Below are 55,721 nucleotides of genomic sequence, written 5' to 3'. Positions count from 1 at the left end.
CGTGACAGAAGGCGACACCGCAGTCCATGCAGCGGCTGGCCTGCACCTGGACGTCCGCGGCGGCGGGCCGACCGTAGACCGGCTCCCAGTCCAGCAGTCGTTCCGCGACGGGTCGCTTCGGCGCCTCGGCCCGGGCCAGACGCAGGAAACCCCAGGGGTTGGCGACCACGTTGCACCTCTCGAGGTCGGTTGTCGGCTCACAGACAGCAGCGAGACGACGCCGGCTCGCGAGATCAACCCGATGTTACCGGTGTGGAACGCGCCCCGATCAGAGCAGGTCGGGACGCTGCCAGGGCTGGTCCAGGACACGCTCGGCGAGGAACGCCTGGATGGTCTCGTACCAGACCTTGACGTGCCCGGGGGTCATGATCCAGTGGTTCTCGTCCGGGAAGTACAGGAACTTCGCGGGTACGGAGAACCGCCCGAGGTCGTTCCAGAGCCGCAGCGCCTCACCGATCGGGACCCGATAGTCCTTGTCGCCGTGGATCACCAGCATCGGCGTGCGGATGCCTTCGGCCCGCAGATGCGGGGAGTTCTCCAGGTACCGCTCCTGCTTCTCCAGCGGGTCGCCGAACTCACGGTGCCAGAACGAGGGCTCGTCGGTGGTGCCGGCGAACGCGTCCAGGTGCCACAGGCTGGCGTGGGTGACGATCGCGCGGAAGCGGTCGGTCTGGGTGGCGATCCAGTTCGCCATGTAGCCGCCGAACGAACCGCCCATCGCCGCGGTCCGGGACCGGTCGATGTCGGGCCGCTCGATGGTGACATCGGTCAGCGTCATGAGGTCGGTGAACGGCCGGGCGCCCCACGCACCCCAGCCTCGCTGCAGGAAGGAAACGCCGTAGCCGGTCGACAGCGCCGGGTCCGGCAGCAGCACCGCGTAGCCGCGAGCGGTCATCAACCATGGGTTCCAACGCCACGACCAGGCGTTCCAGCTGCTCACCGGCCCGCCGTGGATCCAGAGCAGCAAGGGGACCGGGGCGTCGGCCGACGCCCCGAGGGGCAGCGCGAGCCAGGCGCGAAGCGGGCTGCCGTCTTCGGCCGTCGCGGTGACCTCGGTGAACGTCCCGGGAACCGGGATGTCGGCCTGCGGCCCGAGCAGAGCGACCGGCTGCTGGTCGGTCCGGGCAGGGTCGATCCGGACCGGGGCGGCCGGAGAGTCCACCGTCGACCGGAGCGCGTAGAGCGCCTGGCCATCGGGGCTGACCACGAGATCGGTGTACGCGCCGGCCGCGGTCAGGCGCACGACGTCACCGGTCGAGAGCTCCAACCGGAAGACCGGGGCGTGTCCGGCCTCGTCGGCGAGGAAGAACAGGAAGGTCCCGTCGGGCGAGAAGACGGGGGAGGCCGGCCAATACCCGACATCACTGGGGAGCAGGTCTCGGCCGTCGCCGGTGCCCAGGTCGACGAGCCGGAACGTGCGACTCGGGCACGACTCCCAGTTGCCGAGGGTCTCCTGCAAGAAGACGATGCTCCGGCCGTCCGGGGAGAAAGCCGGATCGGACAGCCACTGCCCGTCGAGGTCGAGCAGGCGCCGCTCTCCCGTCGTCGTGTCGATGAGCGTGAACGCGCCCCGATGGGCGGTGCGCGGCTCGTCGATGCGCCAGCCGACGGCCACCGTGCGGCCGTCGGGGGAGATGGCGAGGCTGTCCCCGACCCTGGCCTCCGGATCCGGGATCAGGTCCTGGGTCTCGGTCAACCGGCCGTCGCCGACGGTGGGCGCAGCGGAGAACAGCACGTGCGACTCGGCCGGTCCGAGGTCGTGGTCCCAGTACCGGACGGGATGACCCTCATGCAGGATCGCCGTCACCCCGGCGTCCTTGCGCGCCTGGCGTCGCTCCTCGTCTTCCTCGACCGTCGTCGCTCCGGGCAGCGCCGATGCCGTGAAGACGACGTCGCCGGAGTCACGGGCGACGATCACGTCGCCGATGTCTCCTCCGCGCCGTGCGACCTGACGGGCTTCGCCAGCTTCCGGAAGCAGCCAGAGCGTCGCGCGGTCCTCGGTGTCCTCGTCCGGCTTGCCCGCCGCATCCGGACGGCGCGAAGAGAAAAGAAGCCTGCCGTCCGGCAGGAAGGCCGGGTGCGCCTCACCGGGCGCCGAGCGTGTCAGGCGGCACGGCGGGCGTTGGCCGCCCGGATCCACCTCCCACAGGGAGGTGGAGAACCGCTTCCCGTCCGGGCTCCGCTCGGCCACGGTGGTCACCAGCCGGATGCCGTCCGGGGACAGGGCCAACCCGCTCAGCCGGCGTAGCCCGAGGTAGTCATCGAGCGACTCGAACGGCGTGTCCGGTACTGCTTCCGTCGGCCGAACGTTCGTGTCGCCAGGCTGTGTCGATGCGCTAGATGGGGATGCGGCTTGCTCGCTCATGAGCGCTGCTCCTTCTGGCACGACACGATGTCCCGGACTCTAGCCACCAGACCCTACGTGTCATCCGTACGACGTACTTAGTCAACGTATGCGACACCGCGGGACGCGGCGACGCGGACACGCTATTCCTGTCTCCCGGGATCACGGCCGGACGGATGCGTGCCTTTGCGTCACATGCCGACAACGATTCCGGCCGGTGGCGGTATCGGCGGGCAATTCCTGCACCGGTCGGCAGCGCCGGTGTCCCTCAACGACACAGGGCGCCGGGCCGCGGGAACGCGGCGCGACGCTCTGCGCTGTCGTGCTTTGAATGGGCCTGGTGTCAGACGACCGAGACGAAGACGTGCCGAGCGGTCGTGTCGTCGACGGTCGTCGAACCGTGGTCGGTGGTCAGCTGCATGCCGTCCCGCTCCGCGGCGAGCTGCACCGTCTGGCCGGGCTGCACGCCGGCCGAGCGCAGGTCGCGCATGATCTCTGCGTCCGGCTGGATCTGCTCGCTGATGCGGCGGACGATCGCCTTCTCCGAGCCGCGGGCGAGCGCCTGCTCGAGGGTGATGAGCGCCCCGATCCCGATCTCAACGGCCGGGAGCGTGCCGAGCTCGTCCAGGCCGGGAATCGGATTGCCGTGAGGGCATGCGGTCGGGCCGCCGAGCAGGGCCGCGATGCGGCGTTCGACCGAATCCGACATGACGTGCTCCCAGCGGCACGCCTCGATGTGGACCTCTTCCCACTCCATGCCGATGACGTCGATCAGCAGGCACTCCGCAAGGCGGTGTTTGCGCATCACGGAGGTCGCCTGCTTGCGGCCCTCCGGGGTGAGCTCGAGGTGGCGATCGCCCTCGACGGTGAGGAGCCCGTCACGCTCCATCCGGGCAACGGTCTGGCTCACGGTGGGGCCGCTCTGCCGCAGGCGCTCGGCAATGCGGGCGCGCAGCGGTGTGACGCCCTCCTCCTCCAGCTCGTACACCGTGCGGAGGTACATCTCGGTGGTGTCGATCAGGTCGCTGTGGTGGCTCAACTGTCCTCCGACTCGTCACCGAAAATGGTACGACTCCTGGCGCTCGTCTGTGCGGTCCGTACGCGGGCGTCGGTAAGGATGCTCCGATGAGCCCCCGCAGTCCGCTGATCGACGTCGATGAGCTTGCCGAGCTGATACAGAATGTCACCGCTCCCAGTCTGGTCGTGCTCGACGTCCGATGGCGGCTCGCCGGGCCGACGCCGGCCGAGTTGTATGCACCGGGCCATCTTCCCAGCGCGGTGGCGGTGGACCTGGATCGAGACCTGGCCGACGCCGTCGGGGATGGCCGCCGCGGGCGGCACCCGCTCCCGGACCCGGACGTGTTCGAGACGACGCTGCGACGGTGGGGGATCCGGGCGGACAGTACGGTCGTGGTCTACGACGACGCCGACGGGAGCAGCGCCGCCCGGGCCTGGTGGCTGTTGCGGTGGGCCGGGCTGACGGACGTCCGCGTCCTCGACGGTGGGATCGGCGCGTGGCTGGCAGCGGGGCAGCCGCTGACCACCGAGGTACCGGAGCCCGCGCCGGGGGACGTCGTGGTGCGGCCGGGCGACATGCCGGTGCTGGATGCCGACGCGGCGGGGGCGCTGCCAGGTGCAGGTGGGGTGCTGCTCGATGCTCGGGCCGAGGCCCGGTACCGCGGCGAGGTCGAGCCGGTCGATCCGGTGGCCGGGCACATTCCGGACGCACGCAGCGCGCCGACGAGCGGCAACGTGGAGGCCGACGGGCGGTTCTTGGCTCCGGAGGAGTTGCGGGAGCGGTTCGCCGCGCTCGGGGTGCGGCCGGGGAAGGCCGTCGGTGCCTACTGCGGCTCCGGGGTCACGGCGTCGCAGGAAGTGCTGGCGCTGGAGATCGCCGGAGTGCCGGCTGCTCTCTATCCCGGCTCGTGGAGTGAGTGGGTCGCTGACCGCGCACGGCCGGTCGAGACCGGCCCGGACGGCGCAGCCTGAGCCGGGACCGGCCTCTCGGCGGAGCGTGAGGCTCGGTCGGCCCGGGCTCGGTCCCGCCCGACCGGATGGCGAGGGTCGGGCCGGCTACTTCTGGAACTTGGGGACGACCAGCTCGAGGACCTTGGTGGCGATGGCGTCGCCGCCGTCGCGGAGGCCGGCGAAGTAGGCGGCGACGAGGCCGGCGCCGGCCGGATCCTTGCTGCGGGCGACGTAGATGATCGTGGTCGACGTCTTCACCGCGGGGTGGCCGGCCACGGTGAGGTCCGTGGTGTCCGACTTCTTGTACTCGGTGAGCTTCAGGTAGTCGAAGACGGCGATGATCATGGAGCGGCCGTCGTCGGCCTGGATCTGGCACCCGCTGCTGGAGGACCGCCCGAAGGACACCTTGGAGCCGAACGCCGACTCGACGGCCGACTGGCTCATCGCCTGGCAGACCGCGCTGGGGCTGCCGTCGCCGCCGCTGTCGCCGCCGTTGTCGTCCGAGCTGCTGGCCGAGGTGCTCGGGTCGGACGACGAGGAGGAGGAGTCGGACGGCTCCGGGGAGTCGCTCGGGGACGCCGTGACGCTCGCGCCGCCCTGGACGTCGGAGGCGACCGCGCCGGTGCCCGTGATCGTCTGGGCGCAGGCGGCGGTGGTGCAGGCGGCCAGCAGCAAGGCGAGCCCTGCCAGGATTCGTCGGGCCGTCATGTACCGATCCTCTCTCGTGGTGCGGGTCGTCAGACGACGGATTGCCCGGCGACTGTCGGCGCAGCGGGGTGTGGTCATTGTTTCTGGAGCCGCGACCACCGTGCGCAGTGGGCGGTAAGCCTACGGGGTGAACCCGGACGATACAGGCAACTCCGACAACCGGACGTCACTTGCTGTGCGTGATCAACCGGGGACTGATCCCGCGAGGCGATAGCGTCGGGGCGTGAGTGACTCGGTCACCGTCGTCTGGGACGACGAGTTCCTGGCCTACGACATGGGCCCGGAGCACCCGCTCAACCCGGTCCGGCTGGCGCTCACCGTCTCGCTCGCCCGGCAGCTCGGCGTCCTGGACCGGCCCAACGTCACGGTCATGCCTCCCCGACCCGCCGGGGAGGACCTGCTCACGCTCGTGCACGACCCCGAATATCTGGAGGTCGTGCGGGCGGCGCCGGAGCATCCCTGGGGCGTGGGGCACGGGTTCGGCTCGGCCGACAATCCAGTCTTCCCGCACATGTACGAGGCGTCGGCGCTCATCACCGGCGGCAGCGTGCTGGCCGCCGAGCAGGTCTGGTCGGGGGCGAGCCAGCACGCGGTCAACATCGCCGGTGGTCTCCACCACGCCATGCGCGCGCGGGCCGCCGGGTTCTGCGTGTTCAACGACCCGGCTATCGCGATCGCCCGGCTGCTGGAGCTGGGGGCCGATCGGGTCGCGTACGTGGACGTCGACGTGCACCACGGCGACGGCGTGCAGGCGGCGTTCTACGGCGATCCGCGGGTGCTCACGATCAGCCTTCATCAGAGTCCGTTGACGCTGTTCCCCGGCACCGGGTTCCCGGACGAGGTCGGCCGCGGCAACGCGGCCGGCGCGAGCGTCAACGTCGCGCTGCCGGCCGGCACCGACGACGAGGGCTGGCACCGGGCGTTCGACGCGGTCGCCCCCGCGCTCCTGCGGGCATTCCGGCCGCAGGTGCTGGTCACCCAGTCCGGCTGCGACACGCACCACGAGGACCCGCTGGCCGAGCTCTCGCTCACCGTCGACGGACAGCGCAGCTCGTACATGCTGCTGCACGACCTGGCCCACGAGCTCTGCGACGGCAGGTGGATCGCCTTCGGCGGTGGCGGGTACGGGCTGGTGCGCTGCGTGCCGCGGGCCTGGACCCACCTGCTGGCCGAGGCGACCGGGGAGCGGATCGCGCCCGGCAGCGAGATCCCCGAAGCCTGGCTGGACGAGGTCGGCCGGCGCGGCCTGCGAACGCCGCCGCCGCGGGCGATGACCGAGCTACGGCCGGCGCCGCAGGCCATCGCCTGGCGGCGCTGGGAACCGGGTGAGGACAGCCCGCTGGCGCGGGCGATCATCGCGACGCGGCGGGCCGTGTTCCCGCTGCACGGTCTCGACCCCGACGATCCACGGGACTGACCGGCGGCGCATCGGGAAGAGAACCGGCAACGGGGGAGGACGGCATGACGGCGACCGAGCAGGCGGTTCAGGACGCGCAGTACCCGGCCGGCTGGGAGGCCGACGTCGTCGTGTCCGACGGCGGGGTCGTGCACCTGCGCCCGATCCGGCCGGAGGACGCCGACGCGTTGGTCGCGTTCCACGGCAAGCTGTCCGAGCGCACCCGCTACCTGCGCTACTTCGGGCCGTACCCGCGTATCCCGGAGCGGGACCTGAACCGCTTCACCCACGTCGACCACCGCGACCGGGTCGCGCTGGTCGCGGTGCTGGGCGACGAGCTCATCGGCGTCGGCCGGTACGACCGGCTCGGCGAGCGCGCCGACGCCGAGGTCGCGTTCGTGGTCGCGGACGCGCAGCAGGGCCGCGGCATCGGCTCGGTCCTGCTGGAGCACCTGGCCGCGGCGGCGAGGGAGCGGGGGATCCAGCGGTTCGTGGCCGAGGTCCTGGCCGAGAACTCCCGGATGGTGCGAGTGTTCACCGACGCCGGCTACTCGGCCCAGTACCGGTACGAGTCCGGCGTGGTCGAGCTGACCTTCCCGATCGCGCCGACCGAGCAGTCGCGGGCGGTCGCGGCCGAGCGGGAGCGCCGGGCCGAGGCCCGTTCGATCGAGCGGATGCTCAGCCCCGGGTCGGTCGCGGTGATCGGCGCCAGCACGGACCCGAAGAAGATCGGGCACGTCGTGTTCGCCAACCTCATGGCGTACGGGTTCGCCGGGCCGGTCTATCCCGTCCACCCGGAGGCGCGGCACATCGGTGGGGTCCGGGCGTACCCGAGCGTGCTGGACGTGCCGGACCAGGTGGACCTGGCCGTGGTCGCGGTGCCGGCCGCCGGTGTCGCCGAGGTGGTCGAGCAGTGCGGGCACAAGGGCGTGCGCGGGGTCGTCGTGGTCTCCGGCGGGTTCGGGGAGCGGGACGAGGCCGGGCGGGAGCTGGAGCGGGCGCTGGTCGCGACCGCCCGGACCCAGGGCATGCGGGTCGTCGGGCCGAACTGCCTCGGCGTCGTCAACGCCGACCCGGCCGTACGGCTGAACGCGACGATCGCACCGCAGGCGCCGGGCCGGGGCCGGGTCGGCTTCTTCTGCCAGTCCGGCGCGCTCGGGGTCGCGATCCTGGCCGCCGCCAAGCGCTGGGGCCTCGGCCTGTCGACCTTCGTCAGCGCCGGCAACCGGGCCGACGTCAGCGGCAACGACCTGCTGCAGTACTGGGAGCGGGACCCGGCCACCGACGTCGTGCTGCTCTACCTGGAGAGCTTCGGCAACCCGCGCAAGTTCGCCCGGCTGGCCCGGCGGGTGGCGCGGACCAAGCCGGTGGTCGCGGTGAAGACCGGCCGGTACGCGGCCGCCACCCCGGCGCTGGCCGCCCGGGCGGTGCCGGTGCCGGAGGAACGCGTGCAGGCGCTGTTCGAGAACGCCGGCGTCATCCGGGTGGACACCCTGACCGAGCTCTTCGACGTCGCCCAGCTGCTGGCGTACCAGCCGCTGCCCCCGGGGTCCCGGGTCGCGACCGTGACGAACTCCTCGGCGCTCGGCGTGCTCGTCGCCGATGCCTGCCTCGCCGCCGGCCTGGACGCCGTCGCCACCGTCGACGTCGGTCCGGACGCGGACGTCCCGGCGTTCTCGGCCGGCGTACGCGAGGGCCTCGACCGGGCCGACGCGGTCGTCGCCGTGTTCGCGCCGGCGCTCGCCACCCCCGGCGACGAGTACGCCCGGGCGCTGGCGGAGATCGCGGTGTCCTCCCGCGTGCCGGTGCTGACCACGTTCCTCGGCACCGAGGGCGTGCCGGGCCCGCTGCGGCGGCACGGGCCCGGTGGCGAGGCGCTGCCCGGTTCCGTGCCGTCGTACCCGACGCCGGAGCGGGCGGTCCGGGCCCTCGCCGCCGCGTCCCGGTACGCGGCCTGGCGCCGGCGCCCGGCCGGATCGATGCCCGATCTCGACGGCATCGACGAGAAGGCCGGCCGGGAGCTGGTCGAGCGGGTGCTCGCGGAGGTGCCGACCGGCCGTGAGCTCACCCCGGCGGAGGCTGGCACGTTGCTGGCCGCGTACGGCCTGCCGCCGGTGGACCGGCGGATCGTGCGCGGCCCGGACGAGGCGGCCGCCGCGGCCGCGGAGCTGGGCTATCCGATCGCGGTCAAGGCGACCGACCCGTCGCTGCGGCACCGGCAGGACCTCGGCGCGGTCCGGCTCGACCTGGACGACGCGGACGCCGTCCGGTCCGCGGTCACCGCGCTGGCCGATCTCACCGAGGGCGACGCCCCGGTCGTGGTGCAGCGGATGGCGGCGCCGGGCGTGACGACCGTGGTCGAGGTCCTTGACGACCCCACGTTCGGTGCGCTGGTGTCCTTCGGCGTCGGTGGCCTGGCCACCGAGCTGCTCGGCGACCGTGCGTTCGCGCCGGTGCCGCTGTCCGACCTCGATGCCGCCGAGCTGGTCCGGGCACCGCGGGCGGCGCCGTTGCTGTCCGGCTACCGCGGCTCCGAGCCGGTCGACACCGAGGCGCTCACCGACCTGCTGCTGCGGGTGTCGATGCTGGCCGAGGACCTGCCGGAGGTTCTCGCGCTGGAGCTGAACCCGGTCCTGGTCGCCCGGCACGGGCTCGCCGTCCTGACGGCGACCGTCACCGTCGGGCCGCCCACCGCTCGCGTTGACCCGGGCCCCCGCCGCCTCCAGGGCTAGCACGACGAGCAAAGGCCCCGGTCCACAATGGACCGGGGCCTTGGCAATGCGGGTCGGTCTACTCGACGTAGTCGCGCAGGGCGTTCGACCGGGACGGGTGGCGCAGCTTCGCCATCGTGTCCCGCTCGATCTGGCGGATCCGCTCCCGCGACAACCCGAACGCCTTACCGATCTCGTCCAGCGTCCGCGGCCGGCCGTCGTCCAGGCCGTACCGCATCCGCAGGACCTGACGCTCGCGGCTCTCCAGGGTGTCCAGCACCGCGTCGAGCTGCTCGCGCATGAAGCCGAACTCCACCGCGTCCTGCGCGTCCGCGGCGTCGGAGTCCTCGATGAAGTCGCCGAGATGGGCGTCCTCGTCGTCACCGACGGTCTGGTCCAAGCTGACCAGATCCCGGCCGTACTGCAGGAGCTCGGTCACCCGGTGCGGGGTGATGTCCAGCTCCAGGCCCAGCTCCTCCTCGGTCGCGTCCCGGCCCAGCTGCTGGTGCATCTGGCGGCGGGTGCGCTCGAGCTTGTTGACCTGCTCGACGAGGTGGACGGGCAGCCGGATGGTCCGGCCCTGGTCGGCCATGGCGCGGGTGATCGCCTGCCGGATCCACCAGGTCGCGTACGTCGAGAACTTGAAGCCCTTGGTGTAGTCGAACTTCTCCACGGCGCGCACCAGGCCGAGGTTGCCCTCCTGGATCAGGTCCAGGAACGGCAGCCCGTGGCCGGTGTAGCGCTTGGCCAGCGAGACGACGAGCCGCAGGTTGGCCTGCAGCAGGTGCTCCTTGGCCTTGCGGCCGTCGGTCGCCAGCGCCTGCAGGTCACGCCGCTTGGCCGCGGTGAGCTTCTTGGCGGGGTCGGCCAGCAGATGGTCCGCGTACAGCCCGGCCTCGATCCGCTTGGACAGCTCCACCTCCTGCTCCGCGTTGAGCAGGGCAACCTTGCCGATCTCATTCAGATAGACGCGGACCAGGTCGGCGGACAACGCCGCGGACTGCTCGTCCAGGTCGGGGAGAACCTCATCAACAGGGACGGACGGGTCGGAACCGGCCGCGTCCGGCCGCACCACCGCACGCTGCGTCCGGTGAGGCCGCGACATGATGCGCGGCTCCACCGACGCCCGGCGGCGCGGCGTGGCAGAATCGGTGCGAGGAAGCGTCACGGAACAGACTCCCGGGTCGGGTGCGGTGCTACGGCTAGTTCAACGTCTCGTAGTACGCGGTGTTCCCGTCCTGGGTTCGCTGACGCCCGTCCTCAGCCATCTCACAGAAGTGACGGCCCCTTCTGTGCGCTAGATCACAAGGCGAGCGATCGCAGGTCGTCCAGCACGATCTGCTTGTCCTCGGCGTCCTCGACCGTCTCCAGCACGGCCCGGGCCGCATCCCGCGAGGCCAGCGCCGCCGCGCGGTCCCCGGCGACCAGGTACGCGCGGGCCAGCCCCTCGTGCGCGGAGGCCAGCATCCAGTCCGGAACGCCGCCGGCGGTCGCGATCTCCAGGCAGCGCCGGGCGTGGTGCAGCGCCGGTTCGGCCCGGTCCAGCACCGAGTAGACCCGGGCGCACTGCCACTCGCCGATCGCGATCCGCTCCGCGCCACCGACCTGGCCCCAGTGGTAGCGGGAGGCGTGCGCGGCGTGCAGCATCCGGTCGTCGTCCTCGACGGTCCGCCCGGTCGTCTCCAGCAGCGTCCAGACCAGGTTGAACAGGTCGGCGGCCTGCTGCCGCTCGGACGGCGCCGCGGTCTCGGTGGTGGTGGTCATCTCGTCTCCCTCGATCAGGTGTACGAGGCCGTGCAGGATGCGCTGATCCCGGACCAGCCGCGCCTCGACGTCCCGCCGGTACGCCTGCAGCCGCGAACGACCCCCGTCCGGCGCGGCCAGGACCGCGCGGACGTCGGGCAGCGGCAGCGCGAGCGCACGCAACCGGCGGATCCGGCGGGCGCGCTCGAGCTGGTCGGGCGAGTACCAACGGTGTCTCGTGACGGGGTCGACCCGGGCCGGCGTCAGCAGGCCGAGAGTGTCGTAGTGGCGCAGCGCCTTCACGGTCAGCCCGCTCTGCCGGGCGAAGCTCCCGATCGGCACCAGCTCCACGCCGGGGACGCTAGGTCCTCCCGTAGGGGAAGGTGCCAACTCAGAGCTCGAACATGATCGTGAACGGGCCGTCGTTGATCGACGCGACCTGCATGGACGCGCCGAACACGCCGGTCTCGACGGTGGCCCCGCGGTCCCGCAGCGCCGCCACCACGGCGTCCACGAGCGGTGCCGCGGCCGGTCCGGGCGCGGCCGCGACCCAGCTCGGGCGCCGGCCCTTGCGGGTGTCGCCGTAGAGCGTGAACTGGCTGACCACGAGCAGCGGCGCACCGAGCGAGGCCGCCGACTGCTCGTCGCGCAGGATCCGCAGCTCGTGCACCTTGCGAGCCATCGTCTCGGCCGTGGACACGGTGTCGGCATGGGTCACGCCCAGCAGGACCAGCAGTCCTGGCCCGATCGAGCTGACCACCGTGTCGTCCACGGTCACGCTCGCCGACAGCACCCGGGACACGACCGCTCGCACGCGCGGCACACTATGCGGTGTGAACGGCAGCAGCGCACTCGCGGACTACCGGCAGCGTGTCGCCGAGATGTACCTGGCGCATCCACGGGACGGGGCCGACGGGCTGGCCGCGTTCCGCGCGACACGCAACGAGTTGTTCCTGACCCACCCCGTCTCCGCGCTGGACGAGCGGCAGCGCGCGGCCGGCGTGCCCCCGGCGTACTTCGACCGCGACCCGGACCTGGTCGTGCGGACGAAGCTCGTGCCGGTCGACGACGGCGAGCAGGTCGCCATGGACACCGGCGGCGAGGACGGCATCCTGCATTACCGGCGGATGGGCCGGATGGAGACGCCGGTGGGGGAGCTGACCCTGTTCTGGCTGCTCGCGTACGGCGGCGGGCTGTTCCTGCCGTTCCGGGACGGCACCGGCGCCACCGCGACGTACGGCGGGGGCCGCTACCTCACCGACACGATCAAGGGCACGTTCGGCCGCGGGCTGGCGCTGGACGGGGACGACGTGACGCTCGACTTCAACTACGCCTACAACCCGTCCTGCGCGTACAACTCGGCATACTTGTGCCCGCTGGCACCGCGCGAGAACTGGCTGACCGCGCGGGTCGAGGCCGGCGAGCAGCGCTATCCGGAGCCGAAGTAGAGCTGGTCCGGAAGGAAGTAGGGCGGGTCCGGGGAAGTAGGGCGGGTCCGGGAAGAGGTTGGCTCAGACCCGGGCGAAAGCGTGCAGGCTGATCGCCTCGATCGTGCCGCGGTTCTGCAGGGCGTGCATCCGCCCCGGCCCGAACGTGGCCCCGGAGCCGGCCGCGCGAACGGCCTGCTTCGCCCGCCCCCGGCCGTTCCGCCAGGTCCCGGTCAGCTCCCCGAGCAGCACCGTGTACGCCCCGGCCGCTCCGTCGTGGCCGTGCGGCCCGGTGCCCTGCCACGGCGTCCAGGTCTGCAGCCAGATCTCGATCTGGTCGGTGCGGGCTAGGCACATCCGCCACGGGTCGACCCCGTCGAAACGGGCGACGTGGTGCAGCTTCTCGCCGGCCCGGACGGCGAACTTCCTGGTCAGCCGGCCCAGCTCACGCTCGGACCAGTTCTCCCGCGGGGCGAGTACGCCGGTCAGGGCTTGCAGGTTGGCCACGGCGGGGTGGGCCCACGGGAGGCGGAGATCGAGGGCGATGGTCATGCGAGGGCTCCGTTCGCGACGGACGCGGGGGACGCTGCGGGGGACGAGGTCCCTCGACACGCGGACGCGACGACCCGGGAGAGGTCGACCGCGATGTCCCGCCACAGGTCCGAACTCAGCACAGTGCTTACTCTACAGAGGAGGTAGGAATCAGGAAGCCCCCATCGACAAGTCCTCGAACCATCTGATCGACCTGACCGGCTTCGATGCCGAAGGCCAGTTCCAGAACGGTCGCGAGCTCACCGAGTGGGCGTGTCCCGTCACAACCCGCCACCAGTGCTGCGACAGCCGGGTCCACCGCCGCCGACCAGCGCATCCCGGCCGGCTGCCGCAGCCGCTGGGCCGCGACCGCCCAGCCGTCCGGTCCCGGCGTTGCGACCTGCTCGAGCTCCAGCCCGGGCGCCCGGGTGAACCGCATCCGGGCCAGGTCCGCGCCGCGGAGCAGGTCGACCCGGTCGAACCAGTCGGCCACGTGCGGTCCGGACGGCTCCTCGATCGGCTGGATGACCTCCTCGATCGTGATCGCCGGCTCGGCCGCGTCGGTCCGGTGCAGGGTGACCAGCCCGAATCCGACCGCCTCGACCCCGGTCGCCGCGAACCAGTCCAGCCAGCGGTCGTAGCGCCGCTCGTACTCGGGCGAGCCCTTCTCGCCGGCATCGGTCAGCCAGAGCGCCGCGTACTGCGCCGGGTCGGCGACCTCGCGCTGCCAGACCCAGGCGTCGCAGCCGAGCCCGTCCAGCCAGCCGGCCAGCCGGTCCTGCCACTCCTCGCCCCGCCGGTGCTCCCAGTTGGCCAGCAGCTGGCAGAAGCCGCCCTCGGCCAGCACGCCGGGTGCCTGCCGGATCAGCCGGCGGCAGACCTCGTCCCCGGCCAGCCCGCTGTCCCGGTACGCGAAGCCGCCGTCGCCCGGCCCGACGATGAACGGCGGGTTGGACACGACCAGGTCGAACCGGCGACCGGCGACCGGCTCCAGCAGGTCGCCCTCGGCCAGCTCCCACTCCAGCCCGTTGAGCCGGGCGGTCAGCCGGGCCATCGCCAGCGCGCGGGGCAGCACGTCGGTGCCGGTGACCGTGCCCGCGTGCTCGGACAGGTGCAGTGCCTGCACGCCGCAGCCGGTGCCGATGTCCAGCGCGGTGCCGACCGGCCGGCGGATCGTCGCGGCGGCGAGCGTCAGGGACGCCGGCCCGACGCCGAGCACGTGATCCGGGCGGACGGGCCCCGGCCGTACGTCGGTACCGAGGTCCGCGACCACCCACCACCCCTCGTACGGGCGGAGGTCGACCGCGGCCCGGTAACCCTCGCCGTCCCGCTCCAGCAGCGCCGTGACCGGCATCGCGGCCTCGACCGCGGCGGCCGGCTCGGTCGCGCCGAGCAGGAACAGCCGGATCAGCGTCTCCAGCGGGGAGCCGCCGCGGGTGGCCCGCAGCCCCGGCACCCGCTCGGCCCGGGCCAGCGCGCCGGCCGCCTCGTCGCCGAGCAGCGCCACGACCGCCTCGGCGGTGTAGTCGGCGGCGCGCAGCGCGTCGGCCAGTCGGTCGGCCTCGTCGTCGGTCAGCACGCGGCCATCCTGCCGGTCAGCGGGGGTTGGCGTGGAACCGGTCCGGGCTGATCAGCACGGCGGTGCGGCGGTCGGCGACCATCTCCCGGTCGTACTCGTCCAGGTCCGGGTGCTGACCGCCGGCCGCGGCGTAGACGTCACGCAGCAGCAGGCGGATCCCGTCGGCGTCGAGGCCGGGCATCGGGTCGTCCGGGCCGGCCAGCTCGACCGCGCCGGAGACCGCGATCCACTCCCAGCCGGAGCGGAACACGACCGTGGCGGCCGGGTGGGCCCGCAGGTTGGCCAGCTTGGCCGTCCGGCCGCGGGAGACCAGCGCGACGACCGGCTCGCCCGTCCGCGGATGCGGCAGGACGCCGGCGTTCACGACGGAGACGCCGGGTTCGCCGTCGGGGCGGGTGGTCACGAACGTCACGAGCCACTTCTCCGGCGGTCCCAGCCGGGCGATCGTGGCCAGACCCTCCTCGGTCGTCGTCATGCGGTCCCCTCCCGGGCGGCGGTCGCCACCTCGTCCCGGCCGGCGGTCGCCGACCCCTCCCGGGCGGCGGTCGCCACCTCGTCCCGGCCGGCGGTCGCCGACCCGTCTCGGCCGGCAGCGGCCACCTTGGTCAGCGCGGTCGCGAGGACCGCCTTCTCCTCCCCGGTCAGGTACGCCGAGAAGTGCGTCTCGATCCCGCGCAGGTAGAGCGGCGCGGTCTCGCGCAGCGCCCGTACGCCGGCCGCGGTGATCGTCGCCCACACCACCCGCCGGTCGCCGGAGTCCCGGATCTTGGTCACCAGCCCCGGCCGGGTCATGTCGTCGACGAGCCGGCTGACCCGGGTCCGGCTGAGCACGACCCGCCGCCCCAGCTCCTGCATCTGCAGCCGGCCCTCCGGCGCGGCGCGCAGCTCCAGCAGCACGTCGTACCAGGTCAGGGGGATGGCCTTGGCGCCGGCGAGGTCGGCGTCGATGGCCCGCAGGGCGGCGGCGTGGGCCAGCAGCATCGCCCGCCAGGCCGCGGTCCCGGCGTCGTCCCGATCGGTCACGCCGCGAGCATAGCGACTTGCGTGCTGACGCACATATCCCTAGAGTGCGTGCCAACGCACATATCCATGGAGAGGGATGGTCGGGATGACCGAGACAACGGCGGCGACGCGGGTCGTCGGGGGAGTGGAGCTGCCGGCGCCGGGCACGTGGGCGCTCGACCCCGGGCACGCGGAGGTCGGCTTCGTCGGCCGGCACTTCATGCTCACCAAGGTCCGCGGCCGGTTCACCGGCGTCGCGGGCACGGTCACGGTCGGGACCGACCCGGCCGGCAGCCGGGTCTCCGTCGTCATGGACACGACGACGCTGAGCAGCGGCGACGACGCCCGCGACGCGCACCTGCGGTCCGCGGACTTCTTCGACGTCGAGCGGCACCCGACCGCGACGTACGAGTCCAGCGAGGTCCGCTGGGACGGCACCACCGGGACGATGACCGGCGATCTCACCATCAAGGGCGTCCGGCGGCCGGTGACGCTCGCGGTCGAGTACGTCGGCTACGCGTACGACCCCTGGGACCACCACCGCGCGGTGTTCTCGGCGCGGGGCACGGTCAACCGGGAGGACTGGGGCCTGACCTGGAACATGCCGGTCGCCCGCGGCGGCGTCCTGGTGTCCCGGGAGATCGAGCTGGTGCTCGAGGTCGAGCTCGTCCTGCAGTAGGAGTCACCACCGGCCCGCTCCAGGCGGGCGGGCCGGCGTGCGCTCAGGAACCGAAGGTTGCGAACGGTTCCAGCGCTGCGCGTTCGGCGTCGGCCAGCCGGACCGGCCGGCCGTCGTGCGCCCGCACCACGACCGACTCGCCGAGCGCCGCGCACCGGGCCTCGTGGAACAGCGCGTGCAGGATCGTGTACGAGGCCCCGCTGATCCGGCCGACCGCGGCGGCGACGGCCACCGTGCTCGGGTACGGCACCTGAGCCAGGTACTCCAGTCGCAGGCTGACCAGCAGGAACTGCATCCCCGGCGGCGGGTTCAGCAGCGCATCCGGGCCGGCGACCCGCTCGTTGAGCTGCGCCCGCCCCTCCTCGAACCAGCGCACGTACGCGACGTTGTTGACATGCCGATTGGCGTCCACGTCGCTGTAGAGAGCCCGCGCCTCGAACCGCAACGGATAGTTCGCCGGCTCCAGCCGCCGCCTGTCCTCCCGCATCCGCCGCAGTCTGGCAGTGCCATCCACTCTCCCGGGGCGATGGGTCTCGAGGGCACGGGCGCTAGCCTGCGCGGATGGGATTCATGCTGAGCCGGCAGCCTGCGGCGGACGCCCTGCTGGACAAGGATCCGCTGGCCCTGGTGATCGGGATGGTGCTGGATCAGCAGATCCCGTTGGAGAAGGCGTTCTCCAGTCCGTACGTGCTGACGGAGCGGCTTGGGCACGTGCCGGACGCGGCCGAGATCGCCGGGATGTCCGAGGACGACCTGGTCGCGGTCTTCTCGAAACCGCCGGCGTTGCACCGGTTCCCGGGGTCGATGGCCAAGCGGGTGCAGGCGATGTGCCAGGCCGTCGTGGACAGCTACGACAACGACGTCACGAACGTCTGGACGCAGGCCGTGGACGGCGGGGACCTGGTGAAGCGGGTCGGGGCGCTGCCCGGCTTCGGCAAGCAGAAGGCGCAGATCTTCGTCGCGCTGCTCGGCAAGCAGTACGGGGTGGACGTGCCCGGCTGGCGCGAGGCGGCGGGGGAGTTCGGCCCCGAGGGCACGTACAAGTCGGTGGCCGACATCCGCGACGACGCCTCACTCGGCCTGGTCCGCGAGTACAAGAAGCAGATGAAGGCCGCCGCCAGAGCCAAGGCTTGAGGCAGGGGTGGTGCGGGGAGCGTCGGGATTGGGCGGCCGCGGGGCGCAGGTGGGTGAATCGCGCGGTCGCGGGATGCGGCCGTACGGGTGCGGTGCCACGATGGGAGGTGGCGGCGCCTGACTTCGGTGCCGGTCGGGGAGGCGTAGCGCAGTGACGACCGTTGGCCGGGATGGCGAGCCGGTGCTCATCACCGAGGCCGAACCGAGTCTGGACGAACAGATTGCGGCCCGCCGCAACAAGTACCTGATCATGATGGCCACGCGCGTCGTGTCCCTGGTGCTCGCGGCCGTCTTCTACAAGACCCCGTGGCTGCTGGCGATCTTCGTCGCCGGCGCGGTCGTGCTGCCCTGGATGGCCGTGTTGATCGCCAACGACCGGCCGCCGAAGAAGGCCTCGAAGGTCAGCAGGTTCGGCGGGCACCCCGCTCCGGACCGGGCGATTACTACGTCCGAGAGCGACGGTCGGGTCATCGAGGGTTGATGCCGTCGCGACATCGTTGGTAGTTGATGTCGCCAATGTCGCTTTCTTGAGGTCAGAGAAGATCCCCGGCGGCACGGATTTGATGCACACTGACACACGCGTGATACAGCCATTAGTGAATCATCTGACGAAACTCAGCCCCGTGCCGCCATCTCCCAATCCCTCAGTCCAGAGGCGACGCCTGTCCTTCGGAGCTGTGGTCCGGGCCAAGCGCAAGTCGCTCGGCCTGTCCCAGGAAAAGCTCGCCGAGAAGGCGGGCTGCGACCGGCAGTCGATCAACCGGGTCGAGAACGCCGCGTATTCGCCTTCGCTCGACCGCGTCTTCAAGCTCGCCGATGCTCTCGGCCTGAGCCTGTCGGATCTGTTCGACGAGTTCGACCGCGTCGACTCGAACAGTCCGAGCCAGAACGGCTCCTCCGGTCGCGACGTACCCCGGCAGGGGCACGCGCTCGGGGAGCGTGCCGCCTCCGGCTGAGTCCGGCGGCGTTCTCGTGATCGACGCGTGCGGCGGTGGGTGCTGACCCACCGCCGCCCGCACGTCGGCGTACACCGTCAGGAGACGCCGGCCCGCAGCGCTTCCGCGGCCCGGGCGGCCTCGTACAGCACGCCGGCCAGGTCGCGCTCGTCGCCGCCGCGGGCGGACTCGAGCAGCCGGCCGATCGTCGACCAGTCGTCCAGCAGGCAGGCCAGGTGCCGCGCGACGTACGCCGGCATCCGCATCACGACCGCCGGAGCCGGGCCGCCCTCCTCGGGGTCCCAGGCTCCGTCACCGTCGATGGAGACGTCGACGACGTCCTCGACCAGCCACCTCCGAGTGCCTGCAGGGTCCTGGAAAGGGCGGCTCTCGCGGGGGCGTAAGTGCTCGACCGTCACGCTGAGCGAGCATGCCGGTGCGCCGGGCTAGTGTCCAGCGGTACTGAGTAAATTTCACCGTCCGGAGCGGAATCATGTCCGAGGCGAGACGGAAACCGGTCGTGGGACCATCGAGGGATGACCACGCCGCAGATCCCCGGACCCGGCACGGCCGTCGAGGAGCGCACCGAGACCCGGCCCGACCGGGATCTCCGGCCGGAGCCCGGCGACTCCGAACGGTTCTCGCACTACGTACCGAAGAACAAGCTGATGGAAGCGCTGGTCAACGGGACCCCCGTCCGGGCGTTGTGCGGGAAGATCTGGACGCCGTCGCGGGACCCGAAGAAGTACCCGGTGTGCCCGGAGTGCAAGGAGATCTTCGAGAACCTGCCGCCGGGTGACGACGGCGACGGTCCGGACCGCTAACCCGCGGTCCCGTCCTGGTCCGCGGCCCTGACGGGGCGCTCCGGGGCAGCGTCGGCGGGCGGACGCCCGTTCGTGGCGCCCCGGTCCGGCCGGCGCCCGTTCGCCGCCCCCTCCGGAGCGGTTCTGTCGTCCACCGACGACCGCCCAGCAGAGAGGCCCTCAGCGGCCGAGTGGTCAGCGGCCGAGTGGTCGGTGGCCGAGTGGTCGGTGGCCGAGTGGTCGGTGGCCGAGTGGTCGGTGGCCGAGTGGTCGGCGGCCGAGTGGTCGGCGGCCGAGTGGTCGGTGGTCACGTCGGGGGAGACGGCGGTTGCGCCGCCTGCGGTCGGGTCGGCCTTGAAGTGGCGCGGTTGCGGCCGGCGCAGCGCCGCGTCCGGGGCCAGGTACGGCCTCGTGACCGGCAGCGGCGCCCGCGTCGGCCAGGTCTGCTCGATCGTCGCGTTCAGCTCGGCGCCGAGCAGCACCGCCAGCGCGAGCACGTAGAAGAACAGCAGGGCGCCGATCGGGGCGGCCAGCGCCCCGTAGGAGAACCCGCGGTCGGCGACGAAATTGATGTACTCCCGCAGCCCGAACGTCCCGCCCACGAACACCAGGCCGGCCAGCATGGCGCCGGGGAACCCGCGGTGCCAGGGCAGCCGCCGCGGCGGGGCCAGGTGGTAGAAGGTCACCAGCCCGACCAGCAGCAGCAGCGCGACCACCGGCCAGTACGTGACGTTGATGACCGACTCGACGTCGCCCCGGACGGAGTCGGGGAAGAACTGCAGCAGCCGGCCCGGTCCGAGCACCATCACCGGCAGCAGGACGATGCCGATCACGACGGTGAGCAGGTAGAGCCAGAGCGCCAGCAGCCGGCTGCGCACGGCCCCGCGCAGGTCGCGCATCCCGTACGCGATGGTGACGGTGTTCACGAACGTCGCCGTCGCCGACGAGCCCGCCCACAGGCCGAGCAGGAAGCCGACGCTGATGACGTCGGCGCGGCCGCGGCGTAGCACCTCGTCCACCGTCGGCGTGATGATCTGGTTGACCACGCTCGGCGCGAACGCCCGCTGGGAGGCGTCCAGCAGCGACGCCTCGATCTGGTTCACGGTGCCGGCGCCGAGCAGCCCGGACAGGTAGCCGACGCTGCCGAGCAGCGCGAGGAACAGCGGGGCCAGCGAGAGCAGCTGCCAGAAGGCGGCCTCGGCGGAGAGCCCGAGGACCCGGTCGTCCCAGGCCTTCGCCACCGTACGGCGCAGGACTGAGACATGCTGTTGCCTCGTCACCGGGCGCGCCACCTCCTTGACCGCCTCCGTGACGCGCCGGGGCTGCTTCGAGCTCCGGCGCAGGACCCGGCGTACGGCGAGGGCGGGCAGGCGTCCTCGCCGCGTCACCGGGTCCCGGGTGGCGGTCATCATCTGGAAGTGTGCCCCGGCCGGGGTGCGAGGACACGCCGGACCCCTGCGGCACGCCGGGCGACCGGTCCGGCGGCGAAGGCCGGGTAGGGTTGCGGAGCCCTCGTCGGGGATTCTCCGGCGGGGGTGATCGCTGTCCGCCGCTCGTCGAGGGAGCCCGTGACCGCCGCTGAGATGGCGCCGACCAAGCCGGCCCAGCCGCCGCTGCGTACCTGGCAGCGGCGCGCCCTGTCGGCCTACCTGGTCCGGCGTCCCTCCGACTTCCTCGCGGTGGCGACGCCCGGGGCCGGCAAGACGACGTTCGCGCTGCGGGTCGCCGCCGAGCTGCTGGCCGACCGGACCGTCGCCGCCGTCACCGTGGTCACCCCGACCGAGCACCTGAAGAACCAGTGGGCGCTGGCCGCGGCCGCGCTCGGCATCCCGCTCGACCCGACCTTCCGCAACGCCGACGGGGCCACCGCGCGCGACTTCCGCGGCGCCGTGGTGACGTACGCGCAGGTGGCCGCCGCTCCGGCGCTGCACCGGGCGCGGACCGCGAACCGGCGCACGCTGGTCGTGCTGGACGAGGTCCACCACGCCGGCGACGCGCTGTCCTGGGGCGACGCGATCCGGGAGGCGTTCGACCCGGCGGCCCGGCGGCTCGCGCTGACCGGGACGCCGTTCCGCTCGGACGAGAACGCGATCCCCTTCGTCCGGTACGAGACCGAGCCGGACGGGGCGCTGCGCTCGGCCGCCGACCACTCGTACGGGTACGGCGAGGCGCTGCGCGACGGCGTGGTCCGGCCGGTGATCTTCCTGGCGTACTCGGGGGAGGCACGCTGGCGGACCCGGGCCGGGCTGGAGCTCTCGGCCCGGCTGGGGGAACCGGGCACGGCCGAGCACATCGCGCGGGCCTGGCGGACCGCGCTGGACCCGGCCGGGGACTGGGTGCCCTCGGTGCTGACCGCGGCCAACCAGCGGCTGTCCCAGGTCCGGGCGTCGATGCCGGACGCGGGCGGGCTGGTGATCGCGACCGACCAGACCGCGGCCCGGGCGTACGCGGCCCGGCTGCGGGAGATCACCGGGCAGGCGCCCGCGCTGGTGCTGTCCGACGACCGCGGCTCGACCAAGCGGATCGCCGGCTTCGCCGCCTCCGACGACCGCTGGATGGTCGCCGTCCGGATGGTGAGCGAGGGCGTCGACGTGCCCCGCCTGGCCGTCGGGGTGTACGCGACCTCGGCCTCGACCCCGCTCTACTTCGCCCAGGCGATCGGTCGGTTCGTCCGGGCCCGGCGGCCGGGGGAGACCGCGTCGGTGTTCCTGCCCTCGGTGCCGCCGCTGCTGCGGCTGGCCGGCGAGCTGGAGGCCGTCCGGGACCACGTGCTGGGGCGGAAGAAGTCCGACGCGGACGAGGACGGCGGCTGGGACGACGACCTGCTGGCCGCGGCCCAGACCGGGCGGGACGAGCAGACCGACGAGGACAAGGCGTTCACGGCGCTGGGCGCGTCCGCGCACCTGGACCAGGTGATCTTCGACGGGGCCTCGTTCGGGACCGGCGCGACGCCGGGGACGGCCGACGAGGAGGAGTACCTCGGGCTGCCCGGGCTGCTGGAGCCGGACCAGGTCGCGACGCTGCTGCGGGCCCGGCAGGCCAAGCAGGTCGCGCTGCAGAAGAAGGCGCCGGTCACCGCGCCGGTCCCGACGCTGGCGGCGGCGCCGCACGAGCGCCGGGCCGCGCTGCGCAAGCAGCTCAACGCGCTGGTCGCGGCCCGGCACCACCGGACCGGGCAGCCGCACGGGACGATCCACAACGAGCTGCGCCGGCAGTGCGGCGGGCCGCCGACCGCGGTCTGCTCGGTCGAGCAGCTCGAGCAGCGGATCGCGACCCTGCAGTCCTGGTAGAGCCGCCCACGACCGGCCGGGGGGCGATCCACCGGCCGGGGACAGGGGACGTACGCGGGTGGGTCGGGCCGCCGGCCGGACCGAGCGGATCGGCGCTGGCGCCGGGTCGAAGGCGCCCGGACGGCCACCGGTCCTCCCCGAGTACGGTCCCTGCGCGGGGTCGTGGACCCACGGTCGGGGACGTTATAACATCATCGACCGGTAAGCCACTATTGACCGGATTCGGGTGATTTCGATGGCAGGCGGGTTCTCGGTAGAGGTCGACACGCTGCGGGCACTGTCGAGCGAGCTCAACTCGATCGGCGACACGGTCGGCACGGCCCAGCACGGCATGGACGGCCTCGGTGACGGCCAGACCGGCGACGGCGACCTCACCGGCGCGGTGCACCACTTCAAGGACAAGTGGGAGTACTCGTTGAAGAAGATCAAGGAGACCGCCGAGAAGACCTCCGAGAAGGTCACCTCGGCCGCGGACGGGTACGACCAGGTCGACGGCGCCATCGCGGACGCGGCGGCGGGCAGGTCGTGACGGCTCCGCAGAAGGAGGTCGGGTTCGACCCGGCCGCGCCCCGCCCGGCCGCGATCGGCTTCCGGCTGGACGTGCCGGACGAGTTCACCTCGCTCGACCTCGATCCGGCGACCTCGGACGCCTGGATCGAGCAGTTGCTGGACGACCGCTCGGCGAACGTGCCCGGCGCCGCGGCCCAGCGCGTCCGGGCCCGTCAGGTCCTGCAGCGCATCGTCGCCGAGCACCGGGCCGCGGGCATCTTCCTGTCCTCGTTCCTGGCCGGGAGGGGCTCGTCACCGGGCGAGATGATCGGCGCCAGCCTGACCCTGGCCTGGCAGCGCTTCGCCGGCGGCATCGACCTCGACGGGATGGAGATCTACTTCCGCGACGACGACCCGGCGCCGGGGGAGGACCTCGAGCAGCGCGACGTGCGCCGCGTCGAGCACCCGTACGGGGAGACCGTGCGGGTGGTCAACCGGCAGCAGGTGCCGCTGCCGCTGACCTCCCGCCGGCAGGAGGTGGTCGTCGTCCAGCACATGGTGCCGGCGCCGCCGCCGGCCGCGGAGTGGCTGGCCGTGCTCACCTTCTCCACCCCGGACGTCGCCGGCCGGGAGGAGTTCGTCAAGCTCGCCGGCCGGATCGCCGGCGGGCTGGAGTTCCTCGCCGAGGACGGGTCCAGGCTGCCGCCGCCGGGACCGCCGACCGGCACGATCGGATTCGTGCCGGGCGGCTGACCGCGGGATCGCAGGCTCAGGCGGACTTGACCACTTCGGCGTCCGCCGCCCGCAGCGCGTCGTCGTAGCGCCGGGTGTGGTGGCCGCAGAAGAACAGCTCACCGCCTCCAGGAAGGGTCACTCTGGCGGTGGCGCGCGCGCCACATCGATCGCATCGATCGGAGGCGGTCAGGATGTCGGCGACGGTGTCCGGGATCAGGGTCGGAGTCACGGGCTCTCCCCTCTCGGCGGGCGCCCGGTCGGACGCGCTCTGCCTTCTACCTTGCACGTTCATTGTTCCCCAGGTGTTACGCCTCTTAGTCCTCGACTGGACATACGCCGCAATCTCGGAGAATTTGCGCTAGGGTCCCGGGCCATGGCGACGCGCGAGTTCCCGGCGCTGGGCTTCGATCCCGCCCCCGGTGACCCCGGAGCGGTCTCCTCGGCCGCTTCTGGTGTGACCGCGGCCGGGAAGGTGTTCTCCGCCGCCTCGGCCAACGTCACGAAGCTCAACTCCTCGGCCTGGACCGGCGACGCGGCCGAGGCGTTCCGTGGGCAGCTCAAGGACCTGCCCCGGGACCTTGACCTCGCCGCCCGGTCGCACCAGACCGCGGCCCGGACGCTGACCGACTGGGGCAGTGGGCTGGTGGCCCGGCAGCGGCGGGCGGCCGACCTGGAGTCGCGGGCGGCCGAGCTGCGGCGGCAGGAGCAGTCCGCGGTCGCGTCGGTCAACCAGCTGGCCGGGCAGAGCGCACCGTCCGGCAGCGCCGAGTACGCGGACCTCAAGACCCGGTACGACTCGGCCCGGACGCACGCGAACGCGGTCAGCTCCGACCTCCAGGACGTCATCGCGCAGGCCCGCCGGCTCTACTCCGAGCACCGGTCGGCCGCCTCGTCCGCGGCCGGGACGATCAAGAACGTCGCGGACGCGCCGTACAAGGAGCCGGGCTGGCTGTCGCGGGCCTGGTCCTCGGTGAAGGGCTGGATCGCCGACCACGCCGACGTGCTGGCGAAGATCTCCAGCGTGCTCAAGGGCATCTCGGCGGTGCTCGGTGTGCTGTCGCTGGTGCCGGGGCTGCAGTTCCTGGCCCCGTTCGCGGTGGCCGCGGGCGCGATCGCGCTGGGCATCGACGTCGCGATCAAGCTGGCCACCGGCAAGGGCTCCTGGGCCTCGATCGGGATCGACGCCGCGCTGACGTTCATCCCGGGCGGCAAGATCCTGGACGGGGTCAAGGGCGTCAAGGCGCTGGTGGCCGGCGAGAAGGGCCTGGTCGCGGGGGAGAAGGCGCTGGTCGGCGGCGAGCGGCTGCTGGCCGAGGGGGAGGACCTCGCGAGCGCGGCCGGCGCGGCGATGAAGGGCAACCCGGTCACCGGCCTCGGCTCGACCGCGGTGCATGCCGGCAACGCGGGCAACGGCGTGGTCAAGCGGCTGTTCCCGGACCTGGCCGAGACCAACCCGTTGGTCCGGCTCACCGACGCGACCGACGGCCTGCACCCGAGCGTCGGCGGCTGGGGCTTCACCAACAACTGCCAGAGCTGCGTACAGGCCGTGGACCGGCAGCTGGCCGGGCTGAGCAAGGGCACCACCGCGGTCGAGCGGGTCAACGGCGACGCGATGTCCAGCGTGAACTGGAAGCAGTACATCGCCAACGGCACCGGCACCTCGAACACCTTCAAGTCCGCGGGCGGGTACGACGACATCGTCACGGAGCTGCAGAACGCGGGCGACGGCGCCCGCGGCATCATCCACGGGATGCGGACCGGTCCCGGCGGCGTGTCCATCGCCGGTCACGTGTTCAATGTCGTGAACCGCAACGGCCGGGTGTTCTTCCTGGACGGGCAGACCGGGACGCTGGCGACCCTGGAGAACTACTCCGGCGGCCTGGAGTTCCTGCGTACTCACTGATCGGAGCTGGGATGGAGCTGGCGGAGGCCCGCCGGGCCGCGCAGTCGGAGCTGGAGACGTTCTCCGCGCCGGACAACCCGCTGCAGCTGGTGGAGGACGGCGACGTCGCCGACATCGGCTGGGCCTGGGTCTACGCGTTCAGCACCGCGCGCTGGTTCGTCACCCGGGACCCGGCCGACGCGCCGCCGCCCGGGGCCGGTCCGATCGTCGTGCTCAAGGACTCCGGGGCGACCTTCCACCTGGCGTCCACGCCGTCCTTCGACCAGCAGCTCGCCTCGTACGCCCGGGCGCACGACCTCCCCACCCCGGCGACCCTGGGCTGGTAGCACTCTCGGAGAGGTTCGGGGCACTGGTGGAGAAGCCACCGGCATCCTCGGAGAAGTTCGACGCCCTCGAGGAGGCTCGGCAGCACTCTCGGAGAAACCGGTGAGCACCCTCGGAGAAGTCCGGAACGGAACGCCGGGCGGGGCGAGGTCAGCACTCTCGGAGAGCCGGCGAGAGCATCCTGGAGGAGCTTCCGCAGCCTCGGAGAAGTCGGGTCGGTCCCGGAGACGTGTCGAGGCCGCCCGGGGAGCGTTCCGGGCGGCCTCGTGCGTCTCGTGCGGGTCTAGTCCTCGGCTCGGAAGACCTCGGCTGCGACCTCGCGGATCGTGGACTCGTACTCACGGGCGTGATGCCCGCAAAAGACGAGGTCGCCGCCGCCGGGGAGGACGACGCGGATCTTGGCCTGGGCGCTGCAACGGTCGCAGCGGTCTCCCGCGGACGGCGGTGCAGGGGAGGTCGTGGGCGTCAGTGTCGGCGTCACGGCATTCCCTTCGGGTTGACGGTCACGTTGATGCAACTACCCGCCTTCCGGCGGCGTTCCCCATTCAGCCGGTCGCGAACAGGAGATGATTCTCTCAGCGGACTCGGTGAACCGCCGCCCGCCTCGCCGCGAACCCCCGAACGGACCATCGCCGGGATGAAGAAGGGCCCCGCACGGGTGGCGCGGGGCCCTCATTCATGACCATGGGCCGGATCAGTCCAGGTAGTCGCGCAGCACCTGGGACCGGGACGGGTGCCGGAGCTTCGACATCGTCTTGGACTCGATCTGCCGGATCCGCTCCCGGGTCACCCCGTAGACCTGGCCGATCTCGTCCAGCGTCCGCGGCTGGCCGTCGGTGAGGCCGAACCGGAGCCGGACCACGCCGGCCTCGCGCTCGGACAGCGTCTGCAGCACCGACTGGAGCTGGTCCTGCAGCAGCGTGAAGGAGACCGCGTCGACCGCGACGACCGCCTCGGAGTCCTCGATGAAGTCGCCGAGCTGGCTGTCGCCCTCGTCGCCGATGGTCTGGTCCAGCGAGATGGGTTCCCGGGCGTACTGCTGGATCTCCAGCACCTTCTCCGGGGTGATGTCCATCTCCTTGGCCAGCTCCTCCGGGGTGGGCTCACGGCCCAGGTCCTGGAGCAGCTCGCGCTGGATGCGGCCGAGCTTGTTGATGACCTCGACCATGTGCACCGGGATGCGGATGGTGCGGGCCTGGTCGGCCATCGCCCGGGTGATCGCCTGCCGGATCCACCAGGTCGCGTACGTCGAGAACTTGTAGCCCTTGGTGTAGTCGAACTTCTCGACCGCCCGGATCAGGCCCAGGTTGCCCTCCTGGATCAGATCCAGGAACGCCATGCCGCGGCCGGTGTAGCGCTTGGCCAGCGAGACGACCAGCCGCAGGTTGGCCTCGAGCAGGTGGTTCTTGGCCCGCTCGCCGTCCCGGACGATCCAGAGCAGGTCGCGGCGCATCGTCGGCGACACCTGGTCGGTCTTCTTACCGGCCTGGCGCGCGTCCTCCATGCGGCGGACCCGCTCGGCCGCGTAGAGCCCGGCCTCGATCCGCTTGGCGAGGTCGACCTCCTCCTCGGCGTTGAGCAGGGCGACCTTGCCGATCTGCTTCAGGTACGCCCGGACCGAGTCGGCGGAGGCGGTGAGCTCGGCGTCCTTGCGGGCCTGCCGCAGCGCCTCGCTCTCCTCGTCCTCCTCGTCCCAGGTGAACTCCTCGGAGGACTCCTCCTCCGTGGTGGTGCTGCTGGCCGTGGTGATCTCGGTCGTCTCGTTGATGGCCAGGCCGGGGGCCTCGCCCTCGGCCGGCGGGGTCTTGCCCGGCGTGGCGCCGTCGGGGGCCGCGGCGGCCTTGCGCTTGCGCGTCGTCTTGGCGGGAGCGGCGGCCGGCGCGGCGGCCGCGGCGCCGGCCTCGGGCACCGCGGCCAGCGCGGCGCCGTCCTGCGCGACCACCCTGGGCCGCGCGGGCTCGGCGCCCGGACGCGGCGCGGGCCGCGCGCCGGTGCTCTTGGTGACGGTGCTGCGGGACGGGGCTGCGGCGGCCGCGGTCCGGGCCGGCTTACCGCGCCCCGAGGGGGCGGCGGGCGCATCGAGCATGACGGTCACTCCCGAGTCACTGAGCGTGCGAAGCACGCGCTTGCCGTGTGAGGCCGGCAGACCGGCCTCCTCGAAAGCGCGGCTGATGTCGTTCGCGCGCAGGAATCCCTGGTGCCGGCCTCGGGAGACGAGGTGCTCCGCTAGGTCGCGGGTCGGATCGGACCCTCCGGCGGTGCTGCTGTCGGTGCGGGGATCGGATGCCACGAACGCCCTTTCACGAACGGGTGCCTCCTGGCGGGGAGGCCGCACGACGGAAACTGCCCAGGACGGGCAGGGGGTTGGATTGGGGAGCGGGCGGTCTTCCGGTCCGGGTGGTCGTCTCTCGTCCCGCTTGGGACCGCTGACTCCACCTGGCGCCGGCCGGCCGTAGCCCGTGCCCGTGCCAGTGTAACTTCGCTCCGGCCCCCGACGTGGCGCGGACCGCCCAAGTGGGCTGGGAACATGCCGCCGAGCGCCGAGAAATCCGGCGAACCGAACGGAGCAGCCCGTGTCAGACACACCTCAGGGTCCTCTTGCCGGCCTTCTCGTCGTCGATCTCACCCGGGTGCTGGCCGGTCCGTTCGCCACGATGATGATGGCCGACCTCGGCGCCCGCGTGGTCAAGGTCGAGCGGCCGGGCACCGGCGACGACGCCCGGTCGTACGGGCCGTTCGTGGACGGGCGCTCGACGTACTTCGCCCGGGTGAACCGGGGCAAGGAGTCGATCGCGCTGGACCTGAAGGACCCGACCGGCAAGGCGGTGCTGCTGGGGCTGGCGGACAAGGCCGACGTGCTGATCGAGAACTACCGGCCGGGCGTGATGGGCCGGCTCGGGCTGGGCTACGAGGAGCTCGCGGCCCGCAACCCGCGGCTGGTGTACGCCTCGGTCTCCGGCTTCGGGCAGACGGGCCCGTGGCGGGAGCGTCCTGCGTACGACACGGTGGTGCAGGCGGCCGCCGGTCTGTTCGCCGTGACGGGAGAGCCGGACGGGGAGCCGTACAAGATGGGCACCTCGATCGCGGACCTCACCGCCGGCCTGTACGTCTTCGGCGCGGTAATGGCCGCGCTGCAGGGCCGGACCACGTCCGGGCACGGCGCGCAGGTCGACGTCGCGATGTTCGACTCCGCGCTCTCGCTGCTGGAGGGGGCCGCGCTGCACTACCTGAACCGGCACACCGAACCGCCGCGGCTGGGGAACATGCACCACTCGATCTCGCCGTTCGGCGTGTTCCACTGCGCGGACGACCCGATCGTGATCTGCGCCGGCGGCGACGGGCTGTTCGGGGTGCTGTGCACGGTGCTGGGGCGGCCGGAGCTGGTCACGGACCCGCGGTTCGTGACCAACGACGGGCGGGTGACCAACCGGGAGGACCTCGCGGCCGAGATGGAGGTCGCGCTGCGGACGGCACCCGCGGCCGAGTGGCTGGAGAAGGTCGCGGGCGCCGGCGTGCCCTGCAGCGGGCTGTCCACGGTCGGCACCGCGCTGGACTCCGAGCAGACCGCGGTCCGGCAGATGGTGATCACCGCCGGCGGCCTGCCGATGGTGGGCAACCCGATGAAGATCGCCCCGTACGGGGATCCGGCGCAGCGCCGCCGCTCGCCCGAGCTGGACGAGCACGGCGCCACGATCCGGACCGAGCTGGGCCTGCCTACTCCGTGAACTTCTCGTGGGCGGCCATCGCGGCCCCCACGATGCCGGCGTTGTTGAGCAGCTGGGCCGGCTTGATCGGGGTGTTGATGCTCAGCAGCGGCACCCACTTCTCGGAGTTCTTGCTGACCCCGCCGCCGACCACGAACAGGTCCGGGGTGAACAGCTTCTCCACGTGCGACAGGTACTTCTGGACCCGCTTGGCCCACTGCTTGTACGACAGCCCCTCGTTGTCCTTGGCCGCCGAGGACGCCTTCTTCTCCGCGTCGCCGCCGTCGATCTCGAGGTGGCCGAGCTCGGAGTTGGGCACCAGCTGGCCGTCCAGCAGCAGCGCGCTGCCGATGCCGGTGCCGAAGGTGAGCAGGATGACCACGCCGCCGACGCCCTTGGCCGCGCCGAAACGGGCCTCGGCGATGCCGGCCGCGTCGGCGTCGTTGAGCACGGTGACGTCGCAGTTGGTGATGTCGGTGAAGACCTTGTCGACGTCGGTGCCGATCCAGCTCTTGTCGACGTTGGCGGCGCTCTTGGCCACCCCGTTCTTGATCACCGCGGGGAAGGTCGCGCCGAGCTCTCCGGACCAGCCGGCCTCCTGCACCAGCCGGGCGACGACCTCGGCCACGGCCTCGGGCGTGGACGGGTGCGGCGTCAGGTACTTCACCCGCTCGGTAGCCAGGTCGCCCTTGTCGAGGTCGACGATCGCACCCTTGATCCCGCTGCCGCCGATGTCGACGCCGAAGGCGGTGTTCGCCTTCCGTCTGCTCCTCGTGGGCACCTGGTCTCTCCCCTCGCCGCGATCAACCTACTGTCTAGACCATGCCCACCAGGGACGGCGCCGACCACACCGAGTTGCTCGCCCTCGCCGAGCGGCTCGCCCGCGGGGCCGGCGAGCTGACCGTACGGCTGCGGGCCGACGGCCGGGTCCTGGACGTGGACGCCAAGAGCACGCCGACCGACCTGGTCACCGAGGTCGACCGGGCCTCGGAGCGATGGCTGACCGACGAGCTGGCCCGGCTGCGGCCGGACGACGCGGTGCTGGGCGAGGAGGGCGCGGACCGGGCCGGCGGCAGCGGCGTGCGCTGGGTGGTCGACCCGATCGACGGCACGGTCAACTTTCTCTACGGCCTGCGTCCGTACGCGGTCTCGGTCGCGGCCGAGCGGGACGGGCGGGTGGTGGCCGGGGCGGTGCACGACCCGACCTCGGGCGAGACGTTCAGCGCGGCGCTGGGCGCCGGGGCGTACCGGGACGGGGTCCGGATCGGGGGGCGCTGGGTGGCGCCGTCACTGGAGACCGCGGTGGTCGGCACCGGCTTCGGGTACGACGCGGCGCTGCGGGCCGGGCAGGGCGAGATCCTGGCCGCGGTGCTGCCCCGGGTCGGCAACGTCCGGCGGCTCGGCTCGGCCGCCCTCGACCTCTGCTACGTCGCCGCGGGCCGGCTGGACGGCTACTACGAGCACGGCCTGAAGGACTGGGACCGGGCCGCGGGCCTGCTGGTCGCGACCGAGGCCGGCGCGGTGGTGAGCGGGCTGCGGGGGCGGCCGCCGGGGACGCTCACGGTGGCGGCCTCGCCCGCCGTGGCGGCCGAGCTCATCACGCTGCTGGAGGAGCTCGGCGCCGACGAGCTGTGAGGCCCGGTTCGTGGCGGCGGCGCGGAATCGGCTATAGGTAGGGACATGGACGTGCCGGGTGCGGATCCGCGGGTGCTGGGGCCGTACCTGGCCGGGGAGCTGGGGGACGACGCCTGGCTGGAGCCGGCGGTCGAGGTCGTCCCGGGCGGCCGGTCCAACCTGACCTACTTCGTGACCTCCCCGGCCGGGGAGCTGGTGCTGCGGCGGCCGCCGCTGCGGGCGGTCCGACCCACCGCGCACGACATGGGCCGCGAGCACCGGATGCTCTCGGCCCTGTACGGCACGGCCGTCCCGGTGCCCGAGCCGCTGCTGCTCTGCGACGACCCGGCCGTGCTGGGGGCGCCGTTCTACGTGATGCGCCGGGTGCCGGGCGTGGTCGTCCGGGCCGCGTTCCCGGCCGGGTACGCGGCCGAGCCGGCCGACCGCGCCGCGATCACGGCGACGATGATCGACGTACTGGCGGACCTGCACGCGGTCGACCCGGCCGCGGTCGGCCTGGCCGGGTACGGGCGGCCGGAGGGCTACCTGGCCCGCCAGCTGAAGCGCTGGTCCGGGGAGTGGCAGGCGCTGCGCTCGGGCGACCTGCCCGCGGTGGACGCGCTGGCCGCGGAGCTCGGCGCCGGGTTGCCGGACGCGCCCAGTGGCGGGATCGTGCACGGCGACTACAAGCTGGACAACGTCATCCTGGCCGCCGACGACCCGGGTCGGATCGAGGCGGTCCTGGACTGGGAGATGTCCACCCTGGGCGACCCGCTGGCCGACCTGGGCCTGCTGGTCGTCTACTGGCAGCCGGCCGGGGCCGCGGGCGCGGTCGTCCCCTCGGTCACCGGCCTGCCCGGTTTCCCGAGCCGGACCGAGCTCGCCGCCCGGTACGCGGCCCGCACCGGGCGGGACGTCAGCGCGCTGCCCTGGTACGTCGCCTTCGGCTACTTCAAGCTCGCCTGCGTGGTGGCCGGCATCGTGGTCCGGCAGCGGGCCGGGGCGATGGCCGACAACACCGACGACGGGCTGGGCGACGCGATCGGACCGCTGGCCGAGGCCGGCCTGGACGTCCTGGGCCGTAGCACCACTGACTTAGGCTGACGGCGAAGAGTGACGGCGTAGGCGCTCTGTAACGATCCGAGGCCCGCTGCCCGAGATCGCCCGAAGGTACGGCCCGTTCGCTACCCTCGGTCTCAGGGGAACCGCACACAGTGCGGTCGCGGTCGCTGGAGGCGCCAATGGGGGCGGTGTTCCAAGGTCCGGACGCACCGCCGCGCGCGCGTTACACGCTGCGGCTGCGTCGCGCACTACCCGCACTGGTCTTCCTGATCGTGCTCTGCGCGCTGGCCGGCATCACCTGGCTGAAGGTGCTGGACCGGGTCGACGCCCGGGCCGCCGCGGCCGCCTGCCCGACCGGCGCCGACACCTCGGGCCGGCCGCAGCTGCGGATCTACAACGCCACCGCCCGCGAGGGGCTGGCCAAGACCGTCGCCGGCCAGCTGATCAGCCGCGGCTACGCGATCATCGCGACCGAGAACGACCCGCTGGCCGGCATCCGCCCGGTCACCGGCACCGCCGAGGTGCGGTACGGGCCGGCCGGGGCCGCGCAGGCGGCCCAGGTCCGCCGCCAGGTGCCGGGCGCGACGCTCTACCGGGACGCCCGCGAGGGCACGGTCATCGATCTCGTGCTCGGCGACCGGTTCCGCCGCCTGTCCAGCCCGGCCGAGCTGGCCAAGGGCCGGCAGGGACTGGTCGCCCCGGCCGCGACCAAGGCACCGGCGAAGCCCGTGAAGCCGGTCGCGACCAAGGCCGCCGCGCCCCCCTCGCCCTCGCCGAGCTGTTGACCACGCTGGAGTTCCGGCCCAGCCGGGACGGCTTCCGGTTCGGCAACTCCTGGCCGCGCGGAGCGCCGGTGACGCTGGCCGGGATCGGCTTCGGCCGGGTCTACGGCGGGCTCTGCGGCGGCATGGCGTACGAGGCCCGGCGGGCCTGGCTGGCCGGGGAGACGCTGCCCGAGGACACCGTCGCACCGGCCGCTGGCCCGCTGGCCGACCGGCTGTTCCAGGCGCAGATGCAGAGCCTGGGGCTGCCGGCCGGGCCGGCGCGCTACCTCTGGTTCCAGCTGCCGCCGATGGACCGGGGCCGGCGCGAGCTGACCCTGACCCACGGCCTGCCCGGCGTGCGGCGGGCGCTCGCGGCCGGGGTGCCGCCGCTGCTGGGCCTGGTCCGCGTCGTCACCTGGGACCCGCGCAAGGTGGTGGAGAACCACGTCGTGCTCGGCTACGGGCTGACCGAGTCGCCGGACGGGCAGGCCGAGATCGCGGTCTACGACCCCAACCACCCGGGCGACGACGGCGTCCGGCTGCGGGTCGCGCCCGACGGGACGGTGGCGTACTCGCACGGCAGCGTGGCCGCGTTCACCGTCGTGGGCCCACCGGGGGAGAACCGCCGTGCCGCGGGCTCGCCCGCCGACCGGCCCTGACCGCCTTCGACAGCTGCTTCCACTGCCGGCGCTGCTCGGCCCGCTCACGGGCGTCGTACCGGTCGGCGAGCCAGCCGACCTCGTGCCGGAGCGCGGCGTGGCTGGCCACCCGGCGGGCGGACAGCGTGCCCGCGGCGACCGCGGCGGCGATCGCGCAGCCGGGCTCACCGGCGTGCCGGCAGTCCCGGTAGCGGCAGCGCTCGGCCAGCTCCACGATGTCGGCGAAGGCGCGGTCCAGGCCGGCGTCGGCGGCCCAGAGCTGCACGCCCCGCAGGCCCGGGGTGTCGAGCACGAGCCCGCCGCCCGGCAGCAGGACCAGCTCCCGGGTGGTCGTGGTGTGCCGGCCCTTGCCGGTCCGGCCCACCGGCCGGACCGCGGCGTCCGCGGTGCCGGCCAGCGCGTTGCGCAGGCTGGACTTGCCGGCCCCGGAGACGCCCAGCAGCGCTGCGGTCAGGCCCGGCCGGATCAGCGCCCGCAGCTCGGCCAGCCCGCGCCCGTCCACGGTGCTGACCAGCAGCACCTCCGCGCCGGGGGCGGTCTCGGCGACCTCCTCCCGCTCGGCCGCCGCGGTGCCGGTGGCCAGGTCGGCCTTGGTCAGCACGACCACCGGGCGGGCGCCGGAGTCCCAGGCCACCGCCATCAGCCGGTCCAGCCGGCCCGCGCTCGGCGGCGCGGCCAGCGAGACCAGCACGAACACCAGGTCGACGTTCGCCGCCAGCACCTGGCGGGCCGCGGCCTTGCCGCCGGCGCCGCGCACCAGCTCCGTACGGCGGGGGAGGCGGACGGCGGTGCCGGGCTCGCCCCGGTCGGACGAGCGCAGGTACATGGTCCAGTCACCGGTCACCAGCCGCGGCCCGGTCGCCGGCACCTCCCCGGACTCCGTCGCCAGCAGGACGCGGGGGCCGTCGGCGCGGACCACGCGGGCCGGCCGGCCGGTCCGTTCGGTGGCGAGCGCCGCCCACTCGGCGTCCCACCCCAGCTCGTCGAGCACGTGACACACCTCGCAGGCGGGTGAGGGTTGGGAGATCGGGATCTGACGACTCCCGCGCGCCGCTGCGCTGGACCGTTAGATCCGCAAGGTAACCTCCCGCGGCTGCCCGCGCCGAAGGGGTTTCCGCGCCCACGACACGGCTGCCGACAGCGGGCACAAAACCGCTCCCCGGCGCGTTACCCGCGCGCCACCCGCACGACTACAGGAGTGACCCAGTATGGCTACCGATTACGACGCGCCTCGCCGCAGCGAGGTCGACGAGCTCGGGGAGGATTCTCTCGAGGAGCTGAAGGCCCGCCGGGCCGAGGCGCAGTCCGGTTCGATCGACGTCGACGAGGCCGAGCTCAACGAGAACCTCGAGCTCCCCGGGGCCGACCTGTCCGGTGAGGAACTCACCGTCCGGGCCGTCCCGCAGCAGGCGGACGAGTTCACCTGCTCCAGCTGTTTCCTGGTCCACCACCGCTCCCGGCTCGCCGGGCAGCGCAACGGCCAGCCCGTCTGCCGGGACTGCGCGGCCTGACGGGGTAGGAACAGGGACATGACGCGTCTCCCGTGGCAGAAGTCCGAGCCCGAGCCCGTACTGGACGAGGGTCGGCCGAGACAGGACGCCGCGGACAGCGCATCCCTGGGCGAGCTGGTCGCCCGCGTCGCCGATGACTCCGGCGACCGGAAGGACCAGCTGGCCGCGTTGGCCCGCGGGCTGGCCGGTGGCCTGAAGGACGCCGCCGGATCCGGTTTCCGCGGGGCCGGCTCGCTGCTCGCCGACGTACTCGCGGATGCCGCACCGAGATTGCGGATCCGGGACGCGGCGACGCTGCGGGCGCACCACCCCGGACTGTCCGACGACGAGATCGCGGACGTCCTGGTCAGGCACGCCGCCCGCGCCACGTCCGCCTTCGGGGCCGCCGTGGGCGCGCTGGCGGCGGTCGAGTTCGCCGCCCCGCCGACCTTGCTGGCCGCGCCGGTGCAGCTTGCCGCCGAGACGCTCGCCGTGGCCGCGGTCGAGGTCAAGCTGACCGCCGAGCTGCACGAGATCCTCGGCCAGCCGGCGCACGGCAGCGGCGGGCAGCGCGGCTCCGCGTACCTCATGAGCTGGGTCCGGCAGCGGGCCCTGGACCCGAAGGCCGGCGCCGCCGGTCTGTCCGCCGTGCTCGGCCACGCCGCCAAGCGGGAGCTGCGCTCGATGCTGGTCCGCCGCGCCGGTCGCGGCGTCTCCACGCTCGCGCCGTTCCTGGCCGGCGCCGTCGCCGGCGGCGTCATCAACCGTCGCGCCACCCGCTCCCTGGGCGAGAAGCTCAGCGCCGAGCTGCGCGGCCGGCGGTACTGATCATCGACGTGATATCGCGCGGGGTAGCCTTGCCCGCTGTGCCGTCACCCCTGTCCCCACCTGGGCCGTCCGCCCCGGTCGAGGTCCTCGTCCAGCGCCTCGACCCCGGCGTCCCGCTGCCGGCGTACGCGTTGGACGGCGACGCCGGCGCCGACGTCGTGACCACCGTGGACGCCCGGCTGGCGCCGGGGGAGCGGGCGGTGCTGCCCACCGGCCTGGCCCTCGCCCTCCCGGACGGGTACGCGGTGTTCGTGCACCCGCGCTCCGGCCTGGCCGCCCGTTGTGGCATGTCGCTGGTGAACGCGCCCGGCACGGTCGACTCGGGTTACCGCGGCGAGGTGAAGGTGATCGTCATCAACCACGACCCGGTGGCGTCGCTGACGCTGACCCGCGGCGACCGGATCGCCCAGCTGGTGCTGCAGAAGGTCGAGCGGGCCGCGTTCCGGGTCGTCGACGAGCTGCCCGCCTCCGAGCGCGGCGCCGGTGGCCACGGCTCCACCGGCGGCCACGCGCGCCTGGCCGGGGGTGTGTGATGGCCCTCGGACGGCGCCGGGTGCACCGCTCGGAACGGCAGAAGATCGACGCGACCCCGCCCTGGTCGACCGAGAAGGACCGGGACACCGACCCGACCACCGGCCCGTACGACGAGCAGGACGTGCCCGGCGACGAGCTGGAGCGCCTCGACCTCGGCGCGCTGCGGATCCCGGTCATCGGCGGCGTCGAGGTCCGCGTGGACGTCGGCCCGGACCAGCAGGTCGTCGCGGCCACGCTGTCGTACTCGGGGAGCGAGGCGCAGATCGGCGCGTTCGCCGCCCCCCGCACGGCCGGGATCTGGGACGAGATCCGCAAGGAGATCCGCACCTCGATCACCCAGCAGGGCGGCACCGCGCAGGAGGTCAAGGGCCGCTTCGGCACCGAGCTGACCGGCCGGATCCCGGTCCAGGGCGGGTTCCAGAGCGTCCGGTTCGTCGGCGTCGACGGGCCGCGCTGGTTCCTGCGCGGGCTGTTCACCGGCACCGCCGCGACCGACCCGGCCAAGGCCGCGGTGCTCGAGGACGCGGTCCGCAACATCGTGGTGGTCCGCGGCAGCTCCCCGATGCCCGTCCGGGACCCGCTGCCGCTGACGCTGCCGGAGGAGATCAAGGCGCAGGCGGAGGAGGAGACCCGGGGCGCGCACGCGGCCCCGGACGAGCCGGCCGAGGAGGAGGCTCCGGAGGAGGACTTCGGTCCGTCCGAGGAGGACTCCGTCCCGGCCGCGCGCCCCAACCCCCGCCGCCGCCGCCGCTGACTCCCGGCGGGCCTGCGGGGCCAGGCCCCGGCCGGCCCCGGCCGGGCTGAGTCCCGGCTGGCCCCGTGCCGGGCCTGGCGCGGCTCGGGTCTGGTCGGGGCGGCGGCCCCGTCCGGGCCTGGCGCGGCTCGCCCCCGGTTGCGCCGGCGGCCCCGTCCGGGCCTAGCGCGGCTCGGGCCTGGTCGGGGCGGCGGCCAGGGCCGCCAGGGCGGCGGTACCGAGCACGCTGCGGTCCGAGCCCACCTCGGCCAGTCCCAGGCGGCCCAGCGCCGCGTACGGCAGCGTGGCGGCCCACTCCTGTGCCACCGCGTACGGGTGCAGCGGGTCGTCGACGAGCCCGACCACCCCGGCCGGCGCCGTCAGCGCCGCCAGCTCGGCCGGGGACGGCCCGGCGGAGGCGGCCGCGGCCCGGAGGCTCGCCGCCAGCCCGTCCCCGTACCCGGGCCAGGCCGCGGCCAGCTCGGCCGCGACCCAGGGCACCGCGTCCCCGGCCGCGGCCAGCGCCCCGGCCGTCCCGAGCCGCTCGACCACGTCCGCGGAGGCCGCCGTCGCGGCCGCGAGCACAGCGGGTGATCCCGTCCAGGCCGGCATCACCAGCAGCACGCCGCCCAGGTCCGCTCGACCCGCGGCCCAGCGGGCGGCGACGTGCGCACCGAGCGAGACCCCGCCGACCAGCCCCAGCCGCGAGCCGTACCGCTCGGCGCAGTCCGACAGGGCCCGAAACGCGCCGGTCACGAGCTCGGGGCCGGGCTCGGGCGGCGGCGCGACCAGCGCGTACCCGGCCGTACGCAAAGGCCGGCCGAACGCCCGCGCAACGAAATCCGCTGACGAGCCCGCCCCGGGCAAGATCACGGCGACCTGATCCACAAGCGCGAATCCTTCCGTGACCGTGCTCATCTCCTGAACACACCCCATGCAGGAGGGCGCGGATGACTTACATTGGAAACGTGAGCGAGACCCCAGCGCCGATCCGCCGCGGCTGGTTGACCCGAGTGGTCCAGCGACTGACCGAGGACGCCGAGGAGCTGGACGCCGCCGACCTGCGCGAGGACGTGCAGAAGGCCGGGTCCCGCCCCGTCGCGGCCTGCTGCCAGGGCGAGCCGGTGACGGTGACCGGCAGGCTGCGCTCGGTCGTGTACACGCCGCGGGATACCGTTCCGACCGTGGACGCAGAGCTCTTCGACGGCTCCGGGTCGGTGCACCTGGTCTGGCTCGGCCGCAGCCGCATCCCCGGCATCGAGCCCGGCCGGGTGCTGGTCGCCCGCGGCCGGGTCTCCGAGCACGACGGTGTCAAGATGATCTTCAATCCCTGGTACGAGCTGAAGTCGGTGTCCGCGTGACCGACGCGGCCGACGAGAGTCGGCCGCCGGCCGCCAAGCCGACCCCGATGCTGGTCGAGTCGATCGGCGGCTGGCGCGGCCTGATCGACAGCGGCCTGCCCGTCGTCGTCTTCGTCGCCGTGAACGCCGTGGCCGGCCTGCAGGCCGCGATCTGGGCCGCGGTCGGCGCCGGCGTACTGCTGTTCGTACTGCGGCTGGTGCGCAAGGAGACCGTGCAGCAGGCCCTCAGCGGCTTCTTCGGCGTCCTGGTCGCGGCGTTCATCGCGAACCGGACCGGCGAGGCCAAGGGCTTCTTCCTGCTCGGGATCTGGGCCAGCTTCGCGTACGGCGCGGTCTTCCTGGTCTCGATCCTGGCCCGCTGGCCGCTGGTCGGCGTGATCTGGGAGTACGTCGACGGCCGCGGCATCGGCACGGCCTGGCGCAAGGACCGCCGGCTGATGCGCGTCTACACCTGGTGCACGGTCGTCTGGGTGCTCGTCTTCGCCGCCCGCGGCCTGGTCCAGCGCTACCTCTACGACCAGGACTCCACCGGCTGGCTGGCGGTGGCCCGGCTCGCGATGGGCTACCCGTTCACGATCGGGGCGCTCGCGATCTCGGTGCTCGCGGTCCGCCGGGTGCGCAAGCAGGAGGGCGCGGACACCACGCCCGAGGACGTCGTGGCCGAGAAGCTGCACCTGGACCACGAGCCCGGCTAGCAGTTCCCGTCGCCGCAGACGAGCCGCCGCAGCTGCGACTCGGCCTCCTGGACCGTGACGAACAGCAGCTCGTCGCCGCCCTCCAGCGGCTCGTCCGGGGACGGGATGACGACCCGGGCCCCGCGCACGATCGCGACCAGCGCGGCGTCGCGCGGCAGCTTTATGTCGGAGACCGCCCGCCCGACGACCGGGGCCGCCGGCGGCAGGGTGATCTCGACCAGGTTGGCCTGCCCCTGCCGGAACGTCATGAGCCGGACCAGGTCGCCGACCGAGACCGCCTCCTCGACCAGCGCGACCATCACCCGCGGCGTGGACACCGCGACGTCGACGCCCCAGGCCTCGGTGAACAGCCACTCGTTGTCGGGGTGGTTGATCCGGGCCACCACCCGGCGGACCGCGAACTCGGTCTTGGCCAGCAGCGAGACCACCAGGTTGACCTTGTCGTCGCCGGTGGCCGAGATGACCACGTCGCAGTCCTGCAGCCGGGCCTCCTCCAGCGAGGACAGCTCGGCCGCGTCCGCGGCCAGCCACTCCGCGCGGGGCACCCGGTCGGGGTCGACCTTGTCCGGGTCCCGCTCGATGAGCATCACGTCGTGCTCGTGCTCGATGAGCTCGTTCGCGATGGACCGGCCGACGCCCCCGGCGCCCGCGATGGCAACGCGCATCAGTGCCCCTCGGTGCTCGGGGCGGCCGCGGCCGCCCGCTCGACGTCGTCGGCGATGTCGTCGGTGACCAGCAGGTGCACCTGATCGCCGTCCTGCAGCATGGTCGAGCCGGTCGGCAGCACGCCCCGGCCGAACCGGGTGAGGAACGCCACCCGGGCGTCGGTCGCGGCCTCCAGCGCCTTCACCTTGTGCCCGATCCAGCCCTCGTGCAGCGGGACCTTGACCAGCGACACCGCGCCGGAGGGGTCCCGCCAGTCCTCCGCGTGCTTGTCGCCGAGCAGCGCGGACAGGAAGCGGTTCACGGTCCAGGGCACGGTGGCCACGGTCGGGATGCCGAGCCGCTCGTAGACCTCGGCCCGCTTGGGGTCGTAGATCCGGGCGACGACGTGCGCGACGCCGAATGTCTCCCGGGCCACCCGGGCGGCGATGATGTTGGAGTTGTCCCCGCTGCTCACCGCTGCGAACGCGCCGGCCCGGTCGATGCCGGCCCGGTGCAGCGTCTCCCGGGCGAACCCGACGCCGGTGATCTGGTCGCCGGCGAAGTCCGGGCCGAGCCTTCGGAAGGCCGCCCGGTTCTGGTCGATGATCGCGACCGAGTGCCCGACCCGCTCCAGGTTGCGGGCGAGACTCGAGCCGACCCGGCCGCAGCCCATGACCACGATGTGCACGCTCGGACGGTACCGCGAGCAGGGTCGTCCACAGCCGGTCGGCCGACCCTTCCGCGGCGCCGTCCGGACCGTACGCTTGGTGCGTGTCGCTGCTGACGAGGGTCGCCAAGCGGCTGGTGATCGGGCGTCCGGTCAGCAGTGACCGGCTTGGGGACACCACGCTGTCCAAGCGCATCGCCCTGCCCATCTTCGCCAGCGACGCACTCTCCTCGGTGACGTACGCGACGCAGGAGATCCTGCTCGTGCTCACCGTCGCCGGGACCGCGTACCTGTTCGTGGCGCCGTGGGTGGCCGCGGCGATCGTGCTGCTGTTCGCGATCGTGGTCGCGTCCTACCGCCAGGTCGTGCGGGCGTACCCGTCCGGCGGCGGGGACTACGAGGTGGCCACGAAGAACCTGGGCCGCTTCGCCGGGCTGACCGTGGCCAGCGCGCTGCTGGTGGACTACGTGCTCACGGTCGCGGTGTCGGTCTCGGCCGGCGTGGACAACGTCATCTCCGCGTTCCCGGGGCTGAACCCGGTCCGGGTGGAGCTCGCGGTCGTCCTGGTCGCGGTGCTGGCGGCGGCCAACCTGCGCGGGCTGCGGGAGTCTGGCACCGCGTTCGCCATCCCGACGTACGGGTTCGCGGCCGGGGTGATGGTGCTCATCGTGACCGGGCTGATCCGGCTCGTGTTCGGCAGCACGCCGCAGGCGGAGAGCGCGGCCTGGACGGTCAACCCCGAACCCGGGCACGAACATCTGGCCGGGCTCGCCCTGCTGTTCTTCGCGCTGCGCGCGTTCTCCTCCGGCTGTACGGCGCTGACCGGGATCGAGGCGATCGCCAACGGGGTGCCCGCGTTCCGGCCGCCGAAGAGCCGCAACGCGGCCATCACGCTGGGCATGCTCGGCCTGCTGGCGGTGACGATGTTCGGCGGCATCACCGCGCTCGCGCTGGTCTCCGACGTGCACGTGGCGGCCAACACCTGCGACCTGATCGGCTTCACCGGCAACTGCGCCACCGACCCGCAGCGGACCGTCATCGCCCAGCTCGGCGCGGCCATCTTCGGCGGCGACCACTCGGTCGGGTTCTTCTACATCCAGGCCGTCTCCGCGCTGATCCTGGTGCTGGCCGCGAACACCGCGTTCAACGGGTTCCCGCTGCTGGGCTCGGTGCTGGCCCAGGACCGCTACCTGCCGCGGCAGCTGCACACCCGCGGCGACCGGCTGGTGTTCTCCAACGGCATCCTCGTGCTGGCCGGGTTCGCGATGCTGCTGATCTGGGCCTTCGACGCCTCGGTGACGCGGCTCATCCAGCTCTACATCATCGGCGTGTTCACCTCCTTCACCCTCGGCCAGCTCGGCATGGTCCGGCACTGGAACCGCAACCTGCGCACCGAGCAGGACCCGGGCGTCCGGCGCCGGATGATGCGGTCCCGGGTGATCAACGCGACCGGCGGCACCGTGACCGCGGTCGTGCTGGTCATCGTGCTGATCGAGAAGTTCCTGCTCGGGGCCTGGATCGTGGTCATCGCGATGCCGGTGATCTTCTGGATCATGAAGTCGATCAACCGGCACTACACCCGGGTCGCCGAGGAGCTGGTGCCCGACGACGAGCGCGGCATGCTGCCGAGCCGGGTGCACGCGATCGTGCTGGTCTCCAAGCTGCACAAGCCGACCCTGCGCGCGCTGGCGTACGCGAAGGCGACGCGGCCGGACACCCTCACCGCGCTGACCGTGAACGTCGACGAGCAGGAGACCCGGGCGCTGCAGGAGGAGTGGGACCGTCGCGACATCAGGCTGCCGCTGACGATCGTGGAGTCGCCGTACCGGGAGATCACCCGGCCGGTGCTCGACTTCGTCAAGCGGCAGCGGCGGGAGTCGCCCCGCGACGTGGTCGCCGTCTTCGTCCCCGAGTACGTCGTGGGCCGCTGGTGGGAGCACCTGCTGCACAACCAGAGTGCGCTGCGCCTCAAGGGCCGGCTGCTGTTCACGCCCGGCGTCATGGTGACCTCGGTGCCCTGGCAGCTGGCGTCCTCGGCCCGGGCGGCGGGGCGGCCGGAACGGGCCCAGCCGGGCGCGGCCCGGCGCGGGCTGGACGACCGGACCCGGACCAGCAGCGAGCACCCGGACCAGACGCCGGCGCCCGCACCGGCACCGGGCGCCAACGGCCGTGACCCCGTCCGTACGGCCGAGGCCCGGGCCGGCGCCGACGCCGACCCCCGCCCGTGAGCCGGGCGCCGGCGGCGTCGCGGCGGGGGCGGGCGGGGGCGTCCCGGCCGGTCCGGCGCGGTCCGTGGCTCGGGCGGGAGATCGAGGTCGACGTCGGCCCGGTCGCCCACGGCGGGCACTGCGTGGCCCGGCACGAGGGCCGGGTGCTGTTCGTCCGGCACGCGCTGCCGGGGGAGCGGGTGCTGGCCCGGGTCACCGACGACCGCGGCGGCGGGTTCTGCCGGGCCGACGCCGTGCGGGTGCTCACGCCGTCCCCGGACCGGGTCGAGCCGCCCTGCCCGCACGCCGGGCCGGGCCGGTGCGGCGGCTGCGACTGGCAGCACGCCTCCGGCGCCGCTCAGCGCGAGCTCAAGGCCGCGGTGGTCCGGGAGCAGCTGACCCGGCTGGCGAAACTGCCCGACGTCCCGGTGACCGTGCAGGAGCTGCCGGGCGGGCTGCTGGGCTGGCGCAGCCGGGTCCGGTTCGCGGTCGACCCGGCCGGGCACACCGGCCTGCGCCGGCACCGGTCGCACGGGCTGGAGCCGGTCGGGCACTGTCCACTCGGGACGGACAGGGTGACCGCGGCCGGCGTCGGCGAGCGCACCTGGCCGGCCGGCGCCGAGGTCGAGGTCGTCGCCACCAGCACCGGCGACACCACGATCCTCCTGCGCCCACCCGAGAACGCCCCCGACCCTGCCGCGGGCCCGGCGCCCGGCTCGGCCGTGGGCCCTGCTCCGGGCTCTGCCGGGGCCTCCGCGCCGGACCCTGTCGCGGCCTCCGGGGCCTCCGGGGCCGGCTCTGCCGGCGGGGCGGCGGCGCGTGGCGCGGCCGCGGGTCGCGCGGTTGCGGCGGAGGGACGGACGGCGCGGGGCGGTTCGGTGTCCGCGCGGGGTCGGGACGGGCGGGGGAGCGGGCCCGGTACGGACGGGGAGCGGGCGGTCGGCGACGACGATCCCCGCGCCGCCGGCGGGGGAGTCGTGCACGACGGACCGGCCCGGATCCGGGAACGGGCCGGCGGCCGCGACTGGGAGCTGGCCGCGGGCGGCTTCTGGCAGGTGCACCCGGCCGCCGCCGACACCCTCGCCGCCTGCGTCCTGGAGCTGCTCGCCCCCCGCCCCGGCGAGACCGCCCTGGATCTGTACGCGGGAGCCGGCCTCTTCGCGGGCCTGCTCGCCGACGCGGTCGGCCCGGACGGTCACGTGCTCGCGGTCGAGTCCGATCCGGTCGCCGCCGACGACGCCCGCGCCAACCTCGACGGGCACGCGGAGGTCCGGGAGGCCCGCGTCACCGCCGGCCTGCTCGGCGGCCTGGGCTTCCGCCCGGACCTGGCCGTGCTCGACCCGCCGCGGGCCGGCGCCGGTCCGGACGTGCTGACCGCGCTGCTGGCGCTGCACCCGCGTGCGGTCGCGTACGTGTCCTGCGATCCCGCCGCGCTGGCCCGTGACCTCCGGGCCGCGCTGGACGCGGGCTGGACCCTGACGACCCTGCGTGCGTACGACTGCTTCCCGATGACGCAGCACGTGGAGACGGTCGCGCTGCTGGAGCCGGCGACGCCGTGACCGAGGTACCGCCGTGGTGGCCGGAGACGGTGCACCGGCCGGGAGCGCCGGACTGGGAGCGCTCGGCCGTGTCCTGGCTGCTGGACCTCGTGCCGGGGGACTGGCGGGAGCACGACGTGTTGCGCCGGCACCCGACGCTGCTGGCCCGGCTGGCGGCCGCGCAGACCGGCGCGAGCCTGGAGGCGACCCGGGAGGGCTGGCGGACGCTGCGCCGGGACGTCGGCCGGGGCGGGGCCAAGCTGCCGCCCGACGTGGTCGAGGAGGCGATGGCCGCGTACGAGCGGCAGGGCTCCCGGCTGGTCGAGCTGACCCGTCAGGTCGAGGCGGTCCGCCAGGTCATCGACGGCTTCACCTGGGTCCCCGGCGCCGGCCGCTGGACCCGCGCCTGACCCTCAGCGGGAAAGAACTCAGGCGCGGGCGCCGAGGGGATCGCCGAGCAGCGGCGCGAACGCGAGCTCGGCCGCCCCGACCAGGCTGGAGTCGGCGCCGAGCCCGGGCAGGGCCAGCCGGACCTGGTCCCGCGGCGCGGTCAGCGACGTCGCCAGCTCCGCCCGCACGTACGGCTCCAGCAGCGGGAACAGCTCCCGGGTCAGCCCACCGAAGATGACCACCTCGGGGTTGAACAGGTTGACCAGGTTGGCGACGCCCACCCCGAGCCAGCGCCCGACCCGGCGCACGGCCGCCTTCGAGGCCCGGTCGCCGGCCCGCTGGGCCAGGATCTCGGCCGGGGCCGAGCCGGGCGGCGCGCCGATCGCCAGCAGCACCGCGTCGGCGCCGACCTCGGTCTCCCAGCAGCCGCGCCGGCCGCAGGTGCACAGCCGCCCGGTGGCCGGGTTGACGCTCATGTGCCCGACCTCGCCGGCGTACCCGCCCGCGCCGGTGAGCGGGCGCCCGCCGACGATCACGCCCGCACCCAGCCCGACCTCGCCGGTCAGGTAGATCGCGTCCGACGCGTCGGTCGCGACCCCGCGCAGGTGCTCGGCCATCACGCCGAGGTCGCCCTCGTTGCCGACCGCGACCGGCAGCATGGTGTCCAGCTCGACCCCGAGCAGTGTGCCCAGCGGGACGTCGATCCAGCCCAGGTTGGGCGCGAACCGCACCAGCTGGTCCGGCCCGCCGACCATGCCCGGCACGGCCACCCCGATGCCGACCGGCTCGGCCGCGGCCGTGGCCAGCAGCGGCTCGACCAGCGCCCGGACCCGATCCAGCACCTGCGGCACGTCGCCGTCGCCGCGCGGCTGCCAGACCTCGCGCCGGTCCAGCACCACGCCGCCGAGCCCGATCCGGGCCGCGGCCAGGTGCTCGACGCCGATGTCGACGGCCAGCGCCCAGACGTGCTCGGACCGCGGCTCGACCAGGATCGAGGGCCGGCCGGCGCCACCGCGGCCGACCGGCGCCGCCTGCCGCACCAGCCCGGCGTCGGCCAGCTCCGTGGTCAGCGCCCTGACCGTGCTCCGGTTCAGCCCGCTGACCGCGGTGAGGTCGGCCCGCGACATCGCGCCGCGGACGTGCAGCTGCCGCAGCAGGACGCCGAGGTTGTGCCGGCGTACCTCTTCCTGGGTGACGGCCGGGGTCCGGGCCGCCGTGCCGGTGACCGACGTGGTCCAGGGCCCGCTCTCGATCCGGTCGGCCCGGACCCGAGCCCCGGTCACGTCGGCACCGGCCGCGACCCGGTCAGACGCGGCCCGTGGAGGCCGCCCGCCGCCGGGACAGCGCGTCCACGCTGGCCGCGATGAGCAGCACCAGGCCGGTGACCACGTAGACCACGCTCGTGGGCTGGTTGAGCAGGCCCATGCCGTTGGTGATCGTGGCGATCACCAGCCCGCCGAGGATCGCGTCGAGGATCTTGCCCTTGCCGCCGAAGAGGCTCGTGCCGCCGATGACGGCCGCGCCCACCGCGTACAGCAGGGTGTCGGAGCCACCGGTGGTGGGCGAGATCGAGTTGTCCCGGCTGGCGAGCAGGATGCCGCCGACGGAGGCGAGCGTGGACCCGATGATGAAGCAGAAGAGCTTGATCTGTTTCGGGTTGATGCCGGCCCGGCGGGCGGCCTCGGCGTTGCCGCCGACCGCGTAGACGTGCCGGCCGAAGCGGGTCTTGCTCAGCACGAAGTTGAGCCCGACGAGCAGGATCACCAGCAGCAGCACGACCTCGGGCACACCCTTGATCGAGGACACCTGCGGGTTGCGGCTGCGCTCCGTGGACAGGTAGAAGGTGACCAGGCCGAGCAGGACCGCCAGCACGACGACCTTGCCGATGACCACCGAGACGCCCTCGGACAGCAGGCCGCCGGCCCGCCGGCTCGCGGCCCGGCGCAGCGAGACCGCCGCGTACAGCGCGATGATGACGACGTAGAGGGTCCAGCCCAACCAGACCGGCATCGTGTTGTTGTTGATGGCCAGCAGCTTCGAGTCCCGGATCGGGATCGTGCCGCCCTCGCCGATCGTCTTCAGCAGCACGCCCTGCAGGCCCAGGAAGAAGGCCAGCGTAACCACGAAGGACGGGACGCCGAGCCTCGCCACCAGCAACCCGATGACCGTGCCGACCACCGCGCCGGTGAGCAGGCAGGCGATGATCGCCGCCCACCAGGGCCAGCCGTGCCGGGTCGCGGCGACGCCCATGTACGCGGCCGCGACGCCGGCGGTCCAGCCCGCGGACAGGTCGATCTCGCCCAGCAGCAGAACGAAGATCACGCCCATCGCGATGACGATCACGGCGGACGCCTGGTTGACCAGGTTGGCGATGTTGAAAGCGTTGGTGAACGTGTGCGGCCGCAGGATCGAGAACACGATAGCGAGTGCGACGAGGCCGAGGACGGCCGGCAGCGAGCCGACGTCACCGCCACGGACCCGGGCAATGTAGTCGTTGACCGCGGTGCCGAACTCGCGCGGCTGCGGGGTCGGGACGGGCGGGGTCTCGTCCTCGGTGGTCGCCGGGGTGGTCGCGGTGGTCATGGCGTGTCCTCCCGGGAAGAGGTGAAGCTCGAGGTCGGCGCGGCGGCGTGGCTGTCGGCGACCGCCGGCGCGGTGCCGTTGGTGTCCGCGGCGGACTCCGCCGGCATTCCGATCGAGCCCGACCGGCTGGTCGTGATCAGCTCGACGACCTGGTTGGAGGTGACGTCCTTGGCCCCCACCTGGGCCACCAGCCGGCCGAGGTACATCACGGAGATGGTGTCCGCGACCTCGAACACGTCGTTGAGATTGTGGCTGATGAGCACGACCGCGAGGCCGCGGTCGGCCAGCCGGCGGACCAGCTTGAGCACCTGCTCGGTCTGCGCGACGCCGAGGGCGGCGGTCGGCTCGTCGAGGACGACGACCTTGGAGTTCCAGAGCACCGACCGGGCGATGGCCACGGTCTGGCGCTGGCCGCCGGAGAGGCTGGCGACCTGCTGCCGGATGCTGCGGACCGTACGGACGGAGAGGCCGGCGAGCGTCTCGGTCGCCCGGCGCTCCATCGTGGCCTCGTCCAGGATCCCGCCCTTGGTCAGCTCGCGGCCGAGGAACAGGTTGTTGACGATGTCGAGGTTGTCGCAGAGCGCGAGGTCCTGGTAGACGACCTCGATGCCCAGCGCGCTGGCGTCCTTCGGGCTGTGTACGGCGACCGGCTGGCCGTCGAAGAGATACTCGCCGCTGTCGAACGTCTGGCTGCCCGCGATGCCCTTGATCAGGGTCGACTTGCCGGCACCGTTGTCCCCGACCAGCGCGGCGACCTGACCCAGGTAGGCGTCGAAGTCGACGTCCTGCAGGACGTGCACCGCCCCGAAGCTCTTGTTCACGTTGCGCAGCGACAGGATGGGCGCCGTTCCGTCCAGCTGCGGCGCGGTCGCGGTCGCGCTCGGCATCGTCATGCTGACCTCGTCTTCCCCCATAGCGGCGGAGCTAGCTGTACGGGTTTACCGAGCGCGGGGGCCCGGTCCGCGGATCGCGGACCGGGCCCCCGCCTCAGGTCAGGAGACTCCGGCGGACTTGCACGCCGCGGCGTACGCGGCGGTGCAGACGTCGGAAGCCTTCTGGAAGCCGTCGCTGATGACGGTCTTGACGGTGTCCTTGGTGATCGAGACCGGGGTCTCGAGCGCGGACGGGACATCCTTGTTGAGCACGGTGTCCTTCACGGTCCCGGTCGCGATCTTCGACGCGTCCTGGCCCTTGATCAGCGCGATCGCCAGCTGGGAGGCGGCGTCCGCCTCCTTCTTGACCGCCTTGTACACGGTCATGCACTGCTGGCCGGCCAGGATGGCCTGCAGGCCCGCCACGCTGGCGTCCTGGCCGGTGATCGGCACCTTGCCGGCGAGGTTGTTGGCCTTGAGCCGGGCGATGATGCCGCCGGCCATCGTGTCGTTGGCGGACACGATGCCGTCGATCTTGCCGCCGTTCTGGGTGTAGAGCTGCTCGAAGGCGGTGCCCGCCTTGGTCGCGTCCCAGTTGCCGGTCTGGTCACCGACGAGCTTGTACTTGCCGGAGTCGATCGCCGGCTTCAGCGCCTCGGCATAGCCCTGCTTGAACAGCGCCGCGTTGTTGTCGGTCGGGTCGCCGTTGATGTAGATGATGTTCGCGCTGGTCTTGCCGTCGGCGGTGAGGCACTGCTGCAGCCCCTGGCCCATCAGCTCGCCGACCTTCACGTTGTCGAACGACACGTAGTAGGTCGCGCCGCCGCCCAGCGTCAGGCGGTCGTAGTCGATGGTCTTGACGCCGGCGGTCTGCGCCTTCTTCAGGCACGCGCTGCCGGAGTCGCTGTCGAGGTTCACGATCAGCAGCACGTTCACGCCGGAGTTGATCATTCCGTCGCAGATCGTGCCGAACTTCGACTTGTCGCCGTTGGCGTTCTGGATGTCGGACTGCAGACCGGCGGCGTCGAAAGCGGCCTTGAGCAGCGGCCGGTCGTTCGACTCCCACCGGGGCGAGGTCGAGGCGTCCGGAAGGATGACGCCGACCTTGCCGCTGGAGGCGCTCCCGCTGCTCCCGCCGCTACCGGCGTTCGAGCTGCTGTCGTCGCCACAGGCGGCCAACATGAGGGCCGAGGCGGCGAGGGCCGCCACGGCCATGGTGTGACGCTTGCGCATTGGATCCGGGTCCTTTCCTGGCTCCTGGTCGTCGTGCACCCCGCAGGGCCCTGGACCGGCGCCGGTCTGGTGCCGGACCGCGGGTGGGAGGGTGCACTACTCCACCGCGCCTGCCTCTAATTGTTGTGGGCGACAACATATGCACGGGGTCCGGGGCGCGGCAAGCGTGACGGCCGGGTTAACTCCCGTGGTGCCGTAACGATCGAGTAACAGCGAGCTATGCGCCGAACCGGTACGGGTACCCCGTCGCAGCCCTGCCGCAGCTCGGACCTCCGTCGGGAGCTGGCAATACCCGGCGCGGTGCCTCCCGGTAGCCGGAATCGGTTACGGGACAGGCGTTTCCCGGCGAACCGGGTGAGCGGGCGGACCGGGGGAGCATCTACCCGACGGCGGCCGGGCGGGCCGGTCCGGCCGGGGCCCGCGAGGGCACCGCGGTCCCCGCCGTACGGGGGAACGCGCGCGTCCGCGCCGGGCCCGACATCAGGTGCGTGTCGACCGTGTTCAGCCCGATGAACAGGGCCCGGGCGATCTCGGCGTCGGACTCGCCCTCGGCCAGCCCGGCCGGCACGTCCTGCTCCCGGGCCGTCAGCGGGGACGGCGCCGGCCGCACCCGCTGGGTCACCGCGGACAGGAAGCAGTCCTTCCACCGGGACTGGTGGAGCGCCGAGAGGGATGAAGCCGCCCAGGGCCAGCGCCTCCACGGCCGCGACCACCGCGGCACCGGGCGCGTCCTGTTCGACCAGTCCGACCCCGGCCAGCCGGAGCAACCCCGGCAGGTCCTCCTGCGACGCGCTCGGCGAGCGGACCAGCAGCGACCCGGGCGGGGCGCAGCCGGCCCGCGTACGCCGAGAGCACCGCCGCCCGGTCGGCCGCCGAGGTCCCGTCCACCAGGACGAGCTCCGAGATCGAGGGACCGGCCGGTGCCGACGTCCGCCGCGGCCACCGGGACGACCGCGAGCTGCGGGGCCGGCGCGAGCAGCCGGCGTACCCGGGGAGACCGCATCGGGACCCGCGGGAATCACTCCGACGAGAATCACGGAACACGCTGCCGGTATCGGTACGCCGATTCGGGGCGGAGAGCGGGAATTGCCGACCAGGTCCGAGCATCACGTGAGGGAAACGTTCTGGGAAGACCGGCCAATACTGGTAAATCGGCCTCTTGGTCGATCGGCCAAGAGTTATTCGACCAATGGCCGAATGATTGTCGCCTCCTCCGGCTGCCGCAGGCTGCCGCAGGCGTCGCGCGGGCCGAGACGGAGGCGATCGGCGGCCGGACCGGTGGCCCGGACCCAGGCGTCCCGCCGTCCGCGACTATTCGCGAGAATTCTCGGCGCACCACGCATTTCCCGAATACCCGAGGCGTGTCGCCGAGAATTCGCGGCGAAATCACCCCGCCGCGGATCAGCGTGTTCCGGCGCCGCCGTGCGTCCGGACGCGGTGCCGGCGACGGTCAGGCGCCCGATCCGACCGGTCGCCGGTGTCACTGGAGGGCGTCCATCGAGCAGCCTGTTCCCCTGTGGGGTGTCGGGCCGGCGTGTTCGGGCTCCGTCCGGGTCGATGGGCACCCGGGCCCGGAGCCGGGTCCGGCACCGGGCCGCCTGTCCCGATCCGATCGGCGTACGGAACACGGTCGCCGTCTGCTGTCCGGGCTAGTTCGACCGGCGATCCTGGTCAAGGTCCGGTCCGACATCTCCCCCGCCAAGGTTGCCGCTGAGCTACGACGAGGTCCCCACCGCGCCGGAGACCCTGCTGCCGGCCGAGTTCCAGGCACTCCTCACCGATGAGGGCTGGCCGAGGAGGACATCACCCCGGTTCGGCAGCCGGCCGAGCGCTGGGCCACCCGCGGTGTCACCCTCCGTACGGTCGGGAAGGTCGGGATGGCCTGCGCCGAGGCCGCGATCATGATGACCCGGGTGCTGGCCCGCCGGTCGGACCTGCATGCCGGCGCCGACCTGGCCGTGATGGTGTCCTTCGGCCGGGGCGTGATGACCTCCCAGCAGGCGATGACCGCGCTGTTCGCCCGGCACGCCCGCGGCATGCTCAGCCGGCGCCGGTCCCGCCCGGCCGGTTGACGCGGGTGCTCGGCGCGTCCAACCGCACCGCGCTGGTGGCCCGGGCGTACCAGCGGGGGTCCGTTGCTGCTCACCGGCTGAGGCCGGATCAGGCAGACTGGTCCCGTGCGAGTGCTGGTCGTGGAGGACGAGGCGCCGCTGGCCGATGCGGTGGCGCGCGGCCTGCGGCGTGAGGGCATGGCGGTCGACGTCGCGTACGACGGGGTGGACGGGCACGAGAAGGCCACCATCACCCGGTACGACGTGGTGGTCCTGGACCGGGACCTGCCCGGCATGTCCGGGGACGAGCTCTGCCGGCTGCTCGCGGCCGAGGGCGCGCTGACCCGCGTGCTCATGCTCACGGCCAGCGGCACCGTCGCCGACCGGGTCGAGGGGCTGTCCCTGGGCGCGGACGACTACCTGGCCAAGCCGTTCGCGTTCGCGGAGCTGGCGGCGCGGGTGCGGGCGCTGGGCCGGCGGTCCACCCCGCCGGCGCCGCCGGTGCTGGTCGCCGGCGACGTGATGCTGGACGCGTCCCGCCGGACCGTGGCCCGGGCCGGTCGCCCGGTCGAGCTGACCCGCAAGGAGTTCGGCGTGCTGGAGGTGCTGCTGGCCGCCCGCGGCGCCGTGGTCTCCAGCGAGGAGCTGCTCGACCGGGTCTGGGACGAGAACGCCGACCCGTTCACCACCACCGTGCGGGTCACGGTCATGACGCTGCGCCGCAAGCTCGGCGAGCCGGGCCTGGTCGAGACCGTCGTCGGCGCGGGCTACCGGGTGCCGGCCGCGGCCGGCGACGCGGCGGCGGCGGCGGGATAAGGCGGTGGCCCGCCGGCCGGTGCTCACGCTGCGGCTGCGGCTCACGCTGCTCTACGGCGGGCTGCTCGCGGTCGTGGCCGCGACCCTGCTCGGGGTCGCGCTGATCGTGCTGGACCGGGCGTTGCGGACGCTGCCCCGGTTCGCGCCCGGGCTGCGGCTGGAGTTCGGGGACGGGTCGACGCTGACCTCCGACCAGTTCGCGCAGGTGGTCCGGGACTCCGCCCGCGGCGAGCTGCTGCGCTCGGCCGGGCTGGTCTTCGCCGTGGTCGCCGTCGTCGGCGTCGCGGCGGCGTACGTGCTGGCCGGGCGGGCACTGCAGCCGGTCAGCCGGGTCACCTCGACCGCGCGGCGGCTGTCGGAGGAGACGCTGGACGAACGGATCGCCCTGGACGGGCCGCCGGACGAGCTCAAGGAGCTGGCCGACACGTTCGACGCGATGCTGGGCCGGCTGGACGCGGCGTTCGACAGCCAGCGCCGGTTCGTCGCCAACGCCTCGCACGAGCTGCGGACGCCGCTGTCGGTGATCCGGACCGAGGTGGACGTGACGCTCGGCGACCCGGGCGCCTCGATGGCCGAGCTGCGCACGATGGGGGAGGTCGTCCGGGAGGCGAGCATCCGGGCCGACCGGCTGGTCGACGCGCTGCTCGTGCTGGCCCGCAGCGACGGGCAGACCCGCAGCGGGCTGGCCCTGCGGGAGCAGGTCGACCTGGCCGCGCTGGTCCCGGGCGCGGTCGCCGCGGTCGCGGCCGAGGCGTCCGCGCGCGGGCTGGCGATGTCGACCGAGACCCGGCCGGCGCTGGTGGAGGGCGACCCGCAGCTGCTGGAGCGGCTGGTCGGCAACCTGGTCGAGAACGCGGTCCGGCACAACGTCGACGGCGGCTGGGTGACGGTCCGGACCGGCACCGAGCCGGGTGCGTTCCTGTCCGTGCTGAACACCGGTCCGGCGGTGCCGGCCGGCGAGGTCGAGGAGCTGTTCCAGCCCTTCCGCCGGGGCGGTACGGCCCGGACCGGGTCGGCCGGCGGGGCCGGGCTGGGACTGTCGATCGTGCGGGCGGTCGCGGCCGCGCACGGCGGGGCGGTGTCGGCGGCGCCCCGCGCCGAGGGCGGGCTCGAGGTCACCGTCCGCCTCCCGGCCTCGGCCACGATCCCCGTCCCGGCCTGACGGGCCGGCCCGTCCTGCGGCGGACGGGGACGGCGGGTCCTGCGGCGGATGGGGACGGCCCGTCCTGGGCCGGACGGGACGGCGATCCTGGGCCGGACGGGGTGAATGCGGCACACCTGACCGGGGCGATGCCGGAAGCCTGGAACAATGGCCGCCGTGTCCGCGCCGCCCTCGTCCGGAGACGCGCCTCCCGCGCCCGGGGCCAGGCCGTCCGGGTCCGGGAGGTCCGGGTCCGGGAGGTCCGGGTCCGGCCGCCGGCCGCCGCGCCGGGGCAACCGGCTGCTGGCGCTGGTGCGCAAGCCGGTGACCGCGATCGCCCTGCTCGGCGTCGCGGTCGTGGTCGGCGTGGTCCAGGGCCAGCCGCCGCCGGCGGCCCGGGACAGCGGCCGGTCCGTGCCGGCCGAGCGGTCGTACACGGCTTCGGTGGGGACGCTGCTCACGGTCGTCGACGGCGACGTGATCCGGTTCGACACGTTCACCAAGCAGGGCACGCCCGTCCGGCTGCCGCGCGGGGTGAGCGCGCTGCGGGCCTGGAGCCAGCACGACCGCACGGTCGTGCTGGGCCGGATCGGCAACGGCCGGACCGTCGCGTACGTGATCACCGGCCGGACGGCGGTCTACCTCGGCGCGGCCGAGGTGGCGGTGCCGAGCGCGGACCGCACCGCGGTCTGGGTGGTCTCGCACGGCGTCGCGATCCGGATACCGCTGGCCGGCGGCACGCACCGCAGGGTGCCGCTGCCGCCGCACTCCCGGCTGGTCGCCGACACCCCGTCCGGGCTGATCGTGTCGACCGGGACGGTGCCGGACCCGCCGCTGGCGCCGGGCCGGGTGGCGACCCCGACCCCGACCCCGACCGTCACCGCGACCACCCCGGCGCCGACCGGCTCGGTGCCGGCCTCCGCCGGCGGCACCCCGACGGCGACCAGCACGATCACCCCGGTGGCCACGCCGACCACCCCGCCGTACACGACCGCCTCGCCGGTGCCGTCGACCGGGCCGGACGGGGTGCCGCTGACCACGCTGGTGGTCGGCATGACCGGCCGGGTCCGCTACCTGGCCGGCGCCGAGGCGCTGGCCGCGGTCGGCGACATCGTGCTGCTGCGCGACGACGAGCGCCGGCTCGGGATCATCTCGCCCCGCCCGGGCGTCCGGGAGCCGCGGCTGCTGCCGAGCCTGGCCGCGATCCAGGTGATCGGCCCGGGCACGCTGGACGCCGACGGCGGCGAGTTCGCCGTGCTGGGGCGGACCAACGACTACTCCTGGCTCATGGTCGGCTCGACCGCGGCCACGACCAACGGCGAGATCAACGTCGTCGCGCTGGACGGCGGGGCGCCGGTGCCGGGCGCGGCGGCGCCGGCGTTCACCGCGTCCGGGCGGGTGCTCACCGTCCGCCCGGACGGGCGGATCGTCTACTACGCGCCGGGGGAGCCGGACGGGTTCACGATCGGCGACGAGCTCCCACCCGTCATCGACGTCGCCCAGGCCTGAGGCTCAGGCGCCGACCGAGGCCACGCCCGGCGGCAGGAACCGCTGCCCCGTCACCTTCTCCGACACCCCGGTCCGGTCCAGGTACGGCGTGATCCCGCCGAGGTGGAACGGCCACCCCGCGCCGAGCAGCATGCAGAGATCCAGGTCCTGTGCCTGCGCGACCACGCCCTCGGCCAGCATCAGCCGCGCCTCCTGGGCCAGCGCCGCCAGCGCCCGGTCCCGGACCTGCTCCTCGCTCGACGGCGTGTCGCCCAGCACGAACAGGTCGGCCACCTCCGGATCGACCGACGAGCCGTCCGGCCCCCGGGCCAGCACCCCGGGCTTGCCCGCGGCGACCAGCCGGCCGAGGTTCTCGCTCACCCCGAACCGGTCCGGGTACGCCGCGTGCAGCGTCTCCCCGACATGCAGCGCGACCGCCGGCCCGACCAGCGCGAGCAGCGCGAACGGCGACATCGGCAGCCCCAGCGGGGCCAGCGCCGCGTCCGCGACCTCGATCGGCGTGCCCTCGTCGACGGCCGCGGTGACCTCGCCCAGGAACCGGGTCAGCAGCCGGTTCACCACGAACGCCGGCGCGTCCTGCACCAGCACGCAGGACTTCTTCAGCTGCTTGCCGACCGCGAAGGCGGTGGCCAGCGTGGCGTCGTCGGTCTTCCCGGCCCGGACGACCTCCAGCAGCGGCAGCACCGCGACCGGGTTGAAGAAGTGGAACCCGACCACCCGCTCCGGGCGAGCCAGCTGCGACGCCATCTCCGTGATCGACAGCGACGACGTGTTGGTGGCCAGGATGCAGGTGTCGGACACCGCCGCCTCGACCTCGGCCAGCACCTGCTGCTTGACCTTCAGCTCCTCGAACACTGCCTCGATGACGAAGTCGGCGTCCGCGAACGCGTCCTTGGTCAGCGAACCGGTGACCAGCGCGGTCAG

At 73.4% G+C, this 55,721-nt stretch carries 60 protein-coding genes (1 of these 60 running past the window's edge); 32 read left to right on the top strand and 28 right to left on the bottom strand.

Translation table 11 applies throughout. The annotated features are described in order from the left end of the window. The 3 genes from VGP36_01740 to VGP36_01730 all read right to left on the bottom strand — a co-directional run. On the bottom strand, positions 1-169 hold the start of the coding sequence (locus tag VGP36_01740) for a glutamate synthase subunit beta (GenBank protein HEV7653446.1). The gene continues 1,307 nt to the left of window position 1, outside the view; the window shows 169 of its 1,476 coding nt (coding positions 1-169); the start codon lies at positions 167-169; its stop codon lies off the left edge, out of view. Positions 170-268: 99 nt separating this feature from the next. Then, a complete protein-coding gene (locus VGP36_01735; GenBank protein HEV7653445.1) occupies positions 269-2,239 on the bottom strand; it encodes a S9 family peptidase in 1,971 nt (656 codons plus the stop codon). Between the two features lie 448 nt (positions 2,240-2,687). Further along, positions 2,688-3,383, bottom strand: coding sequence for a metal-dependent transcriptional regulator (locus VGP36_01730; GenBank protein HEV7653444.1), 696 nt, complete (start codon positions 3,381-3,383; stop codon positions 2,688-2,690). 86 nt (positions 3,384-3,469) lie between these two features. Here VGP36_01730 and VGP36_01725 point away from each other — a divergent pair, with 86 nt between their 5' ends. Beyond that, positions 3,470-4,333, top strand: coding sequence for a sulfurtransferase (locus VGP36_01725; GenBank protein HEV7653443.1), 864 nt, complete (start codon positions 3,470-3,472; stop codon positions 4,331-4,333). Positions 4,334-4,417: 84 nt separating this feature from the next. On the opposite strand, the gene VGP36_01720 is transcribed toward VGP36_01725, so the two are convergent. Next, positions 4,418-5,020: a hypothetical protein gene (locus tag VGP36_01720; protein HEV7653442.1), complete on the bottom strand. Its 603-nt coding sequence runs from the start codon at positions 5,018-5,020 to the stop codon at positions 4,418-4,420. Positions 5,021-5,243: 223 nt separating this feature from the next. Between VGP36_01720 and VGP36_01715 the strand changes: the two genes are divergently transcribed. Beyond that, positions 5,244-6,437, top strand: a complete 1,194-nt coding sequence (locus tag VGP36_01715; GenBank protein HEV7653441.1) for an acetoin utilization protein AcuC — start codon at positions 5,244-5,246, stop codon at positions 6,435-6,437. 44 nt (positions 6,438-6,481) lie between these two features. Next, positions 6,482-9,148 (top strand): GNAT family N-acetyltransferase, encoded by a 2,667-nt coding sequence (locus VGP36_01710; GenBank protein ID HEV7653440.1) that lies wholly within the window; start codon positions 6,482-6,484, stop codon positions 9,146-9,148. A gap of 58 nt (positions 9,149-9,206) precedes the next feature. Here VGP36_01710 and sigB read toward each other — a convergent pair whose 3' ends face one another. The 3 genes from sigB to dtd form a co-directional block, all read right to left on the bottom strand. After that, positions 9,207-10,232, bottom strand: a complete 1,026-nt coding sequence (sigB, locus tag VGP36_01705) for an RNA polymerase sigma factor SigB (GenBank protein HEV7653439.1) — start codon at positions 10,230-10,232, stop codon at positions 9,207-9,209. 197 nt (positions 10,233-10,429) lie between these two features. Next, on the bottom strand, positions 10,430-11,221 hold the full coding sequence (locus tag VGP36_01700; GenBank protein ID HEV7653438.1) for a MerR family transcriptional regulator: 792 nt from the start codon (positions 11,219-11,221) through the stop codon (positions 10,430-10,432). Positions 11,222-11,261: 40 nt separating this feature from the next. Beyond that, on the bottom strand, positions 11,262-11,684 hold the full coding sequence (dtd, locus tag VGP36_01695) for a D-aminoacyl-tRNA deacylase (GenBank protein HEV7653437.1): 423 nt from the start codon (positions 11,682-11,684) through the stop codon (positions 11,262-11,264). Positions 11,685-11,703: 19 nt separating this feature from the next. On the opposite strand from dtd, the gene VGP36_01690 reads away from it, so the two are divergent. Next, positions 11,704-12,318, top strand: a complete 615-nt coding sequence (locus tag VGP36_01690) for a DUF1684 domain-containing protein (protein HEV7653436.1) — start codon at positions 11,704-11,706, stop codon at positions 12,316-12,318. Positions 12,319-12,381: 63 nt separating this feature from the next. Here the strand turns inward: VGP36_01690 and VGP36_01685 are convergent, their stop codons facing one another. The 4 genes from VGP36_01685 to VGP36_01670 form a co-directional block, all read right to left on the bottom strand. Continuing rightward, positions 12,382-12,849 carry a hypothetical protein gene (locus tag VGP36_01685; protein ID HEV7653435.1) on the bottom strand — a complete coding sequence of 156 codons (468 nt, stop codon included), beginning with the start codon at positions 12,847-12,849 and terminating at the stop codon, positions 12,382-12,384. 127 nt (positions 12,850-12,976) lie between these two features. Beyond that, complete coding sequence (locus tag VGP36_01680; GenBank protein ID HEV7653434.1) at positions 12,977-14,407, bottom strand: class I SAM-dependent methyltransferase; 1,431 nt, start codon at positions 14,405-14,407, stop codon at positions 12,977-12,979. A 16-nt stretch (positions 14,408-14,423) separates the two neighbouring features. Next, entirely contained in the window at positions 14,424-14,882 is a 459-nt protein-coding gene (locus VGP36_01675; protein ID HEV7653433.1) for a pyridoxamine 5'-phosphate oxidase family protein, read from the bottom strand. Beyond that, entirely contained in the window at positions 14,879-15,430 is a 552-nt protein-coding gene (locus VGP36_01670) for a helix-turn-helix domain-containing protein (GenBank protein HEV7653432.1), read from the bottom strand. The genes VGP36_01675 and VGP36_01670 overlap by 4 nt, the downstream gene beginning before the upstream one ends. Positions 15,431-15,515: 85 nt before the next feature. On the opposite strand from VGP36_01670, the gene VGP36_01665 reads away from it, so the two are divergent. After that, on the top strand, positions 15,516-16,088 hold the full coding sequence (locus VGP36_01665) for a YceI family protein (GenBank protein HEV7653431.1): 573 nt from the start codon (positions 15,516-15,518) through the stop codon (positions 16,086-16,088). Positions 16,089-16,131: 43 nt separating this feature from the next. Here the strand turns inward: VGP36_01665 and VGP36_01660 are convergent, their stop codons facing one another. Continuing rightward, a complete protein-coding gene (locus tag VGP36_01660) occupies positions 16,132-16,575 on the bottom strand; it encodes a thioesterase family protein (GenBank protein ID HEV7653430.1) in 444 nt (147 codons plus the stop codon). Positions 16,576-16,649: 74 nt separating this feature from the next. On the opposite strand from VGP36_01660, the gene VGP36_01655 reads away from it, so the two are divergent. The 3 genes from VGP36_01655 to VGP36_01645 all read left to right on the top strand — a co-directional run bounded on the left by VGP36_01655 (position 16,650) and on the right by VGP36_01645 (position 18,178). Next, positions 16,650-17,222, top strand: coding sequence for an HhH-GPD-type base excision DNA repair protein (locus tag VGP36_01655; protein ID HEV7653429.1), 573 nt, complete (start codon positions 16,650-16,652; stop codon positions 17,220-17,222). A 151-nt stretch (positions 17,223-17,373) separates the two neighbouring features. After that, positions 17,374-17,703 carry a DUF3099 domain-containing protein gene (locus VGP36_01650; protein HEV7653428.1) on the top strand — a complete coding sequence of 110 codons (330 nt, stop codon included), beginning with the start codon at positions 17,374-17,376 and terminating at the stop codon, positions 17,701-17,703. A 196-nt stretch (positions 17,704-17,899) separates the two neighbouring features. After that, positions 17,900-18,178 carry a helix-turn-helix transcriptional regulator gene (locus tag VGP36_01645; protein HEV7653427.1) on the top strand — a complete coding sequence of 93 codons (279 nt, stop codon included), beginning with the start codon at positions 17,900-17,902 and terminating at the stop codon, positions 18,176-18,178. Between the two features lie 77 nt (positions 18,179-18,255). On the opposite strand, the gene VGP36_01640 is transcribed toward VGP36_01645, so the two are convergent. Beyond that, positions 18,256-18,576 (bottom strand): hypothetical protein, encoded by a 321-nt coding sequence (locus tag VGP36_01640; protein HEV7653426.1) that lies wholly within the window; start codon positions 18,574-18,576, stop codon positions 18,256-18,258. Between the two features lie 117 nt (positions 18,577-18,693). Here VGP36_01640 and VGP36_01635 point away from each other — a divergent pair, with 117 nt between their 5' ends. Then, positions 18,694-18,981, top strand: coding sequence for a DUF3039 domain-containing protein (locus tag VGP36_01635; protein ID HEV7653425.1), 288 nt, complete (start codon positions 18,694-18,696; stop codon positions 18,979-18,981). On the opposite strand, the gene VGP36_01630 is transcribed toward VGP36_01635, so the two are convergent. After that, positions 18,978-20,240, bottom strand: a complete 1,263-nt coding sequence (locus tag VGP36_01630) for a YhjD/YihY/BrkB family envelope integrity protein (GenBank protein HEV7653424.1) — start codon at positions 20,238-20,240, stop codon at positions 18,978-18,980. The genes VGP36_01635 and VGP36_01630 overlap by 4 nt on opposite strands. A 303-nt stretch (positions 20,241-20,543) precedes the next feature. Here VGP36_01630 and VGP36_01625 point away from each other — a divergent pair, with 303 nt between their 5' ends. The 3 genes from VGP36_01625 to VGP36_01615 all read left to right on the top strand — a co-directional run bounded on the left by VGP36_01625 (position 20,544) and on the right by VGP36_01615 (position 23,492). Then, on the top strand, positions 20,544-22,250 hold the full coding sequence (locus tag VGP36_01625; GenBank protein HEV7653423.1) for a DEAD/DEAH box helicase: 1,707 nt from the start codon (positions 20,544-20,546) through the stop codon (positions 22,248-22,250). A gap of 235 nt (positions 22,251-22,485) precedes the next feature. Continuing rightward, the gene (locus VGP36_01620; GenBank protein HEV7653422.1) at positions 22,486-22,779 is read left to right on the top strand and encodes a type VII secretion target; all 294 of its coding nucleotides are present in this window, start codon (positions 22,486-22,488) and stop codon (positions 22,777-22,779) included. After that, positions 22,776-23,492, top strand: coding sequence for a hypothetical protein (locus tag VGP36_01615; GenBank protein ID HEV7653421.1), 717 nt, complete (start codon positions 22,776-22,778; stop codon positions 23,490-23,492). Before VGP36_01620 ends, VGP36_01615 begins: the two co-directional genes overlap by 4 nt. A gap of 16 nt (positions 23,493-23,508) precedes the next feature. Here VGP36_01615 and VGP36_01610 read toward each other — a convergent pair whose 3' ends face one another. Continuing rightward, on the bottom strand, positions 23,509-23,688 hold the full coding sequence (locus VGP36_01610) for a hypothetical protein (protein HEV7653420.1): 180 nt from the start codon (positions 23,686-23,688) through the stop codon (positions 23,509-23,511). Between the two features lie 159 nt (positions 23,689-23,847). On the opposite strand from VGP36_01610, the gene VGP36_01605 reads away from it, so the two are divergent. Beyond that, positions 23,848-25,377, top strand: a complete 1,530-nt coding sequence (locus VGP36_01605) for a toxin glutamine deamidase domain-containing protein (GenBank protein HEV7653419.1) — start codon at positions 23,848-23,850, stop codon at positions 25,375-25,377. 11 nt (positions 25,378-25,388) lie between these two features. Continuing rightward, positions 25,389-25,703: a YrhB domain-containing protein gene (locus tag VGP36_01600; GenBank protein ID HEV7653418.1), complete on the top strand. Its 315-nt coding sequence runs from the start codon at positions 25,389-25,391 to the stop codon at positions 25,701-25,703. Between the two features lie 281 nt (positions 25,704-25,984). On the opposite strand, the gene VGP36_01595 is transcribed toward VGP36_01600, so the two are convergent. Together VGP36_01595 and VGP36_01590 are read right to left on the bottom strand one after the other, a co-directional pair. Then, positions 25,985-26,170: a hypothetical protein gene (locus VGP36_01595; GenBank protein ID HEV7653417.1), complete on the bottom strand. Its 186-nt coding sequence runs from the start codon at positions 26,168-26,170 to the stop codon at positions 25,985-25,987. A gap of 225 nt (positions 26,171-26,395) precedes the next feature. Beyond that, positions 26,396-27,787 carry an RNA polymerase sigma factor gene (locus VGP36_01590; protein ID HEV7653416.1) on the bottom strand — a complete coding sequence of 464 codons (1,392 nt, stop codon included), beginning with the start codon at positions 27,785-27,787 and terminating at the stop codon, positions 26,396-26,398. Positions 27,788-28,274: 487 nt separating this feature from the next. Here VGP36_01590 and VGP36_01585 point away from each other — a divergent pair, with 487 nt between their 5' ends. Beyond that, a complete protein-coding gene (locus VGP36_01585; GenBank protein ID HEV7653415.1) occupies positions 28,275-29,426 on the top strand; it encodes a CoA transferase in 1,152 nt (383 codons plus the stop codon). Here the strand turns inward: VGP36_01585 and VGP36_01580 are convergent. After that, complete coding sequence (locus VGP36_01580) at positions 29,416-30,186, bottom strand: ROK family protein (GenBank protein ID HEV7653414.1); 771 nt, start codon at positions 30,184-30,186, stop codon at positions 29,416-29,418. The genes VGP36_01585 and VGP36_01580 overlap by 11 nt on opposite strands. Positions 30,187-30,227: 41 nt before the next feature. Here VGP36_01580 and VGP36_01575 point away from each other — a divergent pair, with 41 nt between their 5' ends. The 4 genes from VGP36_01575 (at position 30,228) to VGP36_01560 (ending at position 33,504) form a co-directional block, all read left to right on the top strand. Further along, complete coding sequence (locus VGP36_01575) at positions 30,228-31,040, top strand: inositol monophosphatase family protein (GenBank protein ID HEV7653413.1); 813 nt, start codon at positions 30,228-30,230, stop codon at positions 31,038-31,040. A gap of 45 nt (positions 31,041-31,085) precedes the next feature. Beyond that, positions 31,086-32,123 (top strand): phosphotransferase family protein, encoded by a 1,038-nt coding sequence (locus VGP36_01570; GenBank protein ID HEV7653412.1) that lies wholly within the window; start codon positions 31,086-31,088, stop codon positions 32,121-32,123. 137 nt (positions 32,124-32,260) lie between these two features. Next, complete coding sequence (locus VGP36_01565) at positions 32,261-32,866, top strand: LytR C-terminal domain-containing protein (GenBank protein ID HEV7653411.1); 606 nt, start codon at positions 32,261-32,263, stop codon at positions 32,864-32,866. After that, positions 32,863-33,504: a hypothetical protein gene (locus VGP36_01560; GenBank protein ID HEV7653410.1), complete on the top strand. Its 642-nt coding sequence runs from the start codon at positions 32,863-32,865 to the stop codon at positions 33,502-33,504. Before VGP36_01565 ends, VGP36_01560 begins: the two co-directional genes overlap by 4 nt. On the opposite strand, the gene rsgA is transcribed toward VGP36_01560, so the two are convergent. After that, the gene (rsgA, locus tag VGP36_01555; protein HEV7653409.1) at positions 33,440-34,495 is read right to left on the bottom strand and encodes a ribosome small subunit-dependent GTPase A; all 1,056 of its coding nucleotides are present in this window, start codon (positions 34,493-34,495) and stop codon (positions 33,440-33,442) included. The two genes, VGP36_01560 and rsgA, sit on opposite strands and share 65 nt — an antisense overlap. A gap of 217 nt (positions 34,496-34,712) precedes the next feature. Between rsgA and VGP36_01550 the strand changes: the two genes are divergently transcribed. Genes VGP36_01550 through VGP36_01535 form a run of 4 tightly spaced genes read left to right on the top strand, consistent with a single transcriptional unit; the run spans position 34,713 to position 37,110 of the window. Next, positions 34,713-35,015, top strand: a complete 303-nt coding sequence (locus VGP36_01550; GenBank protein ID HEV7653408.1) for a DUF4193 domain-containing protein — start codon at positions 34,713-34,715, stop codon at positions 35,013-35,015. An 18-nt stretch (positions 35,016-35,033) separates the two neighbouring features. Then, the gene (locus VGP36_01545; protein ID HEV7653407.1) at positions 35,034-35,822 is read left to right on the top strand and encodes a hypothetical protein; all 789 of its coding nucleotides are present in this window, start codon (positions 35,034-35,036) and stop codon (positions 35,820-35,822) included. Positions 35,823-35,860: 38 nt separating this feature from the next. Then, positions 35,861-36,355, top strand: a complete 495-nt coding sequence (dut, locus tag VGP36_01540; GenBank protein ID HEV7653406.1) for a dUTP diphosphatase — start codon at positions 35,861-35,863, stop codon at positions 36,353-36,355. Then, positions 36,355-37,110 (top strand): DUF3710 domain-containing protein, encoded by a 756-nt coding sequence (locus VGP36_01535; protein HEV7653405.1) that lies wholly within the window; start codon positions 36,355-36,357, stop codon positions 37,108-37,110. Before dut ends, VGP36_01535 begins: the two co-directional genes overlap by 1 nt. A 162-nt stretch (positions 37,111-37,272) precedes the next feature. Here VGP36_01535 and VGP36_01530 read toward each other — a convergent pair whose 3' ends face one another. Then, complete coding sequence (locus VGP36_01530; protein HEV7653404.1) at positions 37,273-37,902, bottom strand: alpha/beta hydrolase; 630 nt, start codon at positions 37,900-37,902, stop codon at positions 37,273-37,275. A 155-nt stretch (positions 37,903-38,057) separates the two neighbouring features. Between VGP36_01530 and VGP36_01525 the strand changes: the two genes are divergently transcribed. Together VGP36_01525 and VGP36_01520 are read left to right on the top strand one after the other, a co-directional pair. Then, the gene (locus tag VGP36_01525) at positions 38,058-38,450 is read left to right on the top strand and encodes an OB-fold nucleic acid binding domain-containing protein (GenBank protein ID HEV7653403.1); all 393 of its coding nucleotides are present in this window, start codon (positions 38,058-38,060) and stop codon (positions 38,448-38,450) included. After that, positions 38,447-39,145, top strand: coding sequence for a DUF3159 domain-containing protein (locus tag VGP36_01520; GenBank protein ID HEV7653402.1), 699 nt, complete (start codon positions 38,447-38,449; stop codon positions 39,143-39,145). Before VGP36_01525 ends, VGP36_01520 begins: the two co-directional genes overlap by 4 nt. Here VGP36_01520 and VGP36_01515 read toward each other — a convergent pair. Together VGP36_01515 and VGP36_01510 are read right to left on the bottom strand one after the other, a co-directional pair. Next, positions 39,142-39,810 carry a TrkA family potassium uptake protein gene (locus tag VGP36_01515; protein HEV7653401.1) on the bottom strand — a complete coding sequence of 223 codons (669 nt, stop codon included), beginning with the start codon at positions 39,808-39,810 and terminating at the stop codon, positions 39,142-39,144. The genes VGP36_01520 and VGP36_01515 overlap by 4 nt on opposite strands. After that, the gene (locus VGP36_01510; protein HEV7653400.1) at positions 39,810-40,478 is read right to left on the bottom strand and encodes a TrkA family potassium uptake protein; all 669 of its coding nucleotides are present in this window, start codon (positions 40,476-40,478) and stop codon (positions 39,810-39,812) included. The genes VGP36_01515 and VGP36_01510 overlap by 1 nt, the downstream gene beginning before the upstream one ends. Positions 40,479-40,561: 83 nt before the next feature. Here VGP36_01510 and VGP36_01505 point away from each other — a divergent pair, with 83 nt between their 5' ends. The 3 genes from VGP36_01505 to VGP36_01495 are packed head-to-tail and all read left to right on the top strand — an operon-like array spanning position 40,562 to position 44,612. Then, positions 40,562-42,685 carry an APC family permease gene (locus VGP36_01505; protein HEV7653399.1) on the top strand — a complete coding sequence of 708 codons (2,124 nt, stop codon included), beginning with the start codon at positions 40,562-40,564 and terminating at the stop codon, positions 42,683-42,685. After that, positions 42,682-44,223, top strand: a complete 1,542-nt coding sequence (locus VGP36_01500) for a TRAM domain-containing protein (protein ID HEV7653398.1) — start codon at positions 42,682-42,684, stop codon at positions 44,221-44,223. The genes VGP36_01505 and VGP36_01500 overlap by 4 nt, the downstream gene beginning before the upstream one ends. After that, a complete protein-coding gene (locus VGP36_01495; GenBank protein HEV7653397.1) occupies positions 44,220-44,612 on the top strand; it encodes a hypothetical protein in 393 nt (130 codons plus the stop codon). The genes VGP36_01500 and VGP36_01495 overlap by 4 nt, the downstream gene beginning before the upstream one ends. An 18-nt stretch (positions 44,613-44,630) precedes the next feature. Here the strand turns inward: VGP36_01495 and VGP36_01490 are convergent, their stop codons facing one another. The 5 genes from VGP36_01490 to VGP36_01470 all read right to left on the bottom strand — a co-directional run bounded on the left by VGP36_01490 (position 44,631) and on the right by VGP36_01470 (position 49,902). Beyond that, entirely contained in the window at positions 44,631-45,875 is a 1,245-nt protein-coding gene (locus VGP36_01490) for an ROK family transcriptional regulator (protein HEV7653396.1), read from the bottom strand. A gap of 22 nt (positions 45,876-45,897) precedes the next feature. Then, positions 45,898-47,175, bottom strand: coding sequence for an ABC transporter permease (locus VGP36_01485; protein ID HEV7653395.1), 1,278 nt, complete (start codon positions 47,173-47,175; stop codon positions 45,898-45,900). Further along, positions 47,172-48,068: an ATP-binding cassette domain-containing protein gene (locus VGP36_01480; GenBank protein HEV7653394.1), complete on the bottom strand. Its 897-nt coding sequence runs from the start codon at positions 48,066-48,068 to the stop codon at positions 47,172-47,174. Before VGP36_01480 ends, VGP36_01485 begins: the two co-directional genes overlap by 4 nt. Before the next feature lie 99 nt (positions 48,069-48,167). Further along, entirely contained in the window at positions 48,168-49,280 is a 1,113-nt protein-coding gene (locus VGP36_01475) for a substrate-binding domain-containing protein (protein ID HEV7653393.1), read from the bottom strand. A 379-nt stretch (positions 49,281-49,659) separates the two neighbouring features. Then, a complete protein-coding gene (locus tag VGP36_01470) occupies positions 49,660-49,902 on the bottom strand; it encodes a helix-turn-helix transcriptional regulator (GenBank protein HEV7653392.1) in 243 nt (80 codons plus the stop codon). A gap of 1,255 nt (positions 49,903-51,157) precedes the next feature. On the opposite strand from VGP36_01470, the gene VGP36_01465 reads away from it, so the two are divergent. The 4 genes from VGP36_01465 (at position 51,158) to VGP36_01450 (ending at position 54,797) form a co-directional block, all read left to right on the top strand. After that, the gene (locus VGP36_01465) at positions 51,158-51,352 is read left to right on the top strand and encodes a hypothetical protein (protein ID HEV7653391.1); all 195 of its coding nucleotides are present in this window, start codon (positions 51,158-51,160) and stop codon (positions 51,350-51,352) included. 105 nt (positions 51,353-51,457) lie between these two features. Beyond that, positions 51,458-52,147 (top strand): response regulator transcription factor, encoded by a 690-nt coding sequence (locus VGP36_01460; GenBank protein HEV7653390.1) that lies wholly within the window; start codon positions 51,458-51,460, stop codon positions 52,145-52,147. 4 nt (positions 52,148-52,151) lie between these two features. Next, positions 52,152-53,309 carry an ATP-binding protein gene (locus tag VGP36_01455; GenBank protein HEV7653389.1) on the top strand — a complete coding sequence of 386 codons (1,158 nt, stop codon included), beginning with the start codon at positions 52,152-52,154 and terminating at the stop codon, positions 53,307-53,309. Between the two features lie 291 nt (positions 53,310-53,600). After that, positions 53,601-54,797: a hypothetical protein gene (locus VGP36_01450; protein ID HEV7653388.1), complete on the top strand. Its 1,197-nt coding sequence runs from the start codon at positions 53,601-53,603 to the stop codon at positions 54,795-54,797. Between the two features lie 3 nt (positions 54,798-54,800). Here the strand turns inward: VGP36_01450 and VGP36_01445 are convergent. Continuing rightward, positions 54,801-55,721: 3-hydroxyacyl-CoA dehydrogenase family protein (locus VGP36_01445; GenBank protein HEV7653387.1), on the bottom strand; the 921-nt coding region annotated here is incomplete at its 5' end.

The sequence above is a fragment of the Mycobacteriales bacterium genome (assembly GCA_035995165.1).
Lineage (GTDB): Bacteria > Actinomycetota > Actinomycetes > Mycobacteriales > CADCTP01 > CADCTP01.
The sequence above is the reverse complement of the archived record's forward strand: the minus strand, read 5'-3'. Positions and strand labels throughout refer to the sequence as shown.

Excerpts from the sequence above, each read along its gene's own strand:
- VGP36_01515 (HEV7653401.1), bottom strand. The coding sequence starts at position 39,810 with ATGCGCGTTGCCATCGCGGGCGCCGGGGGCGTCGGCCGGTCCATCGCG.
- VGP36_01600 (HEV7653418.1), top strand. The coding sequence starts at position 25,389 with ATGGAGCTGGCGGAGGCCCGCCGGGCCGCGCAGTCGGAGCTGGAGACG.
- VGP36_01665 (HEV7653431.1), top strand. The coding sequence starts at position 15,516 with ATGACCGAGACAACGGCGGCGACGCGGGTCGTCGGGGGAGTGGAGCTG.
- VGP36_01575 (HEV7653413.1), top strand. The coding sequence starts at position 30,228 with ATGCCCACCAGGGACGGCGCCGACCACACCGAGTTGCTCGCCCTCGCC.
- VGP36_01675 (HEV7653433.1), bottom strand. The coding sequence starts at position 14,882 with ATGACGACGACCGAGGAGGGTCTGGCCACGATCGCCCGGCTGGGACCG.
- VGP36_01725 (HEV7653443.1), top strand. The coding sequence starts at position 3,470 with ATGAGCCCCCGCAGTCCGCTGATCGACGTCGATGAGCTTGCCGAGCTG.
- VGP36_01710 (HEV7653440.1), top strand. The coding sequence starts at position 6,482 with ATGACGGCGACCGAGCAGGCGGTTCAGGACGCGCAGTACCCGGCCGGC.
- VGP36_01720 (HEV7653442.1), bottom strand. The coding sequence starts at position 5,020 with ATGACGGCCCGACGAATCCTGGCAGGGCTCGCCTTGCTGCTGGCCGCC.
- VGP36_01465 (HEV7653391.1), top strand. The coding sequence starts at position 51,158 with ATGGCCTGCGCCGAGGCCGCGATCATGATGACCCGGGTGCTGGCCCGC.
- VGP36_01655 (HEV7653429.1), top strand. The coding sequence starts at position 16,650 with ATGGGATTCATGCTGAGCCGGCAGCCTGCGGCGGACGCCCTGCTGGAC.
- VGP36_01685 (HEV7653435.1), bottom strand. The coding sequence starts at position 12,849 with ATGACCATCGCCCTCGATCTCCGCCTCCCGTGGGCCCACCCCGCCGTG.
- VGP36_01535 (HEV7653405.1), top strand. The coding sequence starts at position 36,355 with ATGGCCCTCGGACGGCGCCGGGTGCACCGCTCGGAACGGCAGAAGATC.
- VGP36_01635 (HEV7653425.1), top strand. The coding sequence starts at position 18,694 with ATGACCACGCCGCAGATCCCCGGACCCGGCACGGCCGTCGAGGAGCGC.
- sigB (HEV7653439.1), bottom strand. The coding sequence starts at position 10,232 with ATGTCGCGGCCTCACCGGACGCAGCGTGCGGTGGTGCGGCCGGACGCG.
- VGP36_01550 (HEV7653408.1), top strand. The coding sequence starts at position 34,713 with ATGGCTACCGATTACGACGCGCCTCGCCGCAGCGAGGTCGACGAGCTC.
- VGP36_01485 (HEV7653395.1), bottom strand. The coding sequence starts at position 47,175 with ATGACCACCGCGACCACCCCGGCGACCACCGAGGACGAGACCCCGCCC.
- VGP36_01625 (HEV7653423.1), top strand. The coding sequence starts at position 20,544 with ATGGCGCCGACCAAGCCGGCCCAGCCGCCGCTGCGTACCTGGCAGCGG.
- VGP36_01620 (HEV7653422.1), top strand. The coding sequence starts at position 22,486 with ATGGCAGGCGGGTTCTCGGTAGAGGTCGACACGCTGCGGGCACTGTCG.
- VGP36_01660 (HEV7653430.1), bottom strand. The coding sequence starts at position 16,575 with ATGCGGGAGGACAGGCGGCGGCTGGAGCCGGCGAACTATCCGTTGCGG.
- VGP36_01605 (HEV7653419.1), top strand. The coding sequence starts at position 23,848 with ATGGCGACGCGCGAGTTCCCGGCGCTGGGCTTCGATCCCGCCCCCGGT.
- VGP36_01570 (HEV7653412.1), top strand. The coding sequence starts at position 31,086 with ATGGACGTGCCGGGTGCGGATCCGCGGGTGCTGGGGCCGTACCTGGCC.
- VGP36_01565 (HEV7653411.1), top strand. The coding sequence starts at position 32,261 with ATGGGGGCGGTGTTCCAAGGTCCGGACGCACCGCCGCGCGCGCGTTAC.
- VGP36_01480 (HEV7653394.1), bottom strand. The coding sequence starts at position 48,068 with ATGACGATGCCGAGCGCGACCGCGACCGCGCCGCAGCTGGACGGAACG.
- VGP36_01590 (HEV7653416.1), bottom strand. The coding sequence starts at position 27,787 with ATGCTCGATGCGCCCGCCGCCCCCTCGGGGCGCGGTAAGCCGGCCCGG.
- VGP36_01475 (HEV7653393.1), bottom strand. The coding sequence starts at position 49,280 with ATGCGCAAGCGTCACACCATGGCCGTGGCGGCCCTCGCCGCCTCGGCC.
- VGP36_01545 (HEV7653407.1), top strand. The coding sequence starts at position 35,034 with ATGACGCGTCTCCCGTGGCAGAAGTCCGAGCCCGAGCCCGTACTGGAC.